Origin of the sequence: Candidatus Vicinibacter affinis, assembly GCA_016714365.1 — a bacterium.
Taxonomy (GTDB): Bacteria; Bacteroidota; Bacteroidia; order Chitinophagales; family Saprospiraceae; genus Vicinibacter; species Vicinibacter affinis.
On sequence record JADJNH010000006.1, the window covers coordinates 1 to 57,671 of the forward strand.

The following is a 57,671-nucleotide window of genomic DNA, read 5'->3' on the forward strand; positions in this document are numbered from 1 at the left end:
GTGCTGGATTAACTGTAAAATTCAATAAGTATATGAGATTTACGGCATCGGAAAAACAAGAGTTAATCAATATTGTAGTTGGCTCACAATTTGGTGTCAACAAAACTCTACGAGAGATTGGGCTTAATAAAGTACTTTTTCTATAACTGGTATAAGGCTTTATTCAGATCATGGGGTGGATGGTTTAGCTCCAAGTAAAACGCACTACTAGAAGGCATTGGAACAGCATACCACAAGAGCAAAAAAAATCTTGTGGTCATATTTGCGCGTTGAGTTTCCTCATTTATCATCCAGGAACTTGCTTTTAAACTTACTGACGAACAACAAATATTTATGTCAGAATCAAGCGTTTATAGAATTCTAAAAGAAAGAGGGATTGATCACGGCTCCTGCACATATTTTTATCACAGCAGCAGATGAATTTAGTAAAAGACAGCTTTCGTAAATCAGATGTGGCAAACAGACTTTACTTACTTCAAAATCTTAGGCTGGGGTTGAGCATTACTTGAGTACCGTTTTAGATGATTAGCAGATATATTGTCCACTGGGAACTCTGCAAAGGCATGAAAGTGGAAGACGTGAAAAGAACCGTTGATAGAGCTATTATAAAAGCTTAAAATTGTCACCAAACAACGACCTAAATTATTGTCCGATAATGGCTCTTGCTATATAACTTGATTTAAAAGATTATTTGAAAAATAGCTATGATATGGACCAGATACATGGAAGACCATTCCATCCTCAAACGCAAGGTAAAATTGAACGCTATCATAGGACAATGAAAAACGTTGTAAAACTTGATAATTATTATTGTCCAGAGTGAATTGGAAAGAGCTTTAGAAAAATTTGTAGAAACTTATAACAATGAAAGATATCATGAATCATTAGAAAATTTAACTCCTGCAGATGTGTATTTTGGCCGTGGAGACCTATTTTAAAAGAAAGGCAAAGAATTAAACTACAATGTATTAGAGATGGAAAATTGAGTATGAAAATTATTTCTAATGATATTAATAACTATAAACAAAAAGAATTAGCTTTGATTTAAATTGAAACACTACTTAGTGAAATGTTCAAATTACTTTGACGACATACACTCCAAGTATATTCCCAATTCAATATCATTACCAACATAAGAAATGTCATCATATAAGATAGCTTGATCCTCACTATAGATTTTTGAATCGGGTAAATCTTCAAAATCGGATTGATTACATGAAATAACAAATAGAGTAAGTGTAATTAAATAGAATTTCAAAAAAGACTCTTTCATACTCATTTATTTTAAAGGTTTATTAATTAAATAATGCTTTCCACAGATTTCAATTGAAATAACCCAATTCAATCAATATTCATTTAAAAAATATAGTTAAATATTTGTTAAATATTTTAATTTTTAGTATTCTTCATGAATTTTAAGGAGATATTTAATTTTCTTCGATTATTAAATCCAATGCACTTTTGCGACATCAACTAGTGCACAAAGTGAATAGACTAGTGCACAATAGTGCATATAACAAAAGAAACTATTCAAAAGAAAATATAACAAAAGGGAAGCAGTTTGCCAAAACGGCAAAATACTACTGAACTATTAGAGAAATAATTGAGAAATCGAAGTATCAACCACTTTTAGGATTTTAAACAATAGACATTCGATATGGAATTGATATAATCTATGCAACGAATATCAAGTAAAATTCTATAAAAAACTGATCGGTGATAAGCTATTATCTCTTTCTAGATTATTTCAATAATTTTAAATGGAATACGTGAATTTATTGACGGTGCCTTGGCACCGTTGGTTTGCAATCTGCGATGCCCTTCAATTTTCGCTGATTGTGGGCTACTACAGGTGAGAAGGTACCTATTATATCAATTTAATTATCATCAATATGAAATCACCAAAAAGGACTGCTTAAAATCTATTAGTATTTTCACTAAACATAGAACGTGGGCGAAAAATTTTGCCAAATTGGCAAATAATGCTGTCTACGAATGGTCGATAATTAAAACATACTTAGGGCATCAGGATTATTATTCCTGGTGCCCATTTTTTATTTATGTCAAACATCCCAAATTATTTAAAAGTATATCGCAAGCGATCACCTTTACAACAAGGGGACATGCTTTCTATTTCCGGATTATTAGATGTCTCAAGTATTTCCAGATATGAAAAAGGTCAAAGAGAACCAACTAAAGAGATTTTACTTGTTTACCATCACATTTTTAATACTCCTATAGAAGACTTTTTTATACTAGAATCTCAAGTTATGATACCCTGATTAATCGAGCGGATGAAAGAACGAATCAAGGAATTAGAAAAAGAAGATCAAATAACATTAAAGAACACCTCTAAAATTAAATTCCTTGAAAAAAACTATTATTAGATTAAGAACTATAAAAACTTTATGAAAACATCAACTGAAAAAATGAAAATCATTTGTGCCATTTATCCAAATGCCAATGGTTTTGGATATGTTTATATGGAGAGTGCTAGAAAATTAATTGATTTTGGAATCGTCCAGATAAACCCAATAAGCAATCGAAAGGTATTGGAAAGAATTAAAAAATGTTTTGATTATTTCCGACCAACTCTTGTTATTGCCCTTGATCCGGATGGTAAATCCTCCAGAGTAGGTAGACGAACGCGAAAGCTAATCAATAAAATTATTAAATATGCCGAATCGGGAAAAGCTTCCTGTTGACCAATTCACCCGTGATCAAATCCGGGATGTATTTGAGAGTTTTGGAAAAACTACGAAATATAAGATTGCCAAATTCCTTCTTACGGAATTTACAGAGCTTGAACCTAAGCGACCGCGAGAAAGAAAGCTGTGGATGAGTGAGGATAGAAATATGGCAATTTTGATGCGTTGTCTCTAGAGTAACTTGGTTTTTATCTAAATGATTAATTTAATTTATCTCAAGTGGAAATTGATAAATAAAATCCTAAAAACATTATATTTGCTAAATATATAAATTATATGGATGCTAAAGAATTGAAACATGATATATATTTCGCTTGGGAGCCAATAAATGACCCAAACAATGGTTCATATCACATTTATGATAGACCTATTTCTACTGATGAAATTCGTGTCATACCTAACGATGATTATCTTTGTGGATTAAAAGTATCTGATTTCAAAAGAGCTTCAAAATTTCACCAATATCGAGCGACAAACAGGAGTGAATTCGGCATTGCATAATGCTCTTTGTCCTAAATGCAAATTAAAAATTAGATGCACAATTCCCGTTAATTTAGAAATGGCGATAAATTATTTTTCCTTTAAAGAATATATTTTATATGGATGATATTAAAAATATTAATGTTTCCTTTTCTGAAGCAATAAGAAACTCTGGAAATGAAAGAGATCTCGATTGAATTCGCTGAAAAACATATTGATTCAATAATGAAAGATGGCATTGTAAAGAATTACCTATAATAGGAACATTATTTGGCATCAACAATCTAGCTCTAACCATAAAGGACAAAATATTTCTCAAAAAATTATTTATTTTTTAAATGGGATCAATCATATTTCAGTTTCAAAGAGGCAGGAAATGATTGATTTAGTTAATAATTCATCAATTCAAAAGGTGAAAGTAGGAGAAAAATTAATTTATATTTTAGATAGATGCGAAGATCACATATCTGCAAAATATTTAGCACAACTATTTTGTGCATTTTTAGAGGCTAAAATTATCTTATCAAGACTTTCTTAGAGGTGCTCGAATTATTCAGAATATTTTGCTTCAGGATTTAGAAGATTTTCTTGATGGATCCGATTCTAAATTTGATTTTAAAGGAAGGGCTGAAGAAATTCCAAGCGAATATGACTTACCCCTAATTAATGTTGGAATTTGCGGTTTTGGATATAATGACCCAAGGCTTGATAAGAATTATTTTGGAGAAAAAGAAATTCAAGGTGGTGATGCAGTTATTTGGATAACAGATATTGGTAAAAGCTAAAAAAATACTATATAAGGAAAATTAAGAATTATAAATTATACTCTTAAAATTCTCCGTCTTCTCAAAAATCTCTTTAAATATTTCTCCTTTGGTACTGCCTAATTCAGTAAATTTAATTTTCTATAATCTATATATTTTTTTAGTAAAATAACTATTATTATTTTTTATTTTTAATAAAAATACACCAATATAAGGAATTTCAATTTCACCATTAGAAAAATTCCCAGAACTTACAATTTGTCCTTGTAAGTTAATTAAAATATATGTTGAATTTGATCCTATTCCATAAACTTTTATTTTTCCATTTGTAGGGTTAGGTTGAATTTCTATTTCATTAGATTCGAAGTTATTTTCATTGGTAATTAACCAGGTACTATCGCATGGATAATTTTGTAAATTATATTCAATACTATCTGATTTAAAACAGCGCAATTTGGTTACGATAGATTAGGATCAAAGACCAAATCCCAAATATAGTTTTATATCGTATTTTGATGCGCCTATATTTTTATAAACTGGAATTATTAAATCAGAGGCAAAGAACCATTATTTGAAACGCGTAATAATTGTGTTGGGATGGTATCTCCATTTATAACTGTATTATAAATAGAGTCCACTTTTACTTTAGCAATTTGGACACTATTTTTAGAGAAATCCCAATATTTAATATCATATTCAGATGTAGAGTTGAACTGATAATGCATTTCGTAGGAGTTTAACATATTATCCCAAAAAACATCCTTTCATTTTCTACATACATTGAATCTCCGCTACTCAAATAATATATTTTCCTCCGTTGGTGGTAGTTGTATTAAGTATTTTTTTAGTAATATATTGAACAGTGGAATGACCACCTCCAATAGAAAAATCAGTCTCAAAGATCCATTCAGAACCAATATTAAATTCTGGTGTTTTAACCTCAGTAGTAGGTCTGATCCTTATAATTGTATCACATATATACTCCGGAAGCATCCTGATGAGTTTACTTTAATAACCCATAATTGATTTGTTTGAAATTTAAGGATATCAATTGCCGAAATTTGGTGATTATTATAATAAACCTCACCACAAGCTACAATATCGCCATTAGATAATTCGATTGCTTTTTCAAGAATTGATGGACGGAATTGCCCATATATTTCTTTATCAATTAACTCTTGTGGCAATTTAAAAATCCTTATCCAATCCACAATTCCATCGCTCTTTATTCTACCTAAAAAACCATTATAAACTGAAGAAATATCTGCTCCAGGAATTTTGCTGTCTGAATTATCCCAAACGCGTCCAGTAACCAATATATCACCATTCTTACATTCCGTGATTCGGGCAATTCTATAGATTCTACCATCTATAAGTTGATTATTAGGTAGTTCTATACTCCATTCAAGTTCTAAATCTTTATTTAGTTTATTGATAGATCCTACTGTAAAAACTTGTTTAGTAGGGGTGTCTTTGTGAGCTAAAATAATAATTACCTGAGCTACTGGATAATAAGCTTAGATAATTCTTACCATCATCATCAAATTGAAAAAGAATCTATTACATTTCCTCCCAATCTATCTTCATTATCTTTATCATTGGTTCTATAGAAGAAACTCCGGCACCTGGATGTGAAGACATAATAAAAGATAAATGATTATCGCTTGTTAATTGAAGATCATTGCATTGATCGCAAAATTACCTAAATTGTAACTTCGAGTCCATAGTTTCTGCAGTGTACATGTATCTCTATTTGATAATTTCAGAGTTGGTATCTTTGGATTTAAATTGGAATAAATTACATCACAAGTAAATAAATTGTCATTTATAAAATATATTCCTCTATTTATAAATTTATCTTTTGAATTTATACTATCAATTCTAAAGTTTTCAGTTTTAAAATCACTGTTCAATTTGTAAAGCCAAATTGAATTTTCCTTAACAAATACTTGATTTGAGCTTACGTAAAAATTTTTATTACTACTTGATAATGCATTATAGTTATCCGAAACACTTAAGGAATCAAGAAATCTCTCCATAAGAAGATTACCACCTAAATCAAGTCTCAATAGTTTAGCACAAGGATAATAAGTATTTCCATTTTCGCAATACATTCCGGTATAAATAATGAAATTATTATCATGAACTAAAAATCACTAAACTCAGAACCAAATATTCTGCTATTTAAATTAAATAATTTTGAATAATATGATTGACTTAAGCTAGTTTGACTTTGCATATAAAATAGTAGCACAGTCAATAAGTAATTCAATGAATTATAAGAAGTTAAAAGATATCATTTCAATAAAAGTATTAATTCAGTATTGATAATCTTATTGTTTGAGAAAAGTTGAATAAAATAAACACCCGCTTTCCAATTTGAAGTATTTATTAAATATCTTCTTAACTCTGCTTTTGAATAAAATACTTCATTGTTCACAAAATCTTTAATAGAAAAGTTGACTGAAGATTCTCCATTAATTTCAACTATCAGTTCATTGCTAAAAAAAGGATTGGGGCTATAACTTAATTTAGGAGTGGTTTTGCCACTTATATTTGCTCTTGGAGAAATACCAAAGGTTATTTCTTCTGGTAATTCGAACTTACCACCTCACCTGTTAAGCTATAGAGAAGTGCTTTTGCATATGCTGAAGTAAAATGGTTTTTATTAGCAATAACTTGAACGGTATTGATTTCCTCACTGCTTGCTTCATAAAAGGCCCAAGTGGTAATCTAGCTAAGTTAATAAACTGAATAGACTTAAAGTCCTGCATTGCTTCATCAGTGGGATTATATTGGCTCAAATAAGTATATGCCCTGAAAGATTATTTTCAAATATGTATGAACTAAAAATTTTAATTCTCGCATCATCATTTTGTTCCATTGAATAAATACTTCTAGCTCCAGCAAAGTCTCCTAGTTTTATTAAGTCTTGAAAATATTGATCTTTGGCTTTTCTAAGACACTTATTTAAGCCGGATAATTGAATTTGTTTTTCTAGACTACTTAGAGTTGAATTTTGTTGAACTGATGTAATATTCAGCATTAAATTATTAATTAGCACAGGTATAGTACTATAAGGATTTCCCGAATTACATGCAGATAAGTCATTGCCATTAATGATTGGTGTAAGACCTAATCCACAGTTAGGCTCAGGTAAATTGGAAGGTCCAAACTGAAAACGATTTACGTTTGGATGTGCCAAAATAGCATCTCTGCAATCTACATCTGTTCCTGATGGCTCAATATAATAAAAAGGATTAGGAGTACCAGTAATTGATGGAATACTTGAAGAGGCGGTGCCATCATGAGTAAAGCAATTATTTGCTGGTCCAATGAATCCGGAAAATTATTCCCGAAACTGTGCCGTTGACAAAAACATCACTATATGAACTGTTAAAACAATTCTCAAAGAAATTAAAATCTGGATTTTGATCAATTACTGTAAGAGCCATTAAGTTAGTGTTAAATTGATTAAAATCAACATCTGCTACCCCAAGCCCATTGGCAAAACTTGCTGCACCAAATAGACCAGTTATTTCATTTCTCAATAAATCAAAATTATTGTGGCCATCATTTAATACATCAAGCCATGAAGTCTGAAACCTATTATTTACAATAATATTTTGGGCAAATCGTAGTCCCTCTCGAATTGTAACCGACATTGGAGCCTTTAAAAGTGTTACCTTTAATAATCGAAGCAATACCTGCAGATGCATTATTGAAAAGGATATCATTCATCCCACTGTTAAAAGTATTGCTTTCAATCAAAAACGATCCAGATGCTGAAACAATACAATGATCTGTAATATTATTAAAAATGCAATCTTTGACCTCTACTCCTTGACAATTCCAATTAGTTATACTCCATCTTCCACCATTTTGTGTACAATTTCTAATATAAGATGAGTTTGGGAGTGGAGTCCAGGACATTAATTCAACTATTCTTCTCACATTATGGAAGGTTGTATTTTCAGCTTGCAATATGCCATTGCCATAACCTGAGATAATAGGAATTGATTCAGGTGCAAACATTGAAACTGCTGCGACAGCTGTATTTTCTATTACAGCATTGTTCATAAACTTGACATCAAAATCAGAATTCCCTCCGTACACAACTACCCCTTGCCAAAAATCACCACACCCATTCGTTAATTTTCCTCCATTTACAATCAATTTAGCTTGAGGCCGTACTATTATATGAGACTGCTCACTTAAAAACACATCAGAATTTATAGTTAAAGTTATCCCATCTTGAATAATCAAGTTTCCATATACACTCATAGGGGCAGAAATAACTGAATTGCTCTTCACTATTATGCCACAACTGCCATCAGTTAATGAATTGCAATCTACGGCATTATGCAAGTCTTTGGTTGCTAAATTTTTATGAATGTCGTTTAATCTAACTTTCGGAATGTGATTTGAGCGTTGCCAATCTGTTGACATTAATTGTTTGCATGAATTATCATGATAGAAATTCATAATATTATGTCCTAACTCATGTAAAACATCAAAGTATTTAATTGAAAAGCCCATCCCCAAACTGTTTCGGGTGATTCATTAGCAAGAGATGGCCACCATATATCATGGAAATTCTTCCTAATTAAATAATCAGAGTATCTGTTTGCTATTATATAAGAATTTTCATTTGCAGTACTATTATAGGCTTTAGGAAGGATAGAGCACCTTGTTGCAATACCATTACCATTCTGTTCAAATCGGTCAATATATTTAGACTGTGGCCTAGTCCCATTAGCAATATGTGTTTCTAATAAATCAATTAATTCTCCATTTTCCACAAAGAAAAATTCAGCTCTCCAAAATGTGCAGACTCGAAGTCTTTCATTACATTTTCCAAATCAGACCAAACATTACCAACCCCTTGGGCAAATATATGAATTAGGAGTTCCATTATAATTATCCCTATTAGTTTCTCCATACCAATCCCAAGCTAAAGTATTATCTATAGTGTGAACATTAAATTTAACTCTAATTTTTGCATCCAATGGATAACCACTAGAACAATTTTCGGGGTCAACAATATTTGCCAAATGCGAATTCATTGCATTTTCCCAATCTGTCCACAAAGAACTTGTTGAAGAAAAACCGCCTGTACCATTATCTCTTCTAATTATAACAAAATTACATTTCAAAATTATTGGTTCACATATATTTTCACTAAAAAAGTCAATTCCCGAAAATTCATTATTTAATGTAGCGCCTACATTTGGCATTGCACAATCATGTTGACCATAAATTATACAAAAATTTATATGACTTAAAATTAACAAAATTATTAAACGTTTCATATTGAAAGTTTTAAATTGTTAGAAAATAGTTTATAACTTGAGGACAAATTGCATTCTCTTTAATATTTTATTTTGATGAATTTGCTCATTGGTAATTCTTAAATATACTGACACTTTATTGAACTAAAAACATTAGAAAATAAAGGTTCATTAATATAGTTTCTATAGTTCAGTATGTTCTATAAGTTCTATAAGTTCTATAAGTTCTATAAGTTCTATAAGTTCTATATGCTAAATACTTTTAAATCATAAATATAATGCAATGTAATACATAAACGATATTTTCACAAAATATTTTATGTTAAATTTTATGTTTAGGATAAAAATTCAGGGTTTACCCTGATACCCTATCAGTAAAAACCCTGAGCAAAAATAGTATTAACTGCAATTTTATATATGTTAATTATTGCCAATCTAGCAAATTTTACCATCTTGGAATCCCAAGCCATTCAAATTATTATGTTTTAGAATTATTCTTTAACAATCTAAACTAGTAATTATGAAAAATCAAAATGGCGAGAGCCAAATACCTCCACTTTTGCAGGTTGCCGAAGTAAAGGTTAAGTATCAATCCAATTTACCATTTGTTAATCATCCAAGAGTTAATAATTCTGACGATGCAGAAAAATATTTAGGATTAATTGGGGTGATGACATGGAGTTGGTTGAGGAATTCAATGTGTTATTCCTTAACCGTGCAAATTATGTAAAAGGGTTGTTGCGATTAAGTCGTGGTGGATTGACTGGAACTGTAGCTGATCCACGGATTTTATTTGCCACTGCATTGAAAGGTCTTGCTGTAGGAATTATTGCAGGGCATAACCATCCTTCAGGTTCTTGTAAACCAAGCACCCAAGATATTGAGTTGACCAGAAAGTTGAAAGAGATTGGAAAATTCCATGACATTCAACTATTAGATCACATCATACTTGCACCACATTCTGGATTTTATTCCTTCGCAGACGAAGGCTTGCTCTAATTATTCATCTTTTAATTTTAATGAAATGAAAAGAGTGTATTCAAGAGGAGAAGAAGTTCAGTTTGTTTCTAAAGCGAATATTGACCTATATCAAGAAGTGACGAATAAGATTATCTCAATGCTTGATTCCGGAGTTGCCCCTTGGCGTAGCCCTGGAATTCTTATGGTTTGGCTAGAAACTATGTTTCTGGTCATATATATAGAGGCATCAATTATATTTTGATGAATTTTTCAGGGCATATAATTCCATACTTTTTAAGCTTCAAGCAAATTAAAGAATTAGGTGCAGTTTTGAAATCAGGAGCTAAAGCGGAGAAAGTCGTTTACTTTAATCTGGTTTATAAGAATTTAGAAGGCCATAGACTGAGTGAAATGGAGGCTCAAGCTCTTATTAAGGACAAAGTGAAGATAGATGTCTCTCGATTTATTAAATACTATCCTGTCTTCAATATAGAATATGTGGAAGGTATATCCGTTGAAATTCAGGATTTTGAATTGAGTCCAAATGAGAAAATTAAAAGTTGTGAAGATTTAGTCGAGAATATGCCAAATAGACCACCGATTAAATTCATAGATTCCGATCATGCCTATTACTTACCTTCAAAGGACTTTATCAACATGCCAATGCTGGCGCAATTCCAATCAAGCTTCGCTTATTATGCTTGCTTATTTCATGAGTTAGCTCATTCGACCGGACATAAATCAAGACTCAATAGAGAAGGAATTGTAAATTCTGAAACTTTTGGAAGCGTGGTTTATAGCACCGAGGAACTCATTGCCGAGCTTGGAAGCTCTTATTTATGCTCAATAGCACAAATTGATAATGATACCCTAATGCAAAGAAGTGCATCGTATTTAAATGATTGGTTGAGAGTTCTAAAGGAAGATAATCGATTTATTTTTAAAGTTGCTTCACAGGCTCACAAGGCGGTTGATTATATTTTAGGTAATGAAAATCAGAAATTGTTGGCTAAGTGAAAGCACCGCCAATGATCTTTATATTTCAAATATTCCCTGCAAGGCTCTGGCTTTGTAGGGAATTTTAAAGTATATTAGACTCAACTAAATCCCCTTTATATTCTTTAGACTTCGTGTTCATTAACTCCCTTTTTTCTTGAGCCTTTAGAAGAAGATTTCGAAATTTAATTAGTTCCATTTCTTCCTTGTAAATTTGTTGTAGTAATTCAAATCTCGTTTCTTCTTTTTGATTTAATAATTCCTTCCAAGTTATCTCCATACAATATTTTATAAGTAAGTTAATGTTAATTCTTCAAATTTATCAAGACATTTTGATTTATATGACGCGACAGAGTTCTTTTGCAAATTCATGAATTGACCTATTTCTTCATTAGAATATCCTTCCAAATAATATTTTATTATTTTACGACAAGTTGGTTGCATTAAACTTAAAATGTGTTCAATATGCTCTAAAGCAATTTTTGATTCAATAATATTACTAGTTCCGACACTAAAGACTGGACTAAGATTTTCGGAAATATCTGTATTTTTCCTTTTCTCTCCTTTTCGGCAAGGTTTAAGGCGTTCTTTTTAAATATATGATTTAAAAAAAGGATTTTAAGTTCGAAATAATTTGACCTCTACTATTCATTTTCCAAACTTCTTCAAGCGATTCATTAAATAAATCATCTAAATAGTGATGTGGCAACCCAGAATTTTTAATTATAAAACTCATAGTTGCAAAATTATCGTCGTAAAATTTATTTACTTGATCCTGGGATTGTAAAATAAATACTTCCAAAGTTTATATATAAAATATTTATAATACAAATATAATAAAAAGTTGAATTTCAATACTTAATGGATCATAAATTTTTATAAATTATAAAATAATTTAATATAAAGTGCTGAAAATCAATAGAAAAAGTAAAAAATAGTTGGTATTTAAATAAAGAAATGAGGTTCTCACCGGATATAAAAAAAGCTGGTCCCACAAAGTAGAACCAGCCTTGGAATTTGTTTATCGGCTGAAATTTCTGACGATTACACCGATATACAAATGAACGAGGCAAATTTAATGCCTTTCGGGTTAATTCTAACTCTTTTGAAAGGTTAAAGTCAAGTTTTTCTACTGCATGTGGGTATTCGGCATATAAACTAAAAAAATATGCATATGCAAAAGATACCGTCTAATTCCTCTACAAATTCCTTGTTGACTGAACAAATGTTCAGTTTGCTAATTGCAAACCATGCATTCGATGATTCATTGAAAAAATTCAATGAGATTTCATCCTCTCGACATTTAAAACTCAATATCCTAATTCGGGATCAAATAATTGATACTCGGAATAATGACTCCTGTGAGAATCCTTCACCACCATTTAATAATATTTTTTAACATAAATACTTTAAAATTATGAAAAATGACATGTTCTCATTTCAATTTGGACTTCGAGTAGTAGAACTCGAAAATTTTATCACAGCAGAAATCCAAAAAATTAAAGCTAAAGCTCATCAAGATATTGATATAGCAATATCTCAAGGTATTTTGACTATTAACCTACTGCTTCTAGAAATCACTGCTTTCTTCGAAGTATTGAAAGAACATGTAAACCAGAGACTCAATCCTGAGATTGAAAAACTCACTGAAGAAATTTCTCAAACAAATATTGAGGAGTTAAAAGAAATTACAAAATCCAAACAAGATGCAAATCAAAAGAAAATAGGGACTCTGGAAGTTGATGTTAAACGGACTAAGCTCTCTTATGATTGGAAGAATTACAAATGGATCAAAATTGCAATCCTTTCACTTTGTTCTATTGATGCTATGGCCAATTACTCTAGTTTGCAAGTTTTAGTTAGCAATCTATTAGTCGCAATAATTTTGGCATTGGCAGTTGCAATTGGTCTAGCCTTCGGAGCACATATTCTAGGATCCAAAATTAGATTTGCCAAAACATTAAAAGAAAAAGCAATATGGCTTTCAGTTGGATTTATAGGAGCTAGTGCAGTTTTCTTTTACTTAGGAATGCAAAGGCAGGTATTTTCTGATGATGGCTCAACATTTTCTAATTCACCAATTCTTTGGATGTTGTTCAATGACTTCTTCTTTATAATAGCCCTACTCCTCGCTTCAACGAAATTACCCACGAGAGAACAGGTGCTTGAGTTCAATGAGTTCAATGATAAAAAGAATCAAATATTACAATTAAAACACCAAAATGCAGAATTGGATAAAGCCCTTCAAATTGAGGAAAGTAAAGTCAATGAGAATAAACAAAAGCTTGAGGCATTTAAAAAATACAAGGAAGGCCTATTAATGTCATTGGACAAAGAAAAGGAACTACAGCATGCAACGTGCTTAAAAGAGCATGAATTGAAAAATGGAAGAATATTGTTAAATAAAAATTTAAATAATGAAACAAAACTTGCATAGTGTAATATTTATTTTAATCTTTTTAATTGGTCAGTCTTCTTGTAAGACTTTAACTTCGGAAACTATCATAATACTTGATCTAACTGAGGAAACATTTAATCATATTTCTATCAATGAATACAAAATCATTTCTAGTCTGAATGACAATGTATTTAATGGTGAGGTGGTTCGAATACAGCCAATCACTGAAAATGGATTTAATACTGTGGAATGCCACAAAATTGAAAGGGTGGCATCATCAGCTCTGGGAAATGAATATCAAAGACGTAGTGAATTAAAGAAGTTCTACTCTTCCATCGATTCAAGTTTAAAACTTTTAAAAAAAGGTAGAACCAGGCGAAGTGGATCTGTGATTTTTAAAATACTTAGTGAAGAATTGAATCATTTAAATAAGTCGAAAGCAGATAAGAAGATACTTATTATTAATTCAGATCTCATGGAAAATTCATTTTTTGATTTTACTACTTCCAGCAATATTGAGATGATTAGAAATAATCCATATGAGATTGAAAAGATTTTAACAGATAAGTATCCTGTTGCTGATTTGAAAGGTGTATCAATATACATTTTATACAAGCCAGTTAATAAATGGGATAGCGAGAGATTTGAGATAGTATCTGATTTCTATAAGAAACTATTTGAGTCTAAAGGAGCAATTGTTAATGTAAGTGGAAATTTAAATTAAGCCTATGACAAATCCAATTGGGCAAAGAGTCCTAGAATTGTCCAAAACCTTATTTATTACTGCGCTCAAGCTTGCATCATTACTATTTGCTTTTTCCTGCAAAATACTAGGCTCGATATTAATCAAGACTGGAGAACTGGTTGATAAAATGATAAATAGATGATTAAGGTTATTGGATTTGTTTTAGAGATTGTATTTGAAGTACTGTCTGCAATATTAAGTGGTATATTCGAATTCATTTCTACATTGCTTGATCAGGAAAGGAAGACAGAATTTGATGCCACTTTTGTTCCGCCTAATGAGATTATGAGAATTCAGGATAAAGGATTCTGCTTAACTGGTGAATATTGTCTTTCAATTTCCGACAGTTATAAAAACGCAATTGCCTTGGGTGGCTCCGGTTCTGGTAAGAGCTCCACAATATTGATCAATAGTGCCTTACTAATGGCAAAAGGTAATTCAAGTTTAATCTTTAATGACCCAAGCCATGAAATACGATTATTGGTCAGTGGTGCTCTTATCGAACTCGGATATGAGATAAAGGTAATAAATTACAGCAGTTTAAATTCTGAATGCTTTAATCCCTTAAAACGATGCAAGACTATCTCAGATATTCAGAAGCTTGCATCATTGCTTGTCAGAAATGCATTAGGTGATTCTAAAGATCCGTTCTGGAACAAAAGTGCCGAGGCCATTATATCTCTATTCATCCGGTATTTGATTTTTTATGCTGAACCAGAATTCAGGACTTTATACAATGTTTTGCATTTGATAAATGTATTCGCAGGCAATCCAGAGAAGATAGACAGGTTAATAGTTATAGCAAAGGATGAAAAAATATTATCCGAATACAAAGCTTTTGTTGCATATGGCGACAAGACCCTGTCATCAATACTCGCTACAGCCAAAGCATCATTAACTCTATTCACAGACGAAACAGTTGCAAGTATAACTTCAATTGATACGATTAATTTTTCGGAGTTTCGAACTAAAAAGGTGGCTTTGTTTATAAACAATTCAGTTCCGGATATGCACTACTATGGTGCTTTATCATCCTTGTTTTTTCAGCAATTCTTCAACGAATTATTGGTACGCATTCCGACAAAGAATGAAACCAACATATTTTTTCTTTTAGATGAAGCATCTTCCGTGTATCTACCAAGTCTTTCAACAACCATATCGAATATCCGGAAATACAATAGCGGAATACTTCTGATCTATCAGGATTATCATCAATTGGAACACGTATACGGAACTTATGAAGCAAAAAACATAACAGCCAATTGCTATGCAAAAGTCTATTTGCCCGGACAACCAATTGAAACATGCAAAATGTTGGAAACTGCACTCGGAAAGTTTGAGTATGCAGATGATAATGAAGTTCGACACATACGTCAATTGATGACAGCGGATGAAATCAGAATGTCTGACAGAGCGATTGTATTGATTGGAAACAAGCCACCGATTCATGCAAAGCTAAGACCGTATTACAATGATTGGAAGCTAAACTCATTAACGAAGCTTCCACCTTACGAGCCTTCTAATAAGCTATCATTTAATATTCTTCCCTTAATTCAGTTAGATGAAAAGAAGAAGGCTTAATACCAAAAGCAATCTATGTTCCTATTTAAGATCTAGTGGCGTTCTTGAAAATGGAACTAGTGAGGACATTCAAAAAGTTAAAAATGATTATTGGAAAGAATACAAGCGAATTTGGAGAAAAATAAAAGGAAATCTGGTAAAGAGATTACCATATCATTTTCAATAGACGAGTTCAAAGAAATAACTTCTGAATCCAAGCGACATAAACTTTCTCGAACTAAATTTATTAAACAAGCTTGCTTCGCTTATATTAATAAATCCTATATAGTTCCAGATTTTAAGGAAGTAAAAAGAATTGCTCAACAATTATCAATGACATACAACTCAATTCAGGGATTAATAGAAGAAAATAGTATTGAATTCAAATCTGGAAAATCAATTTTAAAATCAATTTACAATTTGGAGCGAGAAATACTCCCTGCATTGCATAATCCAAATTCATTAAATGCATTGGTCAAAGAACATGTTTTGAAAAATGCAAAACACAAAAGCTCGCTGATTGAATTCATCAATACAATATGATTCTAAAGAACCTCACAAGAAGATCAAATACAGGCCAATTGGTAAATTACCTTTTTAAAAATGAAAAAGATAAAAAACCGGAACCAGTTTTAAAACATAATTTAAGAAGTCGGACAACTAAAGGATGGGCAAATGAACTTGACCGCAATTTTGATTTGAGAAACAATAGACGTAAAGACAACATCCGCCTTCATCATACAATCATCTCCTTTTCGAACAAGGATAAAAAACAGATCAATACGGAATTGTTAAAGGACATAACTAAAAAGTACATTGAACTTCGAGGCAAAGACAACATTTATCTGGCTTCATCCCATAATGATAAAGAGCATATTCACCTTCATATTATTATGTCCGCACACAAATATTTAACTGGGGAATCCAATAGAATCTCAAGACAAGAATTCAAGGACTTGAAATTAGCTCTCGATTCATATCAAAAAAAAAGGTATCCAGAGCTTGTTCATAGTCTTCCATCTCATGGGAAATCACAAAAACTCCAGCTTACTGATCCTGATCTGAAGCTTCAGGATCGGGAAGGAAAATTATCACAAAAGCAAGAGCTTTTTGAAAATGTTCAGACAGTTTATAGTCGATCCAAATCACTTGATAATTTTCTTTCTGAGCTCAAATCCGAGGGGTATAATTCGTATAGCAGGGGTGGCAAAGTTTATGGAGTGGAAGATGAGTCTGGTCGGCATTATAGTTTTAAAACCCTCGGAATTGAACTCAATAAGCTGGAGGAATTAGACCGACAAGCTCAAGAAGAGGCCATTCAACTTCAAGAACTTGCCAGTCTTAGGGAATCCAAAAGGCAGGAAAGAGAGCAAGATGTTGAACCGGAAAGGGAGATTTCAGATGATCTGAATGAATCAGATTTGGATTCAAACTCGGAGGGAATTGTGGACGAAAAGGATGATATACAAGACAGTGATACGGGTCCAGAATACCACGATGATCACTAGCTCAGGATGCTAATTTTGGAAGGTTGCAAGATTGCGTTACGCCATGGCGATAAGTAATCGGCCTTATGTCAAAACGCAATCTTGGCGGGAGACCCGCACCCCTTATAGATCAAAACGAATTTGAAATGAACGTGTCGAAATGGCATACTGCTATGACAAAAGTTCTAAGGAGTTGTAATTCTTTAACGAATCAAGTGCCAATTTGTCTTTATTTTATTATTGGTATATATATTGATAAAGTAAATACATTAATTCTAAATGTATGAACGTAATAAATTTATACGAATTACTGAGTGTTGCACCGACAGCATCTATAAAAGAAATTGAAATAGCCTTTAAAAACGCCTGTAAAAAATATCATCCGGATTTACAAGGCAACAATGATTCCTCGAATAAGCTATTTCAATATATTTTAATAGCAAGAGACATCTTATTAAACCCGAATGAGAAAAGAGTGTATGATGAAAAACTATTTGGAAGTCCAAAACGTGATTTCAGTTTTGAAAAAACACCGCAACTAAATAATAATTCTGAAAACAAGGAAGGCGTAATACTATTTATAGGATTATTAGCAGGTTTATTAATTGGTAATGAATTAGGAGCTTCTAAAAAAAGTGTGCATAAAAAGCCAGTTAGAAAAAGGGTAGGAATTTAACCCAAAGTACAGTTCGTTATTCAGATAGAATAACATACATCACTATTAATTAATATAAATTAATTTTATGAATTTTAAAAATCTACATGATTTGCATGAATATTTGAATTCTAATCCTAAAGAAATAAAAACCACCAATGATATAGAGGACATTATTAAATCATCCCTTGATACTTTAGACCCTGCAAAGGAATCGGATCTAATTTCAAAACTCGAGATAGAGAGAGCGGCAAATGCCTTTTACATTGATAAAGAAGAACTAAATCCCAAAGTATTTTTTCATAACAAGGATGGGCAACTTGTTGCGTATCCAACTTTAGGAATGTTTGATACAAATAAGTTTAATTATTTAGAATCAGTTTTGAATAATACAAAATCAAATCATTTGAAAGCCCAATATGGTAGCCTTTTATGGCATGCAGGAAAAAAACACACAAAATTTCTCGAGAAAGCTAGAGAGGGCTATCTTCAATTAATCAATGAACTTTTGAAAGAAAATGAAACCGAAGAATCAAGAAATCGTGGGTACAAATATCATATCATTGGAAACTACATAGAAAGATTGCATTTCATTTCTCAAAATTTGAATAATACAAAAGAAATCAAAGAATTAGTATTGACACTTATTATAGATCCTAAACATGAGTCCTCCTTTTATATGCTTGCAACCTTAATGCTCGAATTCAAAAAAGTCTTCTCAATTCCTGATTTTGATAATCTCCAAGATCTTTGTTTTAAAATTGGATCCAAAAATGATTCAAGGTTTAATAGAATAAGTTTTTATGAACTCGGCTTGAGGCTTGATAATAAAGTAAGTAAAAACACATATAGTTGGAAGAAACTAATCGCGGATGAATATAAGAATTTAACCACAGAACGTGAAGACCTCGCCAGTATCACCTTCGCAAGCAAGGCAATGCGATATTATAAAGAAGCCAACGAAATGGAATTGTCTGAAGAGATGGGGCGCTTATACGAAGAGAAATCGAAAGAGATGGAACTTAGCAATATTCAAAGTAAAGTTGATGTTACAGATTTAGTTAAGTACTATGATGGCCTTATAGCTATTGTTTTTCAAAGGAAATTGATAGAAATACTTGATTTTTTAAGATTTAATGGACATATATTCCCATCAATGGATGTTTTACAAAATATAGTAAATAAGTCTGCATCTCAAGCCTCTATCAGATATTTAGTTGCGAATCAAATTTTTGATACTAACGGTCATATTGCTCAACATTTTACTACACAAGAAGAAATTGAAAGGTTAATATACCTAGAGAATTATCATAGGATGGCTGAATTTAAATTTGAGCTTCTAATAAATAGATTTTTGATTAAAATGCTGGAACGTGAAGATTGGAGTGCCGAGAATTTTCTTTCAGTTCTTGAGAGTAATTCATGGTATGGTAATAAAATTACTAAATCGATAAATTCGGATCAACAAGTTAAAATTAGTTATATTGACTACCTAAAGCCTGGAATAATAAATTATTTCTCCGAATTGCGTAAATGGTATGTTGATAGGAATTACATTCCTAATTTTATGCTGAGTATTGATTCTCTTACTTTAAAAATTGAATGTATACTTCGTGAATTATGCAAGCTAAATGAAATCCAAACCTTTTATTTAACTAAAGATGATAGTGATAGGGAAATTACAAGAGAGAAAGATATTAATATGCTTTTGAGAGATAAAGACCTAATTCAAATTTTAGGCAAGGAACTAACCATGTATCTTAAAACTGTATTCATTGAGAGAGTCGGGGACAATTTGCGAAATAATGTTGCCCATGCTTTTATTCTACCCGTAGCCTACTACAATTTTATTTCAATAAATAAAATAATAATAGCCCTTCTTCGATTAAGTGTTTGGGAAATTGAAAATAAAAATTAATAATATTAATTTTCATTCATTAATTTTACATAAATAACAAAGCCATTAATTTGTAATGGTAGGCTTTCTTTAAAATAAGTTTTTATGAATAAAAATACAGTTTCGGTAATGGTTTATCTCAAGGACAATAGTTCAATTGAAATGTTGGAAAATAGTAATCCTAAAAATGCGATTGAAAATTATTTTTACCCTGATTCAGGTGCACCAGTTTTAAATATTATTATCAAAGCAATGACTCAAGAAGGTAAATTAATAACCCTTTCAATTACGGATTCCGTAATTAGCGGTCACTTTGATTAATTTATTATATGTAGTGATTCTTGCTAGAAATCAATTACAGAGTTTAATGCTTCGTCCGCTTCCTTCGTGATAAAATTAGATTGGTATCCAATTGTAGTCATAATAGAAGAATGCCTGTAAAGCTTTTGAAGCATTTGAATAGGAATCTTATCACCAGACAGATTTCCAAATGTATGCCGTGCGATATGCATAGTCAGCTTTTTATCAATGCCGAGAATCATTACCAACTTCTGTAAAGACTCATCTATTGTTTTAACTGCATTAGAAATCCGCTTCTGCACCTCAAATAAATTGTTATGGTTTTCAACCATTAAAAGATTCGGAAAAATTAAACTGGATTTATCTCTTGATTTATAAATATTTAAAATTTTCATTGCTTTATTTGGAATTTTTAATGATCCTCTTTTTGCATTTTTACCCATAGTATAAGTGAGTCTGCCATTGTCAATATCATTCCATTTCAAACGAAGCAAGTCAGAAACTCTCATTCCAGCGAAATAAAAAGATAGAAGCCATAAATTGCGAGCAAGATTTAGCGGGGACACATCTGGCAAAATAACATCTTCAAGTTTTTTAACCTCATCAATTGTAAGACTGATTTTACTAGATTCTGGAAATTTAATCTGAATCTTACCTTTACCAAATGGGTAATATCTAACATCCACAATATTGTCCTTGATAGCAAGATTATAGATAGTCCGGATAACCACAAGATGATTTACAACCGTTCGCTCAGTTATTTTTCTTGTACCTTTCAGGTAGGCTTGAAATCTTTTGAGAAGTGGCGTGGTAATATCCAGGAAAGAAAGTTCATCATCGTTTAAGAATTCTCGAAATCTATTTATCCTTGGTTTATCTGCTGAATATCGATTATACTTACCACTCTGCTTAAGATTATGAAGATAAATTTCAGCTTGTCCAAAAAAATTGGAAGTGTTTTTCGATTTTAATGAGCGTTGAATAGCTTTAGCCGATATATTGGTTTTCTGGGTTTCTAGTTCTAAAAACTTATTGTTTGCTTCGGTTAGTTTCTTTACCAGAAATAGGTTTAAAGCCTGATGATTGGAATTAGATTTTTTTACTCGTTGTTTAGTTGAATCCCATTCCTCCGATTTTAAGTAAACACCCAATGAAATGATCGAGATTTTCCGCTCCTTAATGATCTTTATAATCAAAGGTAATTTCGATTCTTTGTTAGGTTTATCTTTGCGGAGTAGGATTTTTATTGATGCCATAATGATGCTTTTAATATTTGGGTCAAACAAAGGTTAAACATTTTTTGGATTTATATGCAATTTTATGAAAGATAAATTTTCACAAATACTTATAAATCACTGTTTTGAATTCATATCAAACCATATTAAACCAAAATAATCAGGACTTAAAATCCTGTGGCCAGAAATGGCCGTGCGGGTTCAAGTCCCGCCCCGGGTACATGGTTGAGAGAAATCTCAACCTTTTTAATTTCTCTCAGGTAGAACATAGGTAGAACAAACTGCCCAAGTTTTGCCTCCCCATCTAGATTATTTATCTTTGTTTTATGGAAGTCATTTGTCTTGAAGATGAAGCGTTTTATGCCTTGGTAGAATCGGTTATAAAACGAATTAAGGAAAAGGAGGGAAAAAAGGAGGATAGATGGATTTCATCAGAGGAGGCTATGAATAAGCTAAGGATTAAAAGTAAAACTACCTTACAAAAACTCCGGGATGAGGGCGCGATCCGGTTTTCCCATCCGGAAAAAAGAATTATTCTGTATGATACTGATTCAATCAATGAGTATTTAAATAAACATTCAAGCGATAATATATGATGGAACTAAACGAAAAGCAATTCATTTCAGGCTTCAATAGTGGCTACCTTTTAGCTGAATATGAGCCGCAAATATTGACTGTTCTTTTAAAAAATACCCAAACAGTTAATTCGTATTTATCGGGAATGTCTTGTGAAAAAAAAGAATATGAATTGTTGCAATCAAAAGGACACTTAAATGAATTAAATCAGATAAGGCAAAAAACCAGAGACAAAAAAGATAGAGACAGGCATTAATTAGATGGCGAATTATAGGTAAATGCGATTAAAATTAGGCAGTAGAGATGAACGCGATTTATTCCAAAATTCATAGAAATCGATAAGATTGATAGATTTTATAAGACAAAAATGTTAATATCATTTTATGTCTTCACATACACACGAAGTGCCAAATCTTAGTTCCAAACTCAAGTTTGGTATTTTATTAAATACTCTTTTTACTATCATTCAATTTACTGTCGGTCTTATTTCAGGCAGTCTTGCTCTTATTTCTGATGCAGGCCATAACCTCACAGATAGTTTGAGCTTGGTCATCTCTTACTTTGCACAAAAAATGTCTGGTAGAAAATCAACACCAGATAAAACTTATGGTTATGGGAGAGCAACAATTATTTCAGCACTCGTAAATAGTGTTATTCTTATCGCACTTTCCATATACATATTCTATGAGGCATACACACGTATACTTCAACCTCAAATAGTAAGTGGAAGTTTGATAGCGGTAGTTTCTTTTATCGGTATTCTCGTAAATGGAGGTATTGCTCTTATGTTCAGAAATAGCACGAAAGACTTGAATATACGAAGCGCATTTTTGAGTATGGCTTTCGATACTCTTGCATCGGTAGGGGCAATGATAGCAGGTGTCATAATCTATTTCACTCACTTCTTTATTATTGATGCAATAGTGAGTATCGTTATCGGCTTAATGCTTCTCTTTAGTGCATGGGGAGTTTTGAAAGATGCTTTACATATACTTTTTGAAGGTACTCCTCGTGGTCTTGATTTTAAAAAAGTAAAGAAAGATATTTTTGATGCTTTTCCAGAAATTACCAATGTTGATGATTTACACATCTGGTCCATTTCTTCAAAGAAAATTGCCTTGAGTTGCCACATCACCATAGTGAATAGCGATATGAAGAAATCTGTTGAAATGGTTAATGAAGTAAAAAAGATACTTCAAGACAGGTTTAAAATTGAACACTCAACCATAGAAATAGAGCTTGACCGATGTAATGATGGGTTTTGTTAGAAGCAGCTTATGGTCTATATGATCCTTTTTGTATCCGAATAGTCCGAAGCAATTGCTCATTGGGGCCAATGAGTTTTATTAAGTAAAGTCCATCCATTAAAGGGCTAATATCATAACTTTTTCTTTGCAGCGCTTCAAACGAAATTACTCTCTTACCCAATATGGAATATAAATCTATTCTGGTAAGTCCCTGGTTATAATCAACAAAGAAATCATTATAAGCAGGATTTGGATACACTTTTATTTCAATATTCTTTACCTCGTTATTGGAAACGATTTTATTAAACAGGTAATCGACTTTTAGCTTCTTGGATGTGTCTTCTTTTTCAAAGACCCACATTACAATATGTGCTGCTCCTTCACTACCATTATCCCTAATATATACATCTAAGACAGTTGAATCATTTGTTTTAATTACATTTGGATATTTTTCCGGGCATTTACCGAGATCAGGACTGTAACACAGATTTCCATCACAAACAAATGTACTCCAGTCAACAGGCAATTCAAGAATTTCGCGAATCCATAAAACGTTTATGGTGCCACTTGTCATGTTTTTTATCACTCCATGGGCTTTGTGATCAGTCATATCCGGGATGAAAGAAATGATATTTGGATTAGGCTTCACACTAAATCTTTGATTTTGGGCAAAAAGTTCGTCCAAACACAAAATGCAGATAATCAAGTAAATATATTTCATAGTTTTTAATTTTATTTTATCCGATTGTAAATATAATTATATTAATAGTCATTGCAAAATTATTCCTTTTAGAAAATCTCAATACTAATCAATTCCGATCTAGTTCTTTATAATTCATCAAACGTAAACTTGTAAGTATTACAATTAAAGTCACCCCTACATCAGCACCAATGGCAAAAACCAAATTACTATAACCCGTAAATGCCAATGTGATGAAAATAAGTTTAACTGCTATGGCTGCTATAGTATTGAATTTTATTCTTTGCAAAGTTTTTTTGCTGAGGCGAATGAGAAATGGAATGAGTGAAAGTTTATCATTCATTAATGCAATGTTTGCAGTTTCAATTGCGGTATCACTTCCTGCTGCTCCCATTGCAATGCCGACGGAACTTAAAGCCAATGCTGGTGCATCGTTTATTCCATCTCCAACCATTGCCACCTTTCCATATTGCTGTAAGAGTTCCTTAATTTTTTCGGATTTGTTTTCAGGCAGCATATTGCCGAATATTTTTTTTATGCCTACTTGTTGTGCTATGTAGTTTGCGGCTTTTTCGCTGTCGCCAGTGAGCATTATGGGTTCAATATTCATTTCTTCCATCTGCTTTAATGCTGCTGCACTATCGGGTTTTATTTCGTCCATTAAACCGATAATACCAGCAACGCCGTTTCCAAAACTAATGACTACACTTGTTTTTCCTTCTGATGAAAGTTGTTCTACAATTTTTTCGGCTTCTTTATCTATGGGCTGGTGTTCTTTTATGAATTCAAGTTTGCCTACATAAATGGTTTCATCTTCACATACAAGACATTTTGCTGTGGCACCTTTTCCCATAATACTTTTAAAGCCTTCTGTTTTGTGAGGCTCAAACCCTTCTTTTCTGCTAATATCAACTATAGCTTGTGCCAAGGGATGTTCTGAAAAGAGTTCAGCTCCAGCGGTACACGCCAATAATTCTTCGCGGCTTGTCCCGTTTAATGGAAAAACATCGGATACGATTGGGTTTCCGAATGTGATGGTGCGGGTTTTATCTAAAGCAATGGCTTTAATCTTTGCCAATGCTTCTATGTATTTTCCTCCTTTTACTAATGCTCCTTTTGCAGATGCATTACCAATAGCTGCATAAATAGCTACAGGCGTGGAAATGACCAAAGCGCAAGGACAAGCAATTACCAATAACGTTATGGCTTGCAGTAACCAATGGTCAAAATCTAAATTCAAAACAAATACAGGAATCACAAACATCAATACAGAAAGAAAAATCATTGAAGGAGTATAGTATTTTGAAAACTGCTGAATGAATTTTTGGGTATCGCTTTTGTTGGCAGATGCTTCAAAGGTGAGACGGATGATTTTTGAGAATGTGGTATCTACAGAAAGTTTTGTCGTTTCTATTTCAATAAAACCATTTTTGTTGAGTGTGCCTGCAAAGAGATTGTCTCCAGGGTGTTTGTCTTTCGGTATGGGTTCACCTGTAATGGCAGCTTCATCCACAGTAGTTTCACCCGAAATTATTTTTCCGTCAAGCGGAATCATTTCTCCTGGTTTTACCTGAATAATAGTTCCAATAGAAATTTTATCAATGAGAACTATTGCATTCAATGATTTTACAAAAGCAGTTTTCGGAGCTTTGCTTACCAACTCATCCAGGGCAGCTTTGGAATTTTCTATTCCAATATCTTCAAGGCGTTCTCCTAAAACATATAAAACAATCAATACCGCTGCTTCGGGAAATTCTTTCAGATAAAATGCACCGATTACCGCAATGAGCATCAAGAGGTTGATGTTGCTGAAATTGAGTTTTGCTGCAGCTTTAAGACCATTCCAGATTACACTATAACCTATGCCTATTATAAAAACTAAAAATACAAATGGAGCATAGGGCATTGGTATGTGAATGCCAATGATAGATAGAACTTCTAAGGCAATCACAATGGCAATTGCGAATAGAAGAAATAGAAATTTTTTATCGTGTATTGGTAGTTTCATTTTTATTGATTTCCCCTTCTCAGAATCAATTGAAGGAATTGAACATTTATTTTTGAACTTAAATTAGCCGGAACATCAACTTTTAAATCTACCAAATCCAGGGGAAAAGCAGCCTCCATTATACATGTGTATATTGTAAGATTGCTTGCATGAGTGAACTTGATTTGTGAAGATATTTTGGTTGTTTTGTTATTAAATTTTAGTTCCAAAGGGACATTCAAATTGTATTCCTTGTGTTCCCAGGTAAGAAAATCAACAGGAACAAAACCTTCAAATGAAACTATGCTCTCTGCATTCTTAGATAAAATATTGTCCAGGTAAAAAATACCGCTATTAATGGATCCCAGTTTTATTTTTCCGTAAATATTTCTGGTTTTGCTGTCATAATGGAATTCAAGTTTATGGCTTTCGGCAATAAATGCAGAGTCATTAATTTCACCGGAGATTAAAACATGACCGCTTAATGTTCGATAAATATTTTGTGAAAAGCATATTTTGCAAATACACAATAAAAATGTTAGAAGTAGAATGGTTCTCATTTTTTATCGAATTTCTAATTTGTGTGTTTTAATATATTTTAATGCTTCTTGTACATCCAGTTCACGAGTGTGATTGCCCGTTCTTGCGTAAAAGTAAGTGTGTTGCTGGTGTTTTAGAAAAACGGGAATTTTAATGTGGCTTACTTCTATTACACAAATATCTTTTTCACTTCGCTCAAAGAATGTTACATGTATATTTTTGCAACAATCTGCTCCGATGTTAAGGGAAACTAAATTCATAAGATATTGTTCGAAACCATCCCTGTTTTTCTTTTTTAACGATTGATAATCATTTTCCAAGCCAATAATAGAAGCATCATCCGCTACGCCAATCAACAAAAATCCACTCCGCGTATTCATAAATGCAGCAATAGTTTTTAATACTGCAAATTCAAGATCTTTGTTTGTTTTGTTTTGGTTATAGTCCCACCGAAACGATGATTTAAATTCTACAGTTTCACATTCTCCTTTTTCAAGTAACTTAGTTAAAGATAAACTATTCTTTTTTTTGCCTGGTGCTGTTATTAAATGGTATAATAAATATCCGATGAAGCCCCCTGTTAATAGAAAAAAGATGAGCATAATCAATTTATCAAAATGGATTTCCAGTAATAAAGATTTGTATGAAGAAATAATGACTTCTGAGAAAGGTTTAACATGGTTTATCGCATCGAATTTTAATAAAGAAATTATTAAAGGAAAAACAATAAGTAAACTGGCTATAGCACCTGCTGATGTCCACAGAAATAATTTACGTGATTGGGTTGTATTCACCTGAAATGTTAAATTGCTTGTTAGTCAATATAATATTAAATTCATAATACCGTAACACTTGTAAATGTTACATTTTATGATGTTGTTGCTAATTCAAATAGACCCCGACAGAGGAGTCGAACCTCTGATCTTTCTTGCATCTTTAGAAGCAAAAATGTTTTACATTTAAACTATTGGGGTATATAAACATCAATTAATGGATGTGACCATCGCCTGCCGGGTGCTCAGTTGTTTTTTCCTGTAAATCTTTTTGACATACAGGACATTTACCCGGTTGGTTATACTTTCTACCCTTCTCGCAATCTGTAGCACATTGATAAACGTGTTGATGTGCTTCACCTTCCTTGTGTTGGTGTATGGTTTGTTTGGTTTCTTTTTTAGATTCAGGGTTTCCACAAGATGTAAACCCAAGCGCTATTGCAGCAAATAGCGAAAATAAAATTGCAATTTTTTTCATTTTTGATTTAATTATATGGTTTAAGAATAGTTGATTTTAAGTTTTTTGTATTGCACAGAGATAATACCTCTTAATTCAGGAGAAATCGCTCCATTCTCGACTACTTATTATTATCACCCAGTATCACAGGCGATTTTCCATCAGTTATGATGATTTTGGCATTTGGTGATTTCATCAGTTCTCTGGTAATATCAAGTGCCTTAAATTTAATAAGCTTATCAGTGATGGAAGTATTGATAATGTCTTGGGATTTTTTAATGCCTTCGGATTCTATGAGTAATCGTTCACTTTCTTTTTTTTGCTTTTCAACGGCAAAGTCCAAGGTTAGCCGTTGTTTTACAATTTCCATCTCTGCTTCTTTTTGTTGTTTCTCCAATTCGAAATCAAGCATTTCTCTTTTTATTTCATTATCAATCTTTGTTTTTTTAGCCGTTACTTCAGCGTTGAGTTTTGCTTGAATAGTTTGCACTACGGCAGGAGGCAGGTCAACTTCTTTTAACATAACCAAATCCACCATAAAACCGTATTGACCTACAGATCTCATCATTCGTTCTTTTATACTGTCTTCAACTGCGGTTCTCGCTGTAATCAACTCCGTAGCTTTATAGCTAAGCCCTACAAAGCGGAGTGTTGTGATAAGATTATCCGCTATTACAATTTCTTGATAATCCGTACCGAAGCGTTTGTAGATACTAACTATAGATTCGGGCATAACATGATACAGGATGGTAATTTCAGATGATACTTCTATACCTTCCTGTGTATGGAAATTCAGTTTTTGGGAATAGTTCACTACTCGTGTATCGAAGCGTACTACTTTTTTACCGAATAAGGAGAAAAAGTGGTGCGGGCCAGGCTGGAGAACTTTGGGTTGTAGTTTTCCGAAATGCGTATCGAGTCCTACTTCTCCTGGGCGAACGATGGCACAGCTTTGTAATAGTAGCAGTGCTATTGCAAAATAAACTGGTTTGAAGTTTTTCATAATAATTGTTTTTAATTATTTAAATTGAATTCTTTATGGTGGAATGATAGTTTCATTTTTATAGATTTTCTCTTCTAAATATCAATTAAAAGAATTGAATATTACATTTTTAATTTAATACAAGAGTTCATCCTTTATTTTTTTTTGCGATGATTTGAGCATAAAATAAGTAACCAAAAATTCCACCAACCATAAGAAAGATTATGTCTGATATAGATCTCTCAAAATCGATTTGCCAAAGGAAATATCTATAAGTAGAAATAATGACCTCTTCTAAAGGTTTACTGTAATTAGAACCGAAGTATAGTGTTAATGAAATTGCAAAAGGACAAATAATAAATAAACTAATAACAGCACCTATAGTTATCCATACAATCGGTTTAAAATGTTCAATTGTTTTCATTTTAATTCATATTTATATTAATGTTCATGTCCTTCTCCCTTATTTGTCATTTTCGCTAAAATAAAAAAAGCACCATTGGTAACTATTTTTGCATCTTTTGGTATTTCTTTAAGTAAGGTTATTTCGCTGTATCCCACATCAGTAGTGCCTTTGCGGATTGGGATTTTTTCAAATGTCGTTCCTCCTTCTTCTTCATCATGCCCGTTTTTTTCTTTTTCATTGTGCTTATGGCCATGCTCATCATGCTGATGTGCATCTTCTCCGGCTTCATTATGTTCATGATGTTCTTCTTCACCATGGGCATCAGTAACGATAAAAATGTAATCCTGCCCTTCGTGGTTTACAATGGCATTTGTGGGAACTGCATCTACCGTTGCATTTTCTAAGCTAATCAATGCAGTGATGCTCATGCCGTCAATCAAACCTTGCTTGTTGCCTTTAACCATTGCGTGTACGGCAACTGCTTTTGTGTTTTGCTCAAACGTATTGCTGATTGCATATACCTCGGCATCGTATTCTTTGCCTGGATTATTGGTAAGAGTAAAATGAATAGTTTGCCCAACTTTGAGTTTTTGCAAATCCTTTTCATATACATATAAATCCAAATGCAGTTGATTGTTATCCACTATTTCTGCAATGGGGTTGCTCGCGTCAACATAACTACCTATATTTATCAAAACAGTACTTATAGTGCCACTAATAGGACTTGAGATGTTTACAACGGATTGAATGTTTTCGCTTGAGAGTGAGACTGAATTTATTCCAATAAGTTCTAATTGCTTTTGCAAGCTAGCTTTTCGGGATCTAAGGATTTTCAATTCAGTTTCCGTTGTTTGCAAGTTTTTTAAAGCCCCTGCATTTCCTTGTAGCAATTCTTTTTGGCGGTTGTTTTCTAATTGTGCCAAATCCGTTTTAGCGGAAACTGAAATAAATTCTTCTTGCATGGTGATAAAAGAATTATTAGTGATGGTTGCAAGAACTTGCCCTTTTCTAACGGTATTGCCTGTTTGCACCAATATAGACTTTATTACACCACCCAATAATGCAGTTGCATTGGCTTTATTTTGATTTGGCACTTTAAGAAGACCATTGACTTTGAGGGAAGCGGTTAGCTGTTTTTTTTCGATACCGTTTAATTCAATTTTGATGGATTTCATTTGTTCTGCTGTCAGCATTGCTGTGTTATCATTTTCGTGTTCATCATGGGATTCCTCAGAATGGCCGGCTTCTTCTCCGTGACTATGCCCGTCTCCTTCTTTGTGTTTTTGACAAGATGTAAGCAACCAACAGGTAGCTGCAAAGGATATGATGATTATTAATTTTTTCATTTTATTAAATTTACTTGTTGATTAAGAAATTGATGTTGATAATAGATTGGTTGAGTTGATTGATGGCTTGCAGATAATTCAATTGCACATCAGCAACAGTCTGCAAAGCCTGTAAATATTCAATATAGCCAACAGCTCCACTGTTGTAGGCTATTTTTGCTGTATTTATAATGATTTCAGCATTAGGTAAAGCACTTGATTTATAATAGTTGTATTGCGACAAATTTTGATTGTATTGCTCAAAAGCATTTTGCAGTTTGGTTTGAAGTTGGAGTTTTCCATTATCTGCTTCCATTTGCAAAGCGGCGTGTTTGTAATCCAGTGATTTTATTTTTGCGGAGTTACTAAAAAAAGTTAATGGAATGCTTACTCCTAGATTAAAACCTTGAAATCGTTTGCTCCCATCATAATACACTTCCGTTCCGTTAACTGTTTGTGTTCCGATTAAAGACTGATTGAAATAGCCCACATTCAAATCTGGTAAGGTGGATGAGATTTCTACTTTTCTGTTTTGCTCTGCAATAAGAGCCTGCTGATATAAAACTAGGAGTGAAGGATTATTGGCTATGAGTGATATATCAAATGAATTATTTATAGTTAGCGGTTGAAAATATTCAATAGCACGAATCGTAAAATCTTCACTCGTATTCAATAAAGCTTTAAGCGATGCATAAGCCATCGCCGCTTCTGTTTCATTTTGCTTAATTATGAGCGATAGTTGTCCACGTTTTGTTTCAGCAGTGGCTTTTTCCAATAAATTTGTTTCGCCAGTTTTGTAACGCAAATCAGCAGCATTGACGAAATCAACATACAAACTGTCTAATGACTTTAATTGTTTTTTCGCATTTTGCAAATACAGCAATTGATAAAACCAATATTTCACCTGGGCTTTTATTTCATTTTCTGACATTTGCATTTGCAATTGACTCCCTTCTAATTCGGCATTATACAACCTGGCTTTTGCTGTATAGTAAGTTGGGAATGGAATGTTTTGTGTTATCTGAAATGCTTTGTCCTGATTGATGCTATTGTATTGCCCGAATTGAAAGTTCACATTAGTTTTTGGTAATTCAAAAACGGATTTTTTCATAATGCGTGAAGATTGCACATTGAGTTGCCTTGATTGAAGCTCCAAATTATTTTTCATTGCAACACTCAATGCGTCTTCTATACTCAACTGTTTAGGTGTAGTCTGAGCATTCGCATTTTGAGAGAAGAACAATCCAAAAACAAGTAGTAGTAGTGTCGAAATATTCTGATTGAATTTTCTTTTTCGTTGTGAAGAAAAAATCAAATACAACAATGGCAAAACAAAGAGTGTAAGAAAGGTTGCAGTAATCAACCCACCAATTACCACCGTTGCCAAAGGCTTTTGTACTTCTGCACCCGCACCATGAGAAAGAGCCATTGGTAAAAAACCAAGTGAGGCAACAGCAGCAGTCATAAGGACTGGTCGCAAGCGTATTTTAGTCCCTTCTTTAATTCTTTGAAGAATATCAGTTACGCCATCTTTCTCCAATTGGTTAAACGTGCTGACCAATACAATTCCATTCAAGACAGCTACTCCAAACAAGGCAATAAAACCAACACCTGCTGATATGCTGAAAGGCATATCTCGTAGCAGCAATGCAAATACACCACCAATGGCTGCCATTGGAATTGCAGTGAAAATAAGAGTAGCTTGTTTCACAGATGTGAAAGTAAAATACAGAAGCATGAATATGAGAGCGAGTGCTACCGGTACAGCAATCATCAATCGTGCAGATGCTGCTTGCAAATTTTCGAATGTTCCTCCATAAGTATAATAGTATCCTTCGGGTAATTTTACATTTTCATTCAATTGAATTTGAATGTCTTTCACAACGCTTTCTACATCTCTGCCTTTTACATTAAAGCCCACAACAATTCTGCGCTTACCATCTTCCCGGCTTATTTGTGCAGGACCCAATTCCATTTTTATATCTGCAACTTGTGATAATGGAATTTGAATTCCATTGGCAGTAGGTATGTATAAATGACTTACATCTTCAATGTTATTTCTGTGGGTACTATCCAAACGAACTACCAAATCGAATTTGCGCTCGTTTTCAAACACAACTCCAGCTTCTCCACCTGCAAAAGCGGTACTCACTATATGATTGATGTCCTCAATGTTCAAACCGTAGTTGGCAATTTGTGCACGGTTATAATTGATAACAATCTGAGGTAATCCTGCAACCCGCTCTACACTTGGCGCGGTGGCTCCTTCTACTTTTTGCACGATGCCATTAACCTTGTTTGCATATGATAAAAGGGTGTCCATATTTTCACCAAATATTTTTACTGCAACATCCTGGCGAATGCCGGTCATAAGTTCATTAAAGCGCATTTGAATGGGTTGACTTTTTTCAAAGAAAACACCTGGGATATTTTCCAGTTTTTCGAAAATTTCATCGGCAAGGTCATCATAAGAAATTTCCCGTTTCCATTCGCTTTGAGGTTTTAGAATAATCATCATATCGCTTGCTTCGGGTGGCATAGGATCAGTTGGTACTTCGGCACTACCCGTTTTTCCAACGACCATTTTTACCTCATCAAATTCTTTGATTAATCGTGATGCCTGCATAGATGTTTCTATGCTTTGCGATAATGAAGTACCTTGAGATAATATACAATGGAATGCAAAATTGCCTTCAGCTAAGGTTGGAATAAATTCTCCACCCATTCTTGAAAAAATAAAGGAAGTAATAATAAATATTGCTACAGTTAATCCAACTACATAAAGTTTAGCTTTAATAGCCATTTGCAAAAGAGGTGCATAAATACGCTGAAAAAATTCCATCATTCTGTCACTGAAAGTTTGTTTGTGTGAAATGTTTTTTGATAAAAACTGTGCACACATCATTGGAATATAAGTTATAGATAAAATCAATGCACCAAAAATTGCAAAACCTACCGTCTGTCCCATTGGTCTGAACATTTTGCCTTCAATACCTATGAGAGTAAGTATTGGTATATATACTATTAGGATAATGATCTCGCCGAATGCTGCACTGTTTCTGATCTTTGAGGCAGATTTGAAAACTTCTGCATCCATTTCAGCCTGACTAAGTCTATCTATTCTTTTACGCAAACCTAAATGATGCATCGTGGCCTCTACAATTATTACGGCACCGTCTACAATCAATCCAAAATCAATTGCACCTAAACTCATCAGGTTGGCACTAACTCCAAAAACATTCATCATACCTAATGCAAATAGCATTGACAATGGGATAGCTGACGCAACTATTAAGCCTGCTCTTAGATTTCCGAGGAATAATACTAAAATGAATATTACAATTAAAGCCCCTTCGATCAGGTTTTTCTCAACAGTTGATATAGCACGATTTACTAAATCGGTTCTGTCCAAATAGGGTTCTATAACTATATCAACCGGTAATGATTTTTGAATAGTTTGCATTTTCTCTTTCACTCGGTTTACGACTTCAGCACTATTTGCTCCTTTCAGCATCATCACTACGCCACCAACTGCATCCACTTCACCATTGTAAGTAAGCGCACCGTAACGAACCGCAGATCCGAAACGAACATCGGCCACATCTTTAATTAAAATGGGAATGCCGTTGGGGCTATTCTTAACTGCAATATTTTTGATATCATCAAAAGAACCAATCAATCCTACTCCGCGAATAAAATAAGCATTCGGCTTTTTGTCAATGTATGCTCCGCCGGTGTTTTCGTTGTTCTTTTCTAAAGCCGTAAAAATTTCAGGAATGCTTATCCCCATTGCAATCATACGGTCCGGATTGACAGCTACTTCGTATTGTTTAAGTTGTCCTCCAAAACTATTTACTTCTGCAATGCCAGGTGTACCATACAATTGACGCGCAACAATCCAGTCCTGCATCGTGCGCAGATCCATTGCTGTGTATATATTTTCACTACCCTTTTTTGGGTGAATGATATATTGGTATACCTCCCCTAAGCCCGTACTAACAGGCGCTAATTCAGGAGTACCAATTCCCTCAGGAATCTTTTCTTCTGCTTCTTTTAGTTTTTCATTAATGAGTTGCCGTGCGAAATAGATGTCCACTTTGTCATCAAATACAGCAGTAATTACTGAAAGCCCAAAACGAGAGATACTACGCAGCTCCACCAAATCCGGCAAGTTGGCTACGCTTTGTTCGATAGGGTATGTCACTAATTGTTCGACTTCCTGTCCGGCAAGAGTTGGACATAGTGTTATTATTTGAACCTGGTTGTTGGTGATATCAGGAAGGGCATCAATGGGTAATTTACCCGCACTCCAAACGCCCCAAATAATGAGAGCAAATGTCATCAAGCCAATGATGAATTTATTATGAATGCTAAAAGCAATTATTTTATCTAACATATTTTAATCAGTATAATGAATGAAAAATTGATTACTTAAAAAGCAGAAGCGCTTTAAGTAATTTAAATTATGTCCAATTAAGGACATTCATAAATTCACTAACTGATTTTGGGCGGCTGCCAAATGTGGAAATACTCCACAGAAAGAAATGTTTGATTAAAAACGGGGAAGCCTTTAGAATGGACCGGGACAATATCAGAAAAAGTCACCAGCTCATATAAGTTAATTATGGAAGTTCCACAGCATGAACAGAAACAAAAAGGTGTACAGGTTTCTTTTTCATGATCATGATGTTCATGGTCAACATTTTCGGAGATGCTTATTTTCTGTGTTTCATTGCATTCTTCTCCATCCCCGCAAGGCACAATAGCCAAAAGGAAAATGTAGATACTGAATGTTAATGCAAAAAATTTCATGGCTGCGAAGATAGTTAAAAATCTGTATTTTGAAGGTTATATGAAGAAATATGGTTGTGAATAATGAAAATTAACGTATTCCTAAGGTTTTAAGTCTATGTGATGATTTTTCTACTTTTTCTTGTCGTCTTTTGGTTCAGCAGGTGCACAACATCCGACGGTTTCTCCGCTTTTTAATGCGGACATTAAGAAATAGGCTCCTTTAAAGAATCTGAGAATAGTGATTATCATATTATTTTAGTAAATGCGGAACCCTATATTAGAGACGATAAAGACCATGATTACGGGCATCCCGAAGCATACAGCATGTTAACAAAGGCGTGTAGAATTGCTATTTCAACTAACCAAGGACCAGACTTAGCTAAACATTTGAAGGAGGCTTGCGAACATGGAGAAATCATTTGTAATAAATTGAAGCCTGGACACGAAGGAAGGTGGCGATTGATATTAATGTCATTAAATGAAAATAATTCATTATTACTTGAACAAGTGTATGCCGAAGTTAAAAAAACAAGGCAAGAATTGATTAATGACTTACTTCGTAATAAAGGACATGATGACCATCATGAAAAACACTAGTGTGATTTATACAAATTGATAAAGTTAATCCTTACGAATTAATTAATTTTAAGGCTCTTATATCCAATTCTTAAATTAAATAAATATTTGATTAGGTATGACTAATTAAGAGTGTTTAATTTTCTTTCCTTTCTCTTCATAAGACTAAGCCGAATTTTTTCTTGTAGTACTTTTATTCCGTCTACCAACACTAAAAGTGGACCCATGCCGGTGCCAGTTAAAAATAAACTTCCTGCAAACATTTTTAATTTATCTCCTAAACTATTATCCCTTATTAAGGAAATTAGGGGAATAGATATCTCAGCATCAAAAGCCAAATCTCGTTTAGCTTTTGCATAGTTTTTTTCTTGTAGGGTAATTTTTTCCTGCAATTCCAACAGTTTATTACTATCCATAGTCTTCAAGGTATTTTCTATACCTTCAAGTCCTCCGACATCTTGGATTTCTTTTTCTGCGTTCTCTAAATTATTAGATAAGGTCTCAGATAAAGATTCAATATTTGAATCAATTTTTTCTTCAGGAGAAATGGTCTTAGTTTCTTGATTGCCTGGTAATTCTTTTTTTATTTCACTCTCACCTCCTTTTTCTAAATCATTCATAAATTTGCTAATTAGAACTGGTAATAGACTGCTTTAACTGTTCCATTTTGACCTCTTTTAATAACAAACGGAGAGAGATTACCGAGCTGTTTAGAACTTCAAGAAGAGTAAGCTCTTCCTCAGGTGTGGCAGTATCATTTTGAACTTTTTCTACCAATTCTATAAATTTATCATTCATTCTAAAATAATAGCGGTGATTTGTGGTAAAGTCAAATGACGTATGTGGATAAAGTATTCCTATGTATTTAATACCGCATTTGCAATGTTTAGTGGCCATTAAGAATTAAATGTCTAAGGCTATAGTTATTCATTTAACCAAAACCAAGTTAGGGCAAGCAACTGCGCACCTTAAATAACCATATTTTAATCCTCACTCGTCCAAAACATTTGCTTTTTAACCTCTTCAAATTTCAATTCCTCCCTTATGGATATTTATTGTATGCCACTTCATTTATTGAAATAGTGTTAGCACTAAACGGCCTACTCGGCCTCCCATCAATCATAAGCTTCAGGTAGATCTTATAATTCGGAAGATTAATAAAATCCTCAACATCAAATTCAGGGTACATTTCCTTTGCCATGTGCATGGCGTCTTCTGTGCCTATTCGGAATGATATTACTGTTCCAGCATTGCCAAGTACAGCACTTTTGATATCATCATCCAATTGATTCATGTATTGGTGAGCCAAAGTCATTCCTACCTTAAACTTTCGCAATTCAGAAAACATATTGACCAAAGATAATGTGGTGAAATTGTGAAATTCATCCATGTAAACCATAAATGGAATTCGTTTTTCTTCTTCAGTATCCACTCGACTAAAGGAAGCCGATGCAATGGAAGTAATAAAAAGTGCACCTAGGATATGGGCAACATCTGCACCGACATGTCCTTTTGAAAGATTGACTAGTACAATTTTCTTTTCATCCATTGCTTTACGCAATGAAACTTCTTCCGTATTCTCAATTAAAACTCGTCTAATAGCTGGATGCACCAACATTCCGCCTATCTTGTTCAACACAGGCAGTAAATCATATTTCATATATTCTGGAAATTCTCTTTCCCAGAATTTCTTCACACTTTCACTTTTAATATATCGGAGAGCATTCCTTCTAAAGCTTTTATTCATTAATATCTCAACAATATCACCAACATCTGCTTCTGGTTGATCAAGCAAGGTTAAGATGGCATGTCTTAGTATATGTTCTAATTTGACTCCCCAAGCACTATCCCAAAGTTTGGAGAATACATCTAAAATACCAGAAGCAACTAAAGACCGCTTTTCATAACTCACTCGCTTGAATGGATTGTATCTCAGATTAAGTTTTGGATCAGTTATATCAAAATAGATTAAATCTTTTTTGCGCCATTCTGGAATTGATTTTACAATTTTCTCCACCAGATCTCCATGTGGATCCAACAAACAGCATCCTCGTCCAGCTTGAACGTCTTGGATAATCATTGCTTCCAAACAGGTAGATTTTCCTGTTCCAGTTTTACCAATCATGTAAGTATGCATTAACCTATCAGCTTGTTTAATTCCAAAAAGCCTTCCATCTCCTCGCCATCCTACTTTTGCGAAGTATGTTATGTCTTTGATTAATTCCCTTTCCATTTTGGAATGATAGATAATTTATTTGATCTATTAAAGAAGGCAGAAATAGCCAACTAGGCAAGTAATACCCTCTACATTTTTAAGTTAGAACATTTAAGATTGTTGTATGGACAATAAAATCAAAGAAACAAATACAATTCAATTCATCCGTGAACTCTGCAAAGAGAAGATGGAAGATGAACTCTTGGATTTGGAGCAGAATTTTCGAGAATTTTTACTGGTTATAAAGGAAATAGCTGACCGCCTAGAATTTGAAGGTAAAACGCTTGATGATTTTGACGATCACTTAATGTAAATGCTAAAATAGAAATGTAATTATGAAAAATGTTTATGGATATATACGGGTATCAACCGTCAAACAAGGTTCAGGTGTATCGCTTCAAGAACAGAAGGAAGCGATCATTAGATATGCGGAAAGACACTCATTGAATATTATCGAATGGTTCGAAGAACAGGAAACAGCGGCCAAACAAGGCAGACCGCTATTTAACAATATGATGAAGCTATTGAAAGAAAGAAAAGCCAACGGAGTAATATTCCATAAAATTGATCGGGGTACTCGCAATTACAGAGATTGGGCATCTATCGATGATTTAATTGCTTCCGGTTCTGAATTGCATTTTGCACATGAAAGTCTTGATATGAATACAAGGGCTGGTCGTCTTACAGCCGATATGCTAGTAGCATTAGCTACCGATTACATCAGAAATCTTCGTGAAGAGGCTATTAAAGGCCTATACGGGCGTTTAAAGCAAGGTCTATATCCATTCTATGCCCCAATTGGATATATAAATAATGGGGGTGGGCAAATAAAATTAATAGACAAAATACGCGGACCTTTAATTAAAAAAGCTTTTGAGTTATATGCTAGCGGTAAATACAATTTAGAATCTTTAACTGAAACAATGCGCAAATTAGGATTAAGAAACTCACGAGGAAATTTTATTCATATAACCGGAATGGCACTGATTCTTCATAATCCATTTTATACTGGGGTTATGAAAATAAAAGGAAAATCATTTCAGGGGAAACATGAACCACTCATTTCGCCAAGATTGTTTATGGAAGTTCAGAATATTCTGAAAGGTAAAACTAATACACGAATAATTAAACATGATTTTGTATTCAGTCGTCGAATAAAATGTACTGAATGTAAATATTCACTTATCGCGGAAACAAGAAAAAAACACACATATTATCGTTGTCAGACAAAAGATTGCCAAACAAAGTCGATTCGTGAAGAATTGATATATGAATTAATACATAAAACCCTTCAACAAATAAAATTTCATCAGATTGAAAATGACGTCTTGAATGAGCTATTGATTCAAGCTCAAGTTAACTGGACTGAAACACAAAAAGGTTTAGAAGAGTCTTTGCAAATGCAGGGTAAAAAATTAGCCTTGAAATTAGAACGACTTACAGATGCATATTTAGAAAGTGTAATTGATAAAGAACAGTTTGAAGATAAAAAGGGACAAATTATGATTGAACAACTGGAATTAAAAAGAAATGAAGGACACTTTGAAAGTCAGAAAGAAGTAATTTTCAAAAAAGCTAAAAATTTCCTCGGACTCCTAAAAGACATTAAAAAATCATTCATTATTGCAACTAATGAAGAAAAAAGAAAAATTTTAAAATTCATCACCTCGGACTTAACGCTTCAAGGTAAAAACCTAATGTTGACAATGCAATCTCCGTTTTATGAGATAGCAAATCGACCAAATTTAACATCAGGTGAGCTTAAACGGGAAACTCCTCGGTCAAAACTTGCCGAATTGGCAATTTGTTTTTGTGAACAGAGTTCCCTATTAACTCAGCATAATTCGACCTGCACATTTGACTATCCTAACACATTTCAAGATTATTTACCAGAATATTTAAAATCCAATAGCTTGCCTCGAGAGATGCTAGATGATCCGGCACTTCGAGAAAGAATGCAAGGATTACTGGATTTAATTCTCAAGTATTGCGAATTTAAAGACAAAGAAAATGATTCCGATATTAACTTAGATGAACTACTATGATATTTAAACACACACAAGTACCAAATATACTGTTGGACACTCACCTTCCCAATCTAACTGAATCCGAATTAAAGATTCTGCTTGTTATCATTCGTCAAACCAATGGATGGGTTGATCAATCTACAGGAAAAAGAAAGGTTAAAGACAGGATCACCCAAAGTCAGTTTAGAACTAAGACTGGACTATCAAGGAGGATCATATCTAAAACGCTCAAAATGCTCTCAAGCAAGAACTTAATTAACATTTATGACCGAAAACACAACTTGGTTCAAAATTCGCTGGAACGACGGGGCCAACCTATTTTGCTCTATTCACTTAATCCAATGCACTTTGCGACATCAACTAGTGCACAAAGTGATACAAAACTAGTCTACAAAGGTGGATATAAAAATAGAAAGCATTCAAAAGAAAAACTAACAAAAGGAAATGACTTGCCAATAAGGCCAAATACTGCTGGTACTATTGAGGAATTAATTGATCACTCAAAGTATAATGCATTACTTCGGTTTTAAATTAACTCAATTACTCAATTTTATAGTTGTAGTTTAAATTTTCTGCTAAAACAAAATATGGAACAACAAGCACATTTTTAACAATATTATTCTCATCAGTATAAACTAAATTTATTGAGTTTTCATTTACAGATTGAGAGAGTTTTATTTTAAATTCTGAAGCCGGATCTAATTTGCCAATATTAATGGAATCACCATTTGAATATTCGAGTCTTACATTGCTTACAACCTTTTGCTTATGGTTTTCTATTGTCAAATAATTTTTACTTTCAAATAATTTTGTACATGCTAAAACGACAAGTACTAAAAAAAATAAAATATAAAAATATTTAAAATTATTTTTCACCATAAGAATTTGACCAATATAGCTTGTTTTGTTTGATAATATATAATTTTCCACTTCTTGCCTTCTCTTTAGATTTTGAAATAAAAGTGCTATGTAAAATGGTATATGGATAATCTTTACCTAATTGTATACCAACACTATTATTAAACAAGTCCATAGTTCTTTCTATTGATGGTTGACCTATTGTACCATATTCATGGGCATCACTCCAAGTTTTTGCAAATGTACTACCAACATCAATAGTCATTCCAAAATTCCATAAAGTATGTCTAAATGCGTCTCCATTTCCGTTATGCAATACAGCATCTACATAATTACTTGCAGCATAAGATATGGCTAGCTTACCATTAAACATACATAGCAATGCTTTAGATTTATTTGAATTATAAAGAGCAAGCTCTTTCGCATTTAATTTAGAACTAAGGTAGCCATCCATATCTGTATAAGCTCTTGAATTTAAATCATTTCTATTTAAATTAATGCTCTTTATAACCTTTTCAGTAAATAAATTAATACCCTTGTCGCTAACGGAAGGATTTGCTCTTTTAAAATCTCTAATTTGACTGACAATATCTTCCAAGTATTTTCCCAATTGAGTATCATTACCAACATAAGAAATGTCATCATATAAGATAGCTTGATCCTCACTATAGATTTTTGAATCGGGTAAATCTTCAAAATCGGATTGATTACATGAAATAACAAATAGAGTAAGTGCAATTAAATAGAATTTCAAAAAAGACTCTTTCATACTCAGTTATTTTAAAGGTTTATTAATTAAATAATGCTTTCCACAGATTTCAATTAAAATAACCCAATTCAATCAATATTCATTTAAAAAATATAGTTAAATATTTGTTAAATATTTTAATTTTTGAGTATCCTTCATGAATTTTAAGGAGATATTTAATTTTCTTCGATTATTAAATCCAATGCACTTTGCGACATCAACTAGTGCACAAAGTGATATTAGACTAGTGCACAATAGTGCATATAACAAAAGAAACTATTCAAAAGAAAATATAACAAAAGGAAGCAGTTTGCCAAAACGGCAAAATACTACTGGAACTATTAGAGAAATAATTGAGAAATCGAAGTATCAACCACTTTTAGGATTTTAAACAATAGACATTCGATATGGAATTGATATAATCTATGCAACGAATATCAAGTAAAATTCTACAAAAAACTGATCGGTGATAAGCTATTATCTCTTTCTAGATTATTTCAATAATTTTAAATGGAATACGTGAATTTATTGACGGTGCCTTGGCACCGTTGGTTTGCAATCTGCGATGCCCTTCAATTTTCGCTGATTTTGGGCTACTTCAGGTGCGAAGGCGCCTATTATATCAATTTAATTATCATCAATATGAAATAACCATAAATGGAGGCTTAAAATCTAATAGTATTTCCACAAAACATGGAGCGTGGGCGAAAAAATTTGCCGAAATGGCAATTAATGCCGTCTACGAATGGTCGATAATTAAAAATATACTTAGGGCATCAGGATTATTATTCCTGGTGCCCATTTTTTATATATGTCAAATATCCCAAATTATTTAAAAGTATATCGCAAGCGATCACCTTTACAACAAGAGGACATGCTTTCTATTTCCGGAATGCAAGATATCTCAAGTATTTCCAGATATGAAAAAGGTCAAAGAGAGCCTACTACAGAGATTCTACTTGTTTACCATCACATTTTTGATACTCCTATCGAAGACTTTTTTATACTGGAATCTCAAGTTATGTTGCCTAGATTAATCGAACGGATGAAAGAACGAATTAGAAAGCTAGAAAAAGAAGATCAAATAACATTAAAGAATACCTCTAAAATTAAATTTCTTGAACAAGCCATTATTAGATTAAAAAATATAAGTACTCTATGAAAACATCAACAGAAAAAATGAAAATCATCTGTGCCATTTATCCAAATGCCAATGGATTTGGATTTGTGTATTTGGAAAATGCGAGAAAGTTAATTGATTTTGGAGCCGTCCGAATCAATCCAATAAGCAATCGAAAGGTATTGGAAAGAATTAAAAAATGCTTTAAGTATTTCCAACCAACTCTTGTTATTACACTTGATCCAGATGGTAAAAGCTCAAGAGTCGGCAGGCGCACTAAAAAACTAATCAATAAAATTATTGCTTTTGCCGAATCAGAAAAACTCTCAGTTGTTCAATACACCCGTGATCAAATCAGGGATGTGTTTGAGGGATTTGGAAAGACTACAAAGTATGAGATTGCTCAATTTCTACTTTCTGAATTTACTGAGCTTGAACCTAAACGACCAAGAGAAAGAAAACTTTGGATGAGTGAGGATAGGAATATGGCAATTTTTGATGCATTATCCTTGGCTATGAGTTGGTTTTTTCTTAATGAATAAGCAACAGCGATGAAAATAATGATGAAGCAAACCTTAAGTCCTAAACTAAAATTTCTCATAAAACTCAAAAGATCTAAAGCTTTTTCGATAGCTTACGAATTTGATTAGCCATTTCCCAATGACAATGTTTTAGTTTAAGATTACTACCGCAATAACACAAGCTATTTCTTCCTGGTTTACTATTTATATATTCAAGTTTTGATTTAATTTCAGTTCTATTCTTAGTGCCAAATTCTTCTTCAAGTGTTTCCCATATTCCTTCTTCTCCATGACTATAATCTCCATTTTTAAACTCACCAAAATGTTCATAATATATTTGATTGGCGAAGAATGGAATTGTATATTCTTTAATAAAATCATAAATTGAAAATGGTTTCATTTCCATTTCAATTTGTTTAAGAGGATCACAAAAACAACAAACGCCATCTCTATTAATATGCCTTTTATCTTCCCGGGGTATTTTTTCAGATACTTCTTGTAAGGACGCAAAGCCTAAAGGGTAGTTGCTTTTAAAATAAATTGCCGTTTTGAATTCACCCCATAAAGTTCCTTCATCATCAACAATCTTAAAATTCCCTAAAAGTTTATACTTAAATGCATGATTCTTTAATATTTCATATTCAATTTCTGGAAAATGCACTTTGGCCTTTATGAAGTCTTTATAAAAACGATCCTCGATCATAAAAATATGGCTTGTTACTTCCGACTAATCCTGCTAAAGCAGTTTTGTTTCCTATGCTTACTTTGGTTACTGGGAACCTAGTACCTAAATGCTTTTTCCATAATTCACAAGCATTTTGCTGAGAAGATTCATTTAAGGCTTTGTATGCATCTCCAATAAAATCATCCAGAACTTTTAAAAAATTTGATTTGAATTGCTGATCATAAGAACTCAAAAGATCATCATAAGGAGTAGTAGGCATTATACATTCACACTTTATATTTAAAACTTTTCTTATGTTAACTAAAGTGTTGTATAAAGAAATATCATCACGACTTTTTTGAAAAGAAATATTTTTTGCAACAAGAACTGTCATCGTTATTCCTTTTGGCATTGGTTGTTTCAAACCAATATAATCGCACCAACCTTTTGTGTATTTAATATTTCTAACAAGTTGACCTTCATCATCCTTTTGATTTAATAACCATTCGGTAAACTCTTTCGGATCACTAAGCTCCAATGGTGAATTTTTTACTGCCAGTAATGGGTGTGCCATGCTCTCCGTTTGATAATACAAAGGATAATCAATATGATATTTACCCATTTCGTTTTCCTTATACTTCTTGCGAATGCATTTGTTTCTATGCTCTGCGCCCTCTGTTGTATCGTACTTAACTGCGTCAAAAACCCATTTTTGCAATGTTGTTCCATCTACAGAATCTTTAGGTTCGCGATTGAAATGAATTCCGTCATCCTGATCACAATTATCATCTTGGGTACGAATATTTAAACCATTTTTATGGCTACCTTGAATCCAAAAGGTTGGATCATAACCAGGATGATGTTCTTTAAAATGTTTAATGATCTTAGATCTAGATGATTCTCTTGAATCGCTCATTCGTTCCCTTTTGGAAGTTGGAATAGAGATGTTCTCATCATAATTTATAAATTCTTTATTGCAATTTGCCATAATTTTAAAATTTATAAGTTTTTGTGTTAGTAAAAAAAGCTTCAATATCATTCCATTTTGTACTAGTATAAATATCTCCTGCTTCTTGACCATAGGAAATAAGAGTTCTTATGGCCCTCTTTGATGAATTGTCCATTCGCACATGTTTAAGCTGTTTATTAGATAAAGCTTGTGGATTTATTCTATAATACTTAGAATTTGGAGTAGTATTTAGCAGTTTGTCTACTTGGTAGTTGGCAATATAATCGGTACCGGCCATTGCAGATTTTATAAGCATGTCTTTCCATCCTAAAAAGGAGCGCCTTGATTTTGTTCCTGTGGGCAAGCCTATTGGTTCATCAGGCAATCCAATTGATAAAAGATGTATCCCATTATAATTAAAATTTTGTCCGTCTATTGCATGTGTTTTGTTTAAGAAATGATCTACTGCTTCGGTATAGGCTATCATTGAAGGGTTGTTAGCAAATATACCACCATCAACATATTGATTATTTTCGATTAATATAGAAGGAAAATAAGTTGGTGCTGCTGAGGTTGCTAGTCCGATATCTATCATACTAAATCGTCCGTCGCGTATATAGCTATTAAAAGGTTTTTTGAAAACTGTAGGTCTACCCATTGTAATATTGAATGCCGGAATACATAATAGGTGGTTGGCGGAATCCATGTTTTTTCCTTCAGGAATTACGCTCTTTAATGCCTTTATTAATTCAACATTTTCGTATTTAACAGATGAAAAAACCTGTTTGAACCATTGAATGGTTTTGGATAAAAAGCTTCCTTGTGGGAAAATTAATGGGCCAGAGTCTTCATAGAATCTTGAAATTTGCTCACAAGGAACTTTATTTGTTATTGCTAAAGCTATTAGACCACCAGTCGACGTCCCCGCAATCATATCAAAATATTCTCCAATTGGTTGACCGATTTTCTTCTCAATCTGAGATAGTAATTGGGCTACGTAAATGCCCTTTATTCCTCCTCCATCAATTGAAAGGATTTTGAACGCTGTACTATTTATAATTTCAGAATTAGTAGTGTGTGTCATTTTGTTTTGGGAATATTATTGTAGAATGTGTGTAATTATTTCTTTCGATTGTAAGGAGACTGATTTGTTGGTTTTAGAGAAATATTCTCTGCACTTGATTTTGTATATATTGAGTCGGGAGTTCTTCCCAATTTTAATCCGATAACACGGGTAGGCGTGTTTTCCTTTACCAGTGTTTTTAATTGCTTAACTTCTTGTGAAGTCCATGCTTTTCCAGAGTTGCGAGTTGATTTGCTCATAATTTATATTTTAATAATTAATTAATAAAGATCCGATGGAAGTATTGCGACAACTACTCCTTGAATCAAACAATTTTCTGATAATACTATAGGGGTATGAATTTGGTTATTAGATTTCGGCCTGAGAATCACTAACTGATTCTTTTTTTCGAATACTTTAACAGTTGCTTCTTCATTTATGAGAGCAACAACTATCTGTCCGTTTTCTGCGGTGAATTGCTGTTGAACTAAAAGAAGGCAACCATCTTCAATCCTTTCTCCTTTAATTATAGCTTCATTCATTGAATCACCTACAACTCGTAAGAGAAAATATTTATTACCAGGCTTAGCTATTACCGTCGAAATTGGAATTTGAGCTTCGACGTTTTGCTTTGCCAATATTGGAATACCTGCAGCAATTGACCCAACAAGGGGAACCATTACTGTAGAAATAGTTAGACTGGTTCTTAAAAGCTCGTTGTTCAAACGAATTTTATTACCTCCAATTCTGGTTATTAATCCCGCAGTTTCCAATCGATCAAGAGCCAATACTGCGGATCGAGGGGAGGATTTACCTGTAATCTCATTAATCTCCCTTAATTTAGGGGTTTCCAAGCCATTTATCAATCGGCTTCGTATTAATGCATATACCCTTTTATCTGATTCGCTTAAAAATTCTATCATGGTAAAACATATTTTATACCATTTTATACAACGAAGCAACTACGTATAAGGTTCCAATATAATATGATTATTTTGTCAAGTTCTTAAAATAATTAATTAATATGCTGATAAACAGCCAATTATGTTATAATAGATGTTTATTTAAATATTACAATAGGGCTTCTTTAAGAATTCATATTTGAGCAAATTGACCGAAGAAAGGTATGCTTTGCACTACTGAGGATAGGAACACAGCTATTTTTGATGCGTTGTCATAGGTTCTGATATGGTTTTATCTTAACTATTTATATATATAATTACTTATATTTCTCTGTAAAATTCGGGCATAAAATTATTTTTTCTTATTTTATAAGATCTGCAAACCTTATAATTTTATTCTTACTCCAATCCATAATATTGACATACATTCCGTTGTGCTTATTTGGCCGATTGTATTTACATCCTTCACATTCGTTTATTTCCACTCTATCTGGTATTTTTTCAAAAAGTGTTTGTTCCCCAGGAATAACTCTCGTTTCATGATGACATGACATAGGCACTACATATTTTAGGCCGTCCATTTGGAAAATGTTCCAGCTTATAATTTCTGCTAATTCCTCTTTCGTCTTGAGAGTCGGTTGTAGTTTAAACTTTTCCTTGTAATAATCGATAAATGTATATAGTAAATTCTCGCGTGCAATTAGCACATTATCACCCTGCCAATCATAACCATAACTTGCCTTAAATGCTTCTTTTGCCCAAAATATCCATTCTTTTTTAACTTTGCAATACTTTGATACTACTTTTAATTTTTTATCTAAAAAACCAACACGTTTATTTAAATCAATAAATTTACGTGTATGCAAAGTTGGACTATAACGACTCACAATAAACGGCGCTTCACCACAGGTAATTTCCAATTTAATTTCATGAATGTACTCTTGCCAATTATTTATATTGATTAAACGATTTTCTACTGATTTATTTATTTGATTTACAGTTTTCAATGGAGTAAAAACTTCAGCCTTATCCTTAGTACGTCTACGCTGTTCTTCAAAACTCTTAACAGCCCGCGGTTGTATAAGTAGACCAAATTTACCAGTCACTAATGCTGGTTTAATACGTAATTTTGGCGAAAACTCTTTGCCGTATTTTTCATAAGAATCAGTTGCCCAGAGAATATTCTTCTTTGTCGTTCGATCAGTCAGTAAAATATCAAGCAAATTGCCAGTTCGAAGTAATGTATTTTCGAGTATATCAATATTCTTCGTCGATGTATTCATAATCTATTTCATAGCCTTCACGTGTGTTTCAATGAAGTCAATTTCGTTTTTATCCAAACCATATTTCTTATAAAGCTGTTTATCTATTTCAGGAATTGATTTTGACCAATCAATATCGGATTTATTTGTAAAAGCTTGTAGAGGCACGTTTTTCCAAGTACTTTTCGGATTATCTTGTGTGACCTTAAGAGTGCCTAGCATAACTCGACAAAATTTTGTCTTGATATACTTCATGCAGTTATTTGCTTCAGATTCACTGTTAAATGAACCAATTTGGATAAATGAACCAGTACACCCTGTAAGGGGTTCCCCTATTAGGGGTGTGCTTATAACTTCACCAATAGCACCACTACCATTTGATTTTGGTATAAATACTTTCCAATTTTTAATATTTTGATCAGCAATTAATTCACTTTTTATATAACGCTCAGCTCTCTTGTTTCCTTTTTCTAAGCCAACTATCTTTATGGTGTAAATTGTATCCTTCTTGACCTTAAAAATATCAGGAAACTTTTCAAAATAGTTAGGTCGTATACGTACCTCTGTTGGAAATAGTTTGTCTATTGGCTTATTTGTTTTAGTTTGAGGAAGAATAATATTCTCGAATCCACCTGTTTTTGTCTTTGCTAAAATACTTACAAGTTCTACATGTCCTACAAATAATCCTCCAAGCCCACCACTTGGATTGTTTTTATTCCAAAGCGTAATACAAACACCACCTTTTATATCAACACCAGAAAATATCTTTTGCGAGTTTGGTTCATAAACCGGTACGCTCAGATGCTGATCGTTGAGCATTTGCTTATTCCATTCTTTGGGTGTGGCACCAGCGTTAAACAAAAATCGTGCAGGATGAATTAAACTTAAGTAATCAGGGTCTAGACTCTTGGCTGCTTCAAAGAACAGATGATATACAGGTGTGGCAAAATTAGTATCAGTAGTTACCTGATATGGCGGATTTCCTACAACGGCTGTAAATTTCATATTTTTATTTGTTAAATTAAATTTCTCTAATAATTCGACTTTCAGGTTATAATCTTTATAATTTTCTTTTTGCTGAAGTTTTTTAATTAAATCTTCAATATGGATAATATTTGTTTTAAAATTCTTATTGTATCCTGCTAATGTTCGGCATGTAATACTTTGCGCCATAGGACTTTTACATAGTACATAAATGTTATCTTTCAGCACCTCTGCCCATATCTTTTGCGCCACTTTCTCTTCGGGTTTTTTTATTTTTACTAGCTGTCTTGAGTACACGTTGTAAGCAGCAAGCAATGGATATAAACCAGATTTTGAATTTATCTCTAGTATCTTTGTGTCATCCTGTGACCATATACTTGTATAAACGTCTTTACTTTTCCATTCCGGTTTTCCAGTTTTTCTATCTCTAAAGTCATTACAGAAGTCATAGCCACCAAAAGCGACTGTCAAATGCTTGTTTACAACATTCCATGGCGTTAGCACTGTTTCTTTGTCAGGATTCTTGAATGTTTTAAATATTTCTGCGATCGCCTGTATTCGATCTGTCGGCAATAGATCGTCGCAATCAAAAGCTTTGGCGCGGATGCTGTGAGTGACACCTTTAAAAACATCTTCATCGTAGTATTTAGTAAATTCCCGAAAGCCTTCTTTCGTCAGGCCAGCAGGCATAAACTCTTGCCATGATTCTTCATCAACAAGATCAATAAACCTTTGTAATGTTATATTCTCTCGTATTGACACGTTCGCGCCATACACCAACATAGGCATACGGATACTAACTGCTCTTAATATGCTAATAGCAGATTTCTTTTGGTCACGAGCTTCTTTTAATTTTTTCAAAGCCTCCTTTTGTTCTACTGTTAGCTCTTGTTTTTTCTGACGCTCGGCTTCTTCTGCTTTTTGCATCTGAAGCTCATCCATTCCGAGTTCGTTAATCTTTATTTCATTCACTTTTTCACTAGAAGATTTTCCAACAATATTTTTGAGTTCATTAAACTTTGCTATATCTAGTTCACTGAGTTTTAATAATTCATCGTTGTATAGTTTTGGATCATCAAAGCCGTTACGACTAACACGTTCAATAATTGCCCTTTTGAGCTGGCCAAGCATTGCTTCAACATCATATGGCTTCATTACTCCGCCCTTTGATGCAAGAATAGGACAAAAATTTAGAAATTCTCTCATTGCATCTTTTTGCTCTGGTGAATTTATTTTTCCAGATTTGTGGTTTAGCTCAATAGCTTCAGCGACAAGTTTCAAGGTGCGATCCGGTGCAAAATCAAATACGTAACCTTGCGTTTTTAGTTTACCGTCTATTTTCGCTGGTGTTTGGCATCGAAATGATGTTTGCAAATAAGTAGTTGCAGAGTTAGTGTCAGACATCATAAAGACCGCTGTCCATTCAGGAATAGATGCACCAGTTGTGAGACGCTGACCCGTCAATGTAATTGTATAGTCATGATCTTTAATTGCCCTAGTAACGCGATCCTTGGCGTCTTTGTCTTCCTCATCATCACGACTATCTCCAGAAATATTTACGATTCCAAATTGATTAGAACCAAAAATCGAGTGATCTTTAAGAAGCTTTGCCATTGCTTCAATAACTTTGACACGATTTGGCAATAGCCAGAGGGAGTGTTTGTTATAGTTACGATATTCTTCTGTGGCATATGGAAACTTTGTAGGTAATGTATCGTCAGTCAGTAGATCTAAGAATTTTTTAACCATTGACTCGTGCACAAACTCAGCCGTATCATTACCTTCATCATCTTTGTGTACACGAAAAAACTCATGAAATTTAAAAGCACCATCTAAGGCATCGTGGAAATTTTCACCAATGCTACCTATATGGTTGGCAAACGTATCTATGTCATAGGTAAATATGCTAAGCGCGGGCAGTTCAGCATAAGGGTTTGGTATTCCTGGATTTTTTTCATCCCAGCTAAGTTTTGCTTCTTGCTCCATAACATAATCCCACGTGTATATATCTTCTTCTTCGTGTTTATGTAAAATATTGAATGGTGTCCCAGAAAGTTGAAGCGTAAAATCCCTCGGTATTTTTAAAAAAGTTGCATCACCAAGGTTGCTTTGCGTTCCTTCATGAGCCTCATCAACAATAAGCATATCCCAAGTGGTATCAAAAACTTCTTCGTTTTTATCAAAACCTCTAGCTTGAGATCCTGCAGATCCGTCTTCCACTACTCGTTTCGATAGGCGTAAATCTTGTAGTGATGCAAAGTAAACGAAAGACTTGTGACCTTTAACAAGTGTCTTAATATCCTCTCCTTCCGTCTTGGAAGAGTATTCGTAATTTGCACTTGCCAAGACTTGATCGAAATCATTTTTCCAGTCTACACTCACGCTAGGGCGATGAGTAACAATAAGAACTTTCTGCATGTTATTTTCTTTTGCTACCTGCATTGCCGCGGAAGTTTTACCGAAACGCATTTTTGCGTTCCAAAGAAAATGTTTACGATTTTTTTTGATAGCTTTGGTAGTTTTATCAATGGCATCGAGCTGGTTTGGACGAAACGGAAATTGAGAAACTTTAGGTGTAGTTCTTTCTTCAGTTGTTAGTGATTTACGGCCTTCTTTTACTGCTTGAATAGCTTTCTTTGCCACTTCTAAACTAACCTCAAACCACTCAGAATGTACATTCTTAATATTTTCTGATTTCCGCTTATAGCCTGAACGTTTAAGAACTTCATGTACATCATGATCAGAAAAATATTTATTATCGTTAGTAATTGCTAGCCCCGAATATTCGAGTTTATATGAAATATCGGCGGTTTTTGTCTGTTGTTCTATGCGATTATTTGAGGCTAAATCAATTTCCTTTTGTGTTGGATTAGTAGAGCTTGTAGTCGCACTACCGATCTTCAAACGACCCTTATGTTGTTCATCTGGAATAGAGTATACATAAATTACGCCATAGGAAAAGGTTTCATTTATCTCATTCTCTTTATTAAGTTTATTGACTACATTTGACATAGTTATATCTTATTAAAAGCCCTTTTAATAATTCCGGTCATTAGCTTTCTTCTTTCATGCAAAAATTGGTTATATTCAAGCTGATAAAAATTTTCTGGGATAGCGTGTTGTTTAAGCATTTCGCTTAATTCATTATCAGTAAATCGCTTTTGCACCATAGCAAAATAGTCACTTGGCTTTTCGTCGCTAATTTCAATATTATCTTCAAATTCCAAAAAAGTCAGATTGGCGATTTGATTGATTTTTGCCTTATCTTTATTTCTATCAAATCCGTACTTTGAAATAAGATAATTGCGAGGGAAAATATGATGTCTCTCCAATCGTTTCTTTTTGATTTTCAATGATGGATCATATAAATCTCCAACTAATTTGCGGGAGAATAATACAGGTGAGCCCAATTTGCATAGCGAGGCATAAAAAGCGTTAGCTTCGGGGCTGCGAGCCGATGAAGTTTCCATTTGGCTAACAAGTGTAATATCCCAAAAATCACTTGTAAGATTTTCACTAATTATTTTTTCAAGTCCGGATGTGAAGCCGTCGATATTAAATTCCTTGATTTTGTTAAGGTCTTTTTCAAAAGCAGTTTCAGGTGATGAAGAATATCTACCTGTAAGAGAAGACATCACAAACCAGCGTCCGATGATTCTTTGAAGTTCGTGATTTTGAGTCTTAAAATTTTGTTTGCCAATAAGAAAGAGGATGTAACTATACAAAACGGCACTTTTTGAAGAAATCAGCTCTTCGTCTTTGTAACCACCACCTATTAATACTTTCAAAAAGCTTTGCCAATTAGTATTATCAAGAATTGTTGGCAAATTCAATTTTAGTTTATTAAACTGCAGCGTTCTATTTTCTTCTGAAAATTCACCAGTTTCCATGTCGCGTCCGCGAATAATTGAGTAAACATCTTTCATCTTTGCACGATGAAAAGTAAGCCCAACTAGTACACGAAGCATATCGTCAGGATCAGGTCTTATAAGGTAATTAAAAGAAGAAAATCGTTTTTCTTTTTCTGGTACCCTACGAGATTCTCTACAAAACTCTTCAATATCTTTTCGTCCCTCCTCCCAATAGACCGAGAGAAGAGTAAGTATAAAGTCAGCTTGAGTTAAACTCACACCCGCACTATTAATTCTCACAAAAATATCAGAAACAATTTCTTCTTCCAGATTAGGGGCTATCTCTAAGGCCGTTAGTGGATATTTGTTTATGTTAATTAAAGATTGAATATTAGCTGAAATTATCTTTTCATCTTCTTTGCTAAGTTCTCTTTTTTCTTTAAGTTTTTCTATAAAATTACTTATAATAGCAAAATCTCCATCTCCTGCCCAAAGTGAAGACAAGTCAGGAATAAATTCAGGATCATTGTCTGTAGCCGCATCAGCTACTTTAAAATTAGAATCAAAAGGCCTAAATGCAATTTTTACTTTTTTATGTTCATAGTCAACGGTCATTATTTCTTGATTTTTCATTACCGCAAAAAGCGCAGTAAGTCTTTGTTGCCCGTCAATAATTAAAAATCTAGGTATTTTTCTTTTCTTTTCTTCAAAACCAATATTCTTATAATCAGTCCTATTAGCATTTTCCCAAAATAATAAATACCCTATAGGATACCCCCTATAGATAGAATCAAATAAGTCTCTGACCTTTGAGATATTTTTTGACCAAACAAAAGGTCGTTGCAAGTCTGGTAAGGCAATATCACCAATTTCAATATCTTCTATAAGTTTTCCAATTGTGTAATCTGTTGTTTTAAATACTTGTGCCATAAATTTATTTTAAAAGTTCTCTATTGGGGGTTTTTAATTTCTCAGAAAATAATTTGACATTGGGATCAAGGGCAATATGGACTTGTGAGTTTTCAAGATAAAAAAAATCCATCCGGCATCTTCAAGGAGTTTATTGATTTTAATTCTTGCTTTGGCTTCCTTGTTGTTTGACATGGTTCTTTATGAATATAATGGTTGATTTTGCCTTTTCTTATATGAATCTAGTATAGCATTTTATCGACTTCCTTCAAAGCCAAACAAAGCTTCTGCCAATATAGTTTGTTCTTTAGAAATTTAAAAATATTGTATAAATATAATGCATTTTAATTTATAGGCAATTAAAATACAATCAATTAATAAACAGTTTGTTAGAATAAAATTACCAAATCGGCAATTTCTGCTGTCTTGGTCTTATTGATGAATAAGAATACACTGGTTTGGAATTATTCTTTAACAATTTAAACCACTAAGAATGAAAAATCAAAAAGGCGAAAGCCAAATACCTCTACTTTTACAAGTTGCGGAAGTAAAGGTTAAGTATCAATCCAATTTACCAATTGATAATCATCCAAGAATTAATAATTCTTCGGATGCAGAAAAGATATTCCGGATAAATTGGGGTGATGACATGGAATTGGTTGAGGAATTCAATGTGTTGTTCCTTAACCGAGCTAATTATGTAAAAGGCCTATTGCGACTAAGTCGTGGCGGATTGACTGGAACAGTCGCTGATCCACGGATTTTATTTGCCACTGCATTGAAAGGGCTTGCTGTAGGAATTATTGCTGGGCATAACCATCCTTCAGGTTCTTGTAAACCAAGCACCCAAGATATTGAGTTGACTAGAAAGTTGAAAGAGATTGGAAAACTCCATGACATTCAGCTAATAGATCACATCATACTTGCACCACATTCTGGATTTTATTCCTTCGCAGATGAAGGACTACTCTAGGTAATTCATTTTTCACTTTTAAAATTTATTGCAATGAAATCTACAACAGAACACAAGGTTCAACAATCTACTAATTTCTCACTATATGATGAGGTGACAAACAGAATTATCACCATGATTGAACAAGGTGTAGCTCCTTGGAGGAAAACATGGAGCACCTTCGGGTTAGCTCGTAATTATTTATCCGGCAGATTGTATTCCGGTATCAATTACATTCTAATGAATAATACTGGACATCCTATCCCATATTTCATGACTTTCAATCAAGTTAAAAAACTTGGCGGAGGTTTAAAGAAAGGAAGTGATGCATACAAAGTCATATACTTTAAGGTGTATTACAAGGATAGTGATGATAATACTCTTGTGCCGGCTGTCGCTAATGCCAAATACCTAAAAGGTAAAGATATTAGGATATTGAGATTCATTCGTTATTACAATGTTTTTAATGTCGAAGACATTGAAGGTATTGAGATAGAGGATAGCCGGTTTCCGGAGGTAAAACTAATAGATAATGAGAAAATAGCCAGATGTGAGGAAATCATTAAGAATATGCCTAACCCTCCAGATTTGAGGCAAATTGACGCAAATCGAGCCTTTTATTCCCCTTCTCAAGACTGCATTAACATGCCTGCAATCAGACAGTTTGAGACTTCGGAACATTACTATGCCACTTACTTTCATGAGTTAATCCATGCCACTGGACATTCATCCAGGCTGGCAAGGACTGAGGTAATGGATTTTTCCGGATTTGGAACTATATCTTATAGCAAGGAAGAATTGGTTGCCGAAATGGGTGCTTCTTTCATTTCAAGTTATTGCCAAATCAATTATGATTCAATAGTTGAGAATAATGCATCTTATTTGGCAGGTTGGCTCAAGGTTCTTGAAGAGGATTCAAGATTGATTTTCAAAGTTTCTGCGGAAGCACAGAAAGCTGTGGATTACATATTAAGTACAGGATCTGCGAAATTGGTGGGCTAAGCAGTATTAAGAAATTATATAAATAGTTTAATTCCCTTCAAGGCGTAAGTTTTGAAGGGAATTTTAATTTCCATTTATCCAAATAAGTAAATAATCCTAAAAAACATTTTATTATTGCACCGCTTTTTTGCATGACATGATTAAGCTTTTTCCAGAATTGATCAGTTTAAATGGCTTAAAAATTCAACTGTAAATGAATTTCCTTACATAATTAAATTATTTTATATATTAAAGTAATCAATTATTCTTTTATATTAAAATATAAAAATTATTGATATTAAATAAATTGTGAAATAATATTTTAAATATTTAATTAATACTTATACATAAATAAAGAGAATGTTAATTATTTGCAAATATTAGGCAGCATTTCATTTAAACGTTGCCTCTTATTAGTATGAAGTTAATATTTTTTATCATTGCAAGAAGATCTAACAATAAGGGTGATCCACCAGATGATTCCTGCTCGAATAAGGGCATTTCAAGTATTTATTTGAAATGTCCTTTAAAAATTAATCCCAAAATACCAATACAAAGAATTGCAGTATTCTTTGAACAAAAAAACTCGAAAAAATATAAAGGAAACAATGTTGCTTTCGATTTAAATATTGCTAAAAACATTCCAAGTATAAAAAGGCCTGTTCAGTTTTTGAACGGGCTTTTTGCATTTATAAATAAACAAAATAAATAATTGAAATGAAATAAAAAAAAGCCAGCACCACAAAGTAGTACCGGCCTTTATATTTTGTCAATCGGCCAACCGTTGAAAATAACCCGATGACAAAAGAACTGAGGCAAATATAATGCACTCGTTGTAATTATAGAACTTTTTAAAATAAAAAGTCAAGGCATTTCTATTACGGTGGTATTGGCATATGAATAATAAAAAATTATCCATATGAAAAATATACCTCATAATTTTTACTCATCCAAAGGATTGACAGATCCATCCTTAAATCAACTATCCTCAAACGAAGCCTTTACAACTTCCTTGAGAAAGTTTAATGAGATATCTTCTTGTCGACATTTAAAGCTAAATTCTGTATTTCGCGATTATTTTTCTGGCACTTCCAACGAAGTCCCAGACCAAATAATCTATGGCCCCAGCAATCAATTTCTTAACAAATAAAACTTAGTTTATGAAAAATGAAATTTACACATTTCAATTTGGTCTACGAGTTGAAGAACTCGAAAATTTTATCGCAGCTGAAATCCAAAAGATTAAAGCTAAAGCTCATCAAGATATTGATATAGCAATATCTCAAGGTATTTTGACTATTAACCTACTGCTTCTAGAAATCACTGCTTTCTTCGAAGTATTGAAAGAACATGTAAACCAGAGACTCAATCCTGAGATTGAAAAACTAACTGAAGAAATTTCTCAAACAATTATTGAGGAGTTAAAAGAAATTACAAAATCCAAACAAGATGCAAATCAAAAGAAAATAGGGACTCTGGAAGTTGATGTTAAACGGACTAAGCTCTCTTATGATTGGAAGAATTACAAATGGATCAAAATTGCAATCCTTTCACTTTGTTCTATTGATGCTATGGCCAATTATTCTAGTTTGCAAGTTTTAGTTAGCAATCTATTAGTTGCAATAATTTTGGCATTGGCAGTTGCAATTGGTCTAGCCTTCGGAGCACATATTCTAGGATCCAAAATTAGATTTGCCAAAACATTAAAAGAAAAAGCAATTTGGTTTGCAGTTGGATTTATAGGAGCTAGTGCAGTTTTCTTTTACTTAGGAATGCAAAGACAGGTATTTTCTGATGATGGCTCAACATTTTCTAATTCACCAATT

61 protein-coding genes, 2 tRNA genes and 1 pseudogene (1 of these 64 running past the window's edge) are annotated in these 57,671 nt (G+C 33.1%); 31 read left to right on the forward strand and 33 right to left on the reverse strand.

What is annotated here, in order from left to right; genetic code table 11:
- Window positions 1-824: 824 nt before the first annotated feature.
- The 5 genes from IPJ53_13120 (at window position 825) to IPJ53_13140 (ending at window position 3,973) form a co-directional block, all read left to right on the forward strand.
- Window positions 825-938: a hypothetical protein gene (locus tag IPJ53_13120; GenBank protein ID MBK7800039.1), complete on the forward strand. Its 114-nt coding sequence runs from the start codon at window positions 825-827 to the stop codon at window positions 936-938.
- 1,122 nt (window positions 939-2,060) lie between these two features.
- Window positions 2,061-2,282 carry a helix-turn-helix transcriptional regulator gene (locus IPJ53_13125; protein ID MBK7800040.1) on the forward strand — a complete coding sequence of 74 codons (222 nt, stop codon included), beginning with the start codon at window positions 2,061-2,063 and terminating at the stop codon, window positions 2,280-2,282.
- A gap of 126 nt (window positions 2,283-2,408) precedes the next feature.
- Window positions 2,409-2,705, forward strand: coding sequence for a hypothetical protein (locus tag IPJ53_13130; protein MBK7800041.1), 297 nt, complete (start codon window positions 2,409-2,411; stop codon window positions 2,703-2,705).
- A gap of 279 nt (window positions 2,706-2,984) precedes the next feature.
- Window positions 2,985-3,209 carry a hypothetical protein gene (locus tag IPJ53_13135; protein MBK7800042.1) on the forward strand — a complete coding sequence of 75 codons (225 nt, stop codon included), beginning with the start codon at window positions 2,985-2,987 and terminating at the stop codon, window positions 3,207-3,209.
- Window positions 3,210-3,751: 542 nt separating this feature from the next.
- Window positions 3,752-3,973 carry a hypothetical protein gene (locus IPJ53_13140; GenBank protein MBK7800043.1) on the forward strand — a complete coding sequence of 74 codons (222 nt, stop codon included), beginning with the start codon at window positions 3,752-3,754 and terminating at the stop codon, window positions 3,971-3,973.
- 120 nt (window positions 3,974-4,093) lie between these two features.
- On the opposite strand, the gene IPJ53_13145 is transcribed toward IPJ53_13140, so the two are convergent.
- The 8 genes from IPJ53_13145 to IPJ53_13180 form a co-directional block, all read right to left on the reverse strand.
- Window positions 4,094-4,405, reverse strand: a complete 312-nt coding sequence (locus IPJ53_13145) for a T9SS type A sorting domain-containing protein (GenBank protein ID MBK7800044.1) — start codon at window positions 4,403-4,405, stop codon at window positions 4,094-4,096.
- A 342-nt stretch (window positions 4,406-4,747) separates the two neighbouring features.
- Window positions 4,748-4,945, reverse strand: a complete 198-nt coding sequence (locus tag IPJ53_13150) for a hypothetical protein (protein ID MBK7800045.1) — start codon at window positions 4,943-4,945, stop codon at window positions 4,748-4,750.
- A gap of 1,303 nt (window positions 4,946-6,248) precedes the next feature.
- Window positions 6,249-6,536 (reverse strand): T9SS type A sorting domain-containing protein, encoded by a 288-nt coding sequence (locus tag IPJ53_13155; GenBank protein ID MBK7800046.1) that lies wholly within the window; start codon window positions 6,534-6,536, stop codon window positions 6,249-6,251.
- A 216-nt stretch (window positions 6,537-6,752) separates the two neighbouring features.
- Window positions 6,753-7,157: a hypothetical protein gene (locus IPJ53_13160; GenBank protein MBK7800047.1), complete on the reverse strand. Its 405-nt coding sequence runs from the start codon at window positions 7,155-7,157 to the stop codon at window positions 6,753-6,755.
- 115 nt (window positions 7,158-7,272) lie between these two features.
- Window positions 7,273-7,617, reverse strand: a complete 345-nt coding sequence (locus IPJ53_13165; GenBank protein ID MBK7800048.1) for a hypothetical protein — start codon at window positions 7,615-7,617, stop codon at window positions 7,273-7,275.
- Window positions 7,562-8,437: a hypothetical protein gene (locus IPJ53_13170; protein MBK7800049.1), complete on the reverse strand. Its 876-nt coding sequence runs from the start codon at window positions 8,435-8,437 to the stop codon at window positions 7,562-7,564. The genes IPJ53_13165 and IPJ53_13170 overlap by 56 nt, the downstream gene beginning before the upstream one ends.
- Window positions 8,438-8,448: 11 nt before the next feature.
- The gene (locus IPJ53_13175; protein MBK7800050.1) at window positions 8,449-8,754 is read right to left on the reverse strand and encodes a hypothetical protein; all 306 of its coding nucleotides are present in this window, start codon (window positions 8,752-8,754) and stop codon (window positions 8,449-8,451) included.
- A 72-nt stretch (window positions 8,755-8,826) separates the two neighbouring features.
- Complete coding sequence (locus IPJ53_13180; protein ID MBK7800051.1) at window positions 8,827-9,264, reverse strand: hypothetical protein; 438 nt, start codon at window positions 9,262-9,264, stop codon at window positions 8,827-8,829.
- Window positions 9,265-9,763: 499 nt separating this feature from the next.
- Here IPJ53_13180 and IPJ53_13185 point away from each other — a divergent pair.
- The 11 genes and pseudogenes from IPJ53_13185 (at window position 9,764) to IPJ53_13235 (ending at window position 20,262) form a co-directional block, all read left to right on the forward strand.
- Window positions 9,764-10,242: pseudogene (locus tag IPJ53_13185) on the forward strand (JAB domain-containing protein).
- Window positions 10,243-10,267: 25 nt separating this feature from the next.
- Complete coding sequence (locus tag IPJ53_13190) at window positions 10,268-10,465, forward strand: hypothetical protein (GenBank protein ID MBK7800052.1); 198 nt, start codon at window positions 10,268-10,270, stop codon at window positions 10,463-10,465.
- Window positions 10,411-11,220: a DUF1738 domain-containing protein gene (locus tag IPJ53_13195; GenBank protein ID MBK7800053.1), complete on the forward strand. Its 810-nt coding sequence runs from the start codon at window positions 10,411-10,413 to the stop codon at window positions 11,218-11,220. Before IPJ53_13190 ends, IPJ53_13195 begins: the two co-directional genes overlap by 55 nt.
- A gap of 1,396 nt (window positions 11,221-12,616) precedes the next feature.
- Window positions 12,617-13,636 (forward strand): hypothetical protein, encoded by a 1,020-nt coding sequence (locus tag IPJ53_13200; protein MBK7800054.1) that lies wholly within the window; start codon window positions 12,617-12,619, stop codon window positions 13,634-13,636.
- Window positions 13,617-14,321 (forward strand): hypothetical protein, encoded by a 705-nt coding sequence (locus tag IPJ53_13205; protein MBK7800055.1) that lies wholly within the window; start codon window positions 13,617-13,619, stop codon window positions 14,319-14,321. The genes IPJ53_13200 and IPJ53_13205 overlap by 20 nt, the downstream gene beginning before the upstream one ends.
- A 159-nt stretch (window positions 14,322-14,480) precedes the next feature.
- Window positions 14,481-15,923: a type IV secretory system conjugative DNA transfer family protein gene (locus IPJ53_13210; protein MBK7800056.1), complete on the forward strand. Its 1,443-nt coding sequence runs from the start codon at window positions 14,481-14,483 to the stop codon at window positions 15,921-15,923.
- A gap of 90 nt (window positions 15,924-16,013) precedes the next feature.
- Window positions 16,014-16,445 carry a hypothetical protein gene (locus tag IPJ53_13215; protein ID MBK7800057.1) on the forward strand — a complete coding sequence of 144 codons (432 nt, stop codon included), beginning with the start codon at window positions 16,014-16,016 and terminating at the stop codon, window positions 16,443-16,445.
- Window positions 16,442-17,410 (forward strand): relaxase/mobilization nuclease domain-containing protein, encoded by a 969-nt coding sequence (locus IPJ53_13220; protein ID MBK7800058.1) that lies wholly within the window; start codon window positions 16,442-16,444, stop codon window positions 17,408-17,410. Before IPJ53_13215 ends, IPJ53_13220 begins: the two co-directional genes overlap by 4 nt.
- A 271-nt stretch (window positions 17,411-17,681) precedes the next feature.
- Window positions 17,682-18,065, forward strand: coding sequence for a J domain-containing protein (locus IPJ53_13225; protein ID MBK7800059.1), 384 nt, complete (start codon window positions 17,682-17,684; stop codon window positions 18,063-18,065).
- A gap of 67 nt (window positions 18,066-18,132) precedes the next feature.
- Window positions 18,133-19,962, forward strand: a complete 1,830-nt coding sequence (locus IPJ53_13230) for a DUF4209 domain-containing protein (protein ID MBK7800060.1) — start codon at window positions 18,133-18,135, stop codon at window positions 19,960-19,962.
- Between the two features lie 84 nt (window positions 19,963-20,046).
- On the forward strand, window positions 20,047-20,262 hold the full coding sequence (locus tag IPJ53_13235) for a hypothetical protein (GenBank protein ID MBK7800061.1): 216 nt from the start codon (window positions 20,047-20,049) through the stop codon (window positions 20,260-20,262).
- 23 nt (window positions 20,263-20,285) lie between these two features.
- On the opposite strand, the gene IPJ53_13240 is transcribed toward IPJ53_13235, so the two are convergent.
- Window positions 20,286-21,497: a site-specific integrase gene (locus tag IPJ53_13240; protein ID MBK7800062.1), complete on the reverse strand. Its 1,212-nt coding sequence runs from the start codon at window positions 21,495-21,497 to the stop codon at window positions 20,286-20,288.
- A gap of 119 nt (window positions 21,498-21,616) precedes the next feature.
- Between IPJ53_13240 and IPJ53_13245 the strand changes: the two genes are divergently transcribed.
- From IPJ53_13245 to IPJ53_13260, 4 genes are all read left to right on the forward strand, one after another.
- Window positions 21,617-21,696 (forward strand) — tRNA-Leu (locus IPJ53_13245).
- 106 nt (window positions 21,697-21,802) lie between these two features.
- Window positions 21,803-22,072, forward strand: coding sequence for a helix-turn-helix domain-containing protein (locus IPJ53_13250; GenBank protein MBK7800063.1), 270 nt, complete (start codon window positions 21,803-21,805; stop codon window positions 22,070-22,072).
- Window positions 22,069-22,308: a hypothetical protein gene (locus IPJ53_13255; protein MBK7800064.1), complete on the forward strand. Its 240-nt coding sequence runs from the start codon at window positions 22,069-22,071 to the stop codon at window positions 22,306-22,308. The genes IPJ53_13250 and IPJ53_13255 overlap by 4 nt, the downstream gene beginning before the upstream one ends.
- Before the next feature lie 127 nt (window positions 22,309-22,435).
- On the forward strand, window positions 22,436-23,320 hold the full coding sequence (locus IPJ53_13260; GenBank protein ID MBK7800065.1) for a cation transporter: 885 nt from the start codon (window positions 22,436-22,438) through the stop codon (window positions 23,318-23,320).
- A 7-nt stretch (window positions 23,321-23,327) separates the two neighbouring features.
- Here IPJ53_13260 and IPJ53_13265 read toward each other — a convergent pair whose 3' ends face one another.
- From IPJ53_13265 to IPJ53_13315, 11 genes are all read right to left on the reverse strand, one after another.
- Complete coding sequence (locus IPJ53_13265) at window positions 23,328-24,020, reverse strand: T9SS type A sorting domain-containing protein (GenBank protein MBK7800066.1); 693 nt, start codon at window positions 24,018-24,020, stop codon at window positions 23,328-23,330.
- Window positions 24,021-24,108: 88 nt separating this feature from the next.
- Complete coding sequence (locus IPJ53_13270) at window positions 24,109-26,007, reverse strand: cation-translocating P-type ATPase (protein MBK7800067.1); 1,899 nt, start codon at window positions 26,005-26,007, stop codon at window positions 24,109-24,111.
- A 2-nt stretch (window positions 26,008-26,009) separates the two neighbouring features.
- Complete coding sequence (locus IPJ53_13275; protein ID MBK7800068.1) at window positions 26,010-26,546, reverse strand: hypothetical protein; 537 nt, start codon at window positions 26,544-26,546, stop codon at window positions 26,010-26,012.
- Between the two features lie 3 nt (window positions 26,547-26,549).
- On the reverse strand, window positions 26,550-27,320 hold the full coding sequence (locus IPJ53_13280) for an ATP-binding protein (GenBank protein MBK7800069.1): 771 nt from the start codon (window positions 27,318-27,320) through the stop codon (window positions 26,550-26,552).
- Between the two features lie 100 nt (window positions 27,321-27,420).
- A tRNA-OTHER gene (locus IPJ53_13285) sits at window positions 27,421-27,500 on the reverse strand.
- 13 nt (window positions 27,501-27,513) lie between these two features.
- A complete protein-coding gene (locus IPJ53_13290) occupies window positions 27,514-27,777 on the reverse strand; it encodes a hypothetical protein (protein ID MBK7800070.1) in 264 nt (87 codons plus the stop codon).
- A 100-nt stretch (window positions 27,778-27,877) separates the two neighbouring features.
- Entirely contained in the window at window positions 27,878-28,759 is an 882-nt protein-coding gene (locus IPJ53_13295) for a prohibitin family protein (GenBank protein MBK7800071.1), read from the reverse strand.
- Window positions 28,760-28,886: 127 nt separating this feature from the next.
- A complete protein-coding gene (locus IPJ53_13300; GenBank protein MBK7800072.1) occupies window positions 28,887-29,162 on the reverse strand; it encodes a hypothetical protein in 276 nt (91 codons plus the stop codon).
- A 17-nt stretch (window positions 29,163-29,179) separates the two neighbouring features.
- Window positions 29,180-30,490, reverse strand: a complete 1,311-nt coding sequence (locus IPJ53_13305) for an efflux RND transporter periplasmic adaptor subunit (protein ID MBK7800073.1) — start codon at window positions 30,488-30,490, stop codon at window positions 29,180-29,182.
- A gap of 10 nt (window positions 30,491-30,500) precedes the next feature.
- On the reverse strand, window positions 30,501-34,865 hold the full coding sequence (locus IPJ53_13310; GenBank protein ID MBK7800074.1) for a CusA/CzcA family heavy metal efflux RND transporter: 4,365 nt from the start codon (window positions 34,863-34,865) through the stop codon (window positions 30,501-30,503).
- Between the two features lie 98 nt (window positions 34,866-34,963).
- Window positions 34,964-35,281 (reverse strand): hypothetical protein, encoded by a 318-nt coding sequence (locus IPJ53_13315; GenBank protein MBK7800075.1) that lies wholly within the window; start codon window positions 35,279-35,281, stop codon window positions 34,964-34,966.
- A 306-nt stretch (window positions 35,282-35,587) separates the two neighbouring features.
- Here IPJ53_13315 and IPJ53_13320 point away from each other — a divergent pair, with 306 nt between their 5' ends.
- A complete protein-coding gene (locus tag IPJ53_13320) occupies window positions 35,588-35,860 on the forward strand; it encodes a hypothetical protein (protein ID MBK7800076.1) in 273 nt (90 codons plus the stop codon).
- A 101-nt stretch (window positions 35,861-35,961) separates the two neighbouring features.
- Here IPJ53_13320 and IPJ53_13325 read toward each other — a convergent pair whose 3' ends face one another.
- The 3 genes from IPJ53_13325 to IPJ53_13335 all read right to left on the reverse strand — a co-directional run bounded on the left by IPJ53_13325 (window position 35,962) and on the right by IPJ53_13335 (window position 38,072).
- Window positions 35,962-36,459 carry a hypothetical protein gene (locus IPJ53_13325; GenBank protein ID MBK7800077.1) on the reverse strand — a complete coding sequence of 166 codons (498 nt, stop codon included), beginning with the start codon at window positions 36,457-36,459 and terminating at the stop codon, window positions 35,962-35,964.
- Window positions 36,460-36,466: 7 nt separating this feature from the next.
- Entirely contained in the window at window positions 36,467-36,736 is a 270-nt protein-coding gene (locus tag IPJ53_13330; protein MBK7800078.1) for a hypothetical protein, read from the reverse strand.
- A 145-nt stretch (window positions 36,737-36,881) separates the two neighbouring features.
- Window positions 36,882-38,072 (reverse strand): type IV secretion system DNA-binding domain-containing protein, encoded by a 1,191-nt coding sequence (locus IPJ53_13335; GenBank protein ID MBK7800079.1) that lies wholly within the window; start codon window positions 38,070-38,072, stop codon window positions 36,882-36,884.
- Between the two features lie 106 nt (window positions 38,073-38,178).
- Between IPJ53_13335 and IPJ53_13340 the strand changes: the two genes are divergently transcribed.
- The 3 genes from IPJ53_13340 to IPJ53_13350 are packed head-to-tail and all read left to right on the forward strand — an operon-like array spanning window position 38,179 to window position 40,611.
- Complete coding sequence (locus IPJ53_13340; GenBank protein ID MBK7800080.1) at window positions 38,179-38,367, forward strand: hypothetical protein; 189 nt, start codon at window positions 38,179-38,181, stop codon at window positions 38,365-38,367.
- A gap of 22 nt (window positions 38,368-38,389) precedes the next feature.
- Window positions 38,390-40,099 (forward strand): recombinase family protein, encoded by a 1,710-nt coding sequence (locus IPJ53_13345; GenBank protein ID MBK7800081.1) that lies wholly within the window; start codon window positions 38,390-38,392, stop codon window positions 40,097-40,099.
- Window positions 40,096-40,611 carry a replication protein gene (locus IPJ53_13350; protein MBK7800082.1) on the forward strand — a complete coding sequence of 172 codons (516 nt, stop codon included), beginning with the start codon at window positions 40,096-40,098 and terminating at the stop codon, window positions 40,609-40,611. Before IPJ53_13345 ends, IPJ53_13350 begins: the two co-directional genes overlap by 4 nt.
- 10 nt (window positions 40,612-40,621) lie before the next feature.
- On the opposite strand, the gene IPJ53_13355 is transcribed toward IPJ53_13350, so the two are convergent.
- Together IPJ53_13355 and IPJ53_13360 are read right to left on the reverse strand one after the other, a co-directional pair.
- Entirely contained in the window at window positions 40,622-40,957 is a 336-nt protein-coding gene (locus IPJ53_13355) for a hypothetical protein (GenBank protein MBK7800083.1), read from the reverse strand.
- Complete coding sequence (locus IPJ53_13360) at window positions 40,947-41,708, reverse strand: hypothetical protein (GenBank protein ID MBK7800084.1); 762 nt, start codon at window positions 41,706-41,708, stop codon at window positions 40,947-40,949. The genes IPJ53_13355 and IPJ53_13360 overlap by 11 nt, the downstream gene beginning before the upstream one ends.
- A 790-nt stretch (window positions 41,709-42,498) precedes the next feature.
- On the opposite strand from IPJ53_13360, the gene IPJ53_13365 reads away from it, so the two are divergent.
- Together IPJ53_13365 and IPJ53_13370 are read left to right on the forward strand one after the other, a co-directional pair.
- Window positions 42,499-42,849, forward strand: a complete 351-nt coding sequence (locus tag IPJ53_13365) for a helix-turn-helix transcriptional regulator (GenBank protein ID MBK7800085.1) — start codon at window positions 42,499-42,501, stop codon at window positions 42,847-42,849.
- Window positions 42,846-43,349, forward strand: coding sequence for a hypothetical protein (locus IPJ53_13370; GenBank protein ID MBK7800086.1), 504 nt, complete (start codon window positions 42,846-42,848; stop codon window positions 43,347-43,349). The genes IPJ53_13365 and IPJ53_13370 overlap by 4 nt, the downstream gene beginning before the upstream one ends.
- Before the next feature lie 73 nt (window positions 43,350-43,422).
- Here IPJ53_13370 and IPJ53_13375 read toward each other — a convergent pair whose 3' ends face one another.
- From IPJ53_13375 to IPJ53_13410, 8 genes are all read right to left on the reverse strand, one after another.
- Window positions 43,423-44,031, reverse strand: a complete 609-nt coding sequence (locus IPJ53_13375) for an SEC-C domain-containing protein (protein ID MBK7800087.1) — start codon at window positions 44,029-44,031, stop codon at window positions 43,423-43,425.
- Window positions 44,009-44,980, reverse strand: coding sequence for a hypothetical protein (locus tag IPJ53_13380; GenBank protein MBK7800088.1), 972 nt, complete (start codon window positions 44,978-44,980; stop codon window positions 44,009-44,011). The genes IPJ53_13375 and IPJ53_13380 overlap by 23 nt, the downstream gene beginning before the upstream one ends.
- Before the next feature lie 4 nt (window positions 44,981-44,984).
- Complete coding sequence (locus IPJ53_13385; protein ID MBK7800089.1) at window positions 44,985-46,025, reverse strand: patatin-like phospholipase family protein; 1,041 nt, start codon at window positions 46,023-46,025, stop codon at window positions 44,985-44,987.
- A gap of 35 nt (window positions 46,026-46,060) precedes the next feature.
- Window positions 46,061-46,264 carry a hypothetical protein gene (locus IPJ53_13390; protein MBK7800090.1) on the reverse strand — a complete coding sequence of 68 codons (204 nt, stop codon included), beginning with the start codon at window positions 46,262-46,264 and terminating at the stop codon, window positions 46,061-46,063.
- Between the two features lie 21 nt (window positions 46,265-46,285).
- Window positions 46,286-46,927 (reverse strand): repressor LexA, encoded by a 642-nt coding sequence (gene lexA, locus IPJ53_13395; protein ID MBK7800091.1) that lies wholly within the window; start codon window positions 46,925-46,927, stop codon window positions 46,286-46,288.
- Between the two features lie 341 nt (window positions 46,928-47,268).
- Window positions 47,269-48,189: a restriction endonuclease subunit M gene (locus tag IPJ53_13400; GenBank protein ID MBK7800092.1), complete on the reverse strand. Its 921-nt coding sequence runs from the start codon at window positions 48,187-48,189 to the stop codon at window positions 47,269-47,271.
- 3 nt (window positions 48,190-48,192) lie between these two features.
- A complete protein-coding gene (locus tag IPJ53_13405) occupies window positions 48,193-52,164 on the reverse strand; it encodes an Eco57I restriction-modification methylase domain-containing protein (protein ID MBK7800093.1) in 3,972 nt (1,323 codons plus the stop codon).
- Between the two features lie 2 nt (window positions 52,165-52,166).
- Entirely contained in the window at window positions 52,167-53,933 is a 1,767-nt protein-coding gene (locus tag IPJ53_13410) for a DUF262 domain-containing protein (protein ID MBK7800094.1), read from the reverse strand.
- 472 nt (window positions 53,934-54,405) lie between these two features.
- Here IPJ53_13410 and IPJ53_13415 point away from each other — a divergent pair, with 472 nt between their 5' ends.
- The 5 genes from IPJ53_13415 to IPJ53_13435 form a co-directional block, all read left to right on the forward strand.
- Window positions 54,406-54,885, forward strand: a complete 480-nt coding sequence (locus IPJ53_13415; GenBank protein MBK7800095.1) for a JAB domain-containing protein — start codon at window positions 54,406-54,408, stop codon at window positions 54,883-54,885.
- 33 nt (window positions 54,886-54,918) lie between these two features.
- A complete protein-coding gene (locus tag IPJ53_13420) occupies window positions 54,919-55,866 on the forward strand; it encodes a DUF1738 domain-containing protein (GenBank protein MBK7800096.1) in 948 nt (315 codons plus the stop codon).
- A 397-nt stretch (window positions 55,867-56,263) separates the two neighbouring features.
- On the forward strand, window positions 56,264-56,557 hold the full coding sequence (locus IPJ53_13425; protein ID MBK7800097.1) for a hypothetical protein: 294 nt from the start codon (window positions 56,264-56,266) through the stop codon (window positions 56,555-56,557).
- 207 nt (window positions 56,558-56,764) lie between these two features.
- Entirely contained in the window at window positions 56,765-56,995 is a 231-nt protein-coding gene (locus tag IPJ53_13430; GenBank protein MBK7800098.1) for a hypothetical protein, read from the forward strand.
- Between the two features lie 10 nt (window positions 56,996-57,005).
- Window positions 57,006-57,671, forward strand: the 5' portion of a protein-coding gene (locus tag IPJ53_13435; GenBank protein ID MBK7800099.1) for a hypothetical protein. Its footprint extends 354 nt past the window's final position; 666 of the gene's 1,020 nt are visible here — the first part of the coding sequence; the start codon lies at window positions 57,006-57,008; its stop codon lies beyond the right edge, outside the window.

Coding starts and splice junctions, on each gene's coding strand:
- IPJ53_13255 (MBK7800064.1), top strand. CDS start 22,069: ATGATGGAACTAAACGAAAAGCAATTCATTTCAGGCTTCAATAGTGGC.
- lexA (MBK7800091.1), bottom strand. CDS start 46,927: ATGATAGAATTTTTAAGCGAATCAGATAAAAGGGTATATGCATTAATA.
- IPJ53_13220 (MBK7800058.1), top strand. CDS start 16,442: ATGATTCTAAAGAACCTCACAAGAAGATCAAATACAGGCCAATTGGTA.
- IPJ53_13415 (MBK7800095.1), top strand. CDS start 54,406: ATGAAAAATCAAAAAGGCGAAAGCCAAATACCTCTACTTTTACAAGTT.
- IPJ53_13340 (MBK7800080.1), top strand. CDS start 38,179: ATGGACAATAAAATCAAAGAAACAAATACAATTCAATTCATCCGTGAA.
- IPJ53_13410 (MBK7800094.1), bottom strand. CDS start 53,933: ATGGCACAAGTATTTAAAACAACAGATTACACAATTGGAAAACTTATA.
- IPJ53_13345 (MBK7800081.1), top strand. CDS start 38,390: ATGAAAAATGTTTATGGATATATACGGGTATCAACCGTCAAACAAGGT.
- IPJ53_13265 (MBK7800066.1), bottom strand. CDS start 24,020: ATGAAATATATTTACTTGATTATCTGCATTTTGTGTTTGGACGAACTT.
- IPJ53_13330 (MBK7800078.1), bottom strand. CDS start 36,736: ATGGCCACTAAACATTGCAAATGCGGTATTAAATACATAGGAATACTT.
- IPJ53_13300 (MBK7800072.1), bottom strand. CDS start 29,162: ATGAAAACAATTGAACATTTTAAACCGATTGTATGGATAACTATAGGT.
- IPJ53_13380 (MBK7800088.1), bottom strand. CDS start 44,980: ATGGCAAATTGCAATAAAGAATTTATAAATTATGATGAGAACATCTCT.
- IPJ53_13315 (MBK7800075.1), bottom strand. CDS start 35,281: ATGAAATTTTTTGCATTAACATTCAGTATCTACATTTTCCTTTTGGCT.
- IPJ53_13320 (MBK7800076.1), top strand. CDS start 35,588: ATGTTAACAAAGGCGTGTAGAATTGCTATTTCAACTAACCAAGGACCA.
- IPJ53_13390 (MBK7800090.1), bottom strand. CDS start 46,264: ATGAGCAAATCAACTCGCAACTCTGGAAAAGCATGGACTTCACAAGAA.
- IPJ53_13375 (MBK7800087.1), bottom strand. CDS start 44,031: ATGATCGAGGATCGTTTTTATAAAGACTTCATAAAGGCCAAAGTGCAT.
- IPJ53_13400 (MBK7800092.1), bottom strand. CDS start 48,189: ATGAATACATCGACGAAGAATATTGATATACTCGAAAATACATTACTT.
- IPJ53_13235 (MBK7800061.1), top strand. CDS start 20,047: ATGAATAAAAATACAGTTTCGGTAATGGTTTATCTCAAGGACAATAGT.
- IPJ53_13205 (MBK7800055.1), top strand. CDS start 13,617: ATGAAACAAAACTTGCATAGTGTAATATTTATTTTAATCTTTTTAATT.
- IPJ53_13420 (MBK7800096.1), top strand. CDS start 54,919: ATGAAATCTACAACAGAACACAAGGTTCAACAATCTACTAATTTCTCA.
- IPJ53_13125 (MBK7800040.1), top strand. CDS start 2,061: ATGTCAAACATCCCAAATTATTTAAAAGTATATCGCAAGCGATCACCT.
- IPJ53_13170 (MBK7800049.1), bottom strand. CDS start 8,437: ATGAATTTCTATCATGATAATTCATGCAAACAATTAATGTCAACAGAT.
- IPJ53_13385 (MBK7800089.1), bottom strand. CDS start 46,025: ATGACACACACTACTAATTCTGAAATTATAAATAGTACAGCGTTCAAA.
- IPJ53_13150 (MBK7800045.1), bottom strand. CDS start 4,945: ATGCTTCCGGAGTATATATGTGATACAATTATAAGGATCAGACCTACT.
- IPJ53_13310 (MBK7800074.1), bottom strand. CDS start 34,865: ATGTTAGATAAAATAATTGCTTTTAGCATTCATAATAAATTCATCATT.
- IPJ53_13200 (MBK7800054.1), top strand. CDS start 12,617: ATGAAAAATGACATGTTCTCATTTCAATTTGGACTTCGAGTAGTAGAA.
- IPJ53_13240 (MBK7800062.1), bottom strand. CDS start 21,497: ATGGCATCAATAAAAATCCTACTCCGCAAAGATAAACCTAACAAAGAA.
- IPJ53_13365 (MBK7800085.1), top strand. CDS start 42,499: ATGTCAAATATCCCAAATTATTTAAAAGTATATCGCAAGCGATCACCT.
- IPJ53_13370 (MBK7800086.1), top strand. CDS start 42,846: ATGAAAACATCAACAGAAAAAATGAAAATCATCTGTGCCATTTATCCA.
- IPJ53_13260 (MBK7800065.1), top strand. CDS start 22,436: ATGTCTTCACATACACACGAAGTGCCAAATCTTAGTTCCAAACTCAAG.
- IPJ53_13425 (MBK7800097.1), top strand. CDS start 56,264: ATGAAGTTAATATTTTTTATCATTGCAAGAAGATCTAACAATAAGGGT.
- IPJ53_13325 (MBK7800077.1), bottom strand. CDS start 36,459: ATGAATGATTTAGAAAAAGGAGGTGAGAGTGAAATAAAAAAAGAATTA.
- IPJ53_13350 (MBK7800082.1), top strand. CDS start 40,096: ATGATATTTAAACACACACAAGTACCAAATATACTGTTGGACACTCAC.
- IPJ53_13165 (MBK7800048.1), bottom strand. CDS start 7,617: ATGTCGGTTACAATTCGAGAGGGACTACGATTTGCCCAAAATATTATT.
- IPJ53_13210 (MBK7800056.1), top strand. CDS start 14,481: ATGATTAAGGTTATTGGATTTGTTTTAGAGATTGTATTTGAAGTACTG.
- IPJ53_13305 (MBK7800073.1), bottom strand. CDS start 30,490: ATGAAAAAATTAATAATCATCATATCCTTTGCAGCTACCTGTTGGTTG.
- IPJ53_13360 (MBK7800084.1), bottom strand. CDS start 41,708: ATGAAAGAGTCTTTTTTGAAATTCTATTTAATTGCACTTACTCTATTT.
- IPJ53_13130 (MBK7800041.1), top strand. CDS start 2,409: ATGAAAACATCAACTGAAAAAATGAAAATCATTTGTGCCATTTATCCA.
- IPJ53_13335 (MBK7800079.1), bottom strand. CDS start 38,072: ATGGAAAGGGAATTAATCAAAGACATAACATACTTCGCAAAAGTAGGA.
- IPJ53_13405 (MBK7800093.1), bottom strand. CDS start 52,164: ATGTCAAATGTAGTCAATAAACTTAATAAAGAGAATGAGATAAATGAA.
- IPJ53_13135 (MBK7800042.1), top strand. CDS start 2,985: ATGGATGCTAAAGAATTGAAACATGATATATATTTCGCTTGGGAGCCA.
- IPJ53_13290 (MBK7800070.1), bottom strand. CDS start 27,777: ATGAAAAAAATTGCAATTTTATTTTCGCTATTTGCTGCAATAGCGCTT.
- IPJ53_13190 (MBK7800052.1), top strand. CDS start 10,268: ATGAAAAGAGTGTATTCAAGAGGAGAAGAAGTTCAGTTTGTTTCTAAA.
- IPJ53_13270 (MBK7800067.1), bottom strand. CDS start 26,007: ATGAAACTACCAATACACGATAAAAAATTTCTATTTCTTCTATTCGCA.
- IPJ53_13430 (MBK7800098.1), top strand. CDS start 56,765: ATGAAAAATATACCTCATAATTTTTACTCATCCAAAGGATTGACAGAT.
- IPJ53_13250 (MBK7800063.1), top strand. CDS start 21,803: ATGGAAGTCATTTGTCTTGAAGATGAAGCGTTTTATGCCTTGGTAGAA.
- IPJ53_13275 (MBK7800068.1), bottom strand. CDS start 26,546: ATGAGAACCATTCTACTTCTAACATTTTTATTGTGTATTTGCAAAATA.
- IPJ53_13230 (MBK7800060.1), top strand. CDS start 18,133: ATGAATTTTAAAAATCTACATGATTTGCATGAATATTTGAATTCTAAT.
- IPJ53_13180 (MBK7800051.1), bottom strand. CDS start 9,264: ATGAAACGTTTAATAATTTTGTTAATTTTAAGTCATATAAATTTTTGT.
- IPJ53_13295 (MBK7800071.1), bottom strand. CDS start 28,759: ATGAAAAACTTCAAACCAGTTTATTTTGCAATAGCACTGCTACTATTA.